General features: G+C 64.0%; 56 protein-coding genes and 2 tRNA genes. 44 read left to right on the plus strand and 14 right to left on the minus strand.

The features are described from left to right. The 3 genes from CU669_RS17805 to CU669_RS17815 all read left to right on the plus strand — a co-directional run. On the plus strand, positions 1-555 hold a 555-nt coding region (locus CU669_RS17805; RefSeq protein ID WP_407671609.1), incomplete at its 5' end, for a sodium:solute symporter family transporter. Between the two features lie 263 nt (positions 556-818). After that, a complete protein-coding gene (locus tag CU669_RS17810; RefSeq protein ID WP_112146948.1) occupies positions 819-1,493 on the plus strand; it encodes a heavy metal response regulator transcription factor in 675 nt (224 codons plus the stop codon). After that, a complete protein-coding gene (locus CU669_RS17815; protein ID WP_112146949.1) occupies positions 1,490-2,902 on the plus strand; it encodes a heavy metal sensor histidine kinase in 1,413 nt (470 codons plus the stop codon). The genes CU669_RS17810 and CU669_RS17815 overlap by 4 nt, the downstream gene beginning before the upstream one ends. A gap of 149 nt (positions 2,903-3,051) precedes the next feature. Here the strand turns inward: CU669_RS17815 and nhaD are convergent, their stop codons facing one another. The 3 genes from nhaD to CU669_RS17830 form a co-directional block, all read right to left on the minus strand. Then, positions 3,052-4,365, minus strand: a complete 1,314-nt coding sequence (gene nhaD, locus CU669_RS17820) for a sodium:proton antiporter NhaD (protein ID WP_239988771.1) — start codon at positions 4,363-4,365, stop codon at positions 3,052-3,054. Beyond that, on the minus strand, positions 4,346-4,546 hold the full coding sequence (locus tag CU669_RS22075) for a diguanylate cyclase domain-containing protein (RefSeq protein ID WP_112146996.1): 201 nt from the start codon (positions 4,544-4,546) through the stop codon (positions 4,346-4,348). The genes nhaD and CU669_RS22075 overlap by 20 nt, the downstream gene beginning before the upstream one ends. Positions 4,547-4,787: 241 nt before the next feature. After that, positions 4,788-4,863, minus strand: a tRNA-Thr gene (locus tag CU669_RS17830). A 124-nt stretch (positions 4,864-4,987) separates the two neighbouring features. Here CU669_RS17830 and CU669_RS21595 point away from each other — a divergent pair. The 6 genes from CU669_RS21595 (at position 4,988) to CU669_RS17855 (ending at position 11,989) form a co-directional block, all read left to right on the plus strand. Then, positions 4,988-5,161 carry a hypothetical protein gene (locus CU669_RS21595; RefSeq protein ID WP_192884634.1) on the plus strand — a complete coding sequence of 58 codons (174 nt, stop codon included), beginning with the start codon at positions 4,988-4,990 and terminating at the stop codon, positions 5,159-5,161. A gap of 67 nt (positions 5,162-5,228) precedes the next feature. Then, complete coding sequence (gene dcd / locus CU669_RS17835) at positions 5,229-5,783, plus strand: dCTP deaminase (RefSeq protein ID WP_112146951.1); 555 nt, start codon at positions 5,229-5,231, stop codon at positions 5,781-5,783. 16 nt (positions 5,784-5,799) lie between these two features. Continuing rightward, on the plus strand, positions 5,800-7,320 hold the full coding sequence (locus CU669_RS17840) for a bifunctional aminoglycoside phosphotransferase/ATP-binding protein (RefSeq protein ID WP_112146952.1): 1,521 nt from the start codon (positions 5,800-5,802) through the stop codon (positions 7,318-7,320). 61 nt (positions 7,321-7,381) lie between these two features. Further along, the gene (locus tag CU669_RS17845; RefSeq protein ID WP_239988772.1) at positions 7,382-10,327 is read left to right on the plus strand and encodes a hybrid sensor histidine kinase/response regulator; all 2,946 of its coding nucleotides are present in this window, start codon (positions 7,382-7,384) and stop codon (positions 10,325-10,327) included. Positions 10,328-10,403: 76 nt separating this feature from the next. Next, complete coding sequence (locus tag CU669_RS17850; RefSeq protein WP_112146953.1) at positions 10,404-11,282, plus strand: universal stress protein; 879 nt, start codon at positions 10,404-10,406, stop codon at positions 11,280-11,282. An 11-nt stretch (positions 11,283-11,293) separates the two neighbouring features. Continuing rightward, positions 11,294-11,989 (plus strand): NUDIX hydrolase, encoded by a 696-nt coding sequence (locus CU669_RS17855; protein ID WP_112146954.1) that lies wholly within the window; start codon positions 11,294-11,296, stop codon positions 11,987-11,989. 161 nt (positions 11,990-12,150) lie between these two features. Here CU669_RS17855 and CU669_RS17860 read toward each other — a convergent pair whose 3' ends face one another. Next, positions 12,151-12,687 (minus strand): demethoxyubiquinone hydroxylase family protein, encoded by a 537-nt coding sequence (locus tag CU669_RS17860; protein WP_112146955.1) that lies wholly within the window; start codon positions 12,685-12,687, stop codon positions 12,151-12,153. 2 nt (positions 12,688-12,689) lie between these two features. Continuing rightward, complete coding sequence (locus CU669_RS17865; RefSeq protein WP_112146956.1) at positions 12,690-13,172, minus strand: disulfide bond formation protein B; 483 nt, start codon at positions 13,170-13,172, stop codon at positions 12,690-12,692. Between the two features lie 53 nt (positions 13,173-13,225). Between CU669_RS17865 and CU669_RS17870 the strand changes: the two genes are divergently transcribed. Next, a complete protein-coding gene (locus CU669_RS17870; RefSeq protein WP_146747780.1) occupies positions 13,226-13,873 on the plus strand; it encodes a DUF6134 family protein in 648 nt (215 codons plus the stop codon). A 6-nt stretch (positions 13,874-13,879) separates the two neighbouring features. Here the strand turns inward: CU669_RS17870 and fsa are convergent, their stop codons facing one another. Further along, positions 13,880-14,536, minus strand: a complete 657-nt coding sequence (gene fsa, locus CU669_RS17875) for a fructose-6-phosphate aldolase (RefSeq protein WP_112146958.1) — start codon at positions 14,534-14,536, stop codon at positions 13,880-13,882. A 103-nt stretch (positions 14,537-14,639) separates the two neighbouring features. On the opposite strand from fsa, the gene CU669_RS17880 reads away from it, so the two are divergent. The 9 genes from CU669_RS17880 (at position 14,640) to CU669_RS17920 (ending at position 22,785) form a co-directional block, all read left to right on the plus strand. Continuing rightward, the gene (locus tag CU669_RS17880) at positions 14,640-14,981 is read left to right on the plus strand and encodes a hypothetical protein (RefSeq protein ID WP_112146959.1); all 342 of its coding nucleotides are present in this window, start codon (positions 14,640-14,642) and stop codon (positions 14,979-14,981) included. A gap of 25 nt (positions 14,982-15,006) precedes the next feature. After that, positions 15,007-15,300 (plus strand): nucleotidyltransferase family protein, encoded by a 294-nt coding sequence (locus CU669_RS17885; RefSeq protein WP_112146960.1) that lies wholly within the window; start codon positions 15,007-15,009, stop codon positions 15,298-15,300. Beyond that, the gene (locus CU669_RS17890) at positions 15,297-15,635 is read left to right on the plus strand and encodes a HepT-like ribonuclease domain-containing protein (RefSeq protein WP_112146998.1); all 339 of its coding nucleotides are present in this window, start codon (positions 15,297-15,299) and stop codon (positions 15,633-15,635) included. The genes CU669_RS17885 and CU669_RS17890 overlap by 4 nt, the downstream gene beginning before the upstream one ends. Beyond that, a complete protein-coding gene (miaA, locus tag CU669_RS17895; RefSeq protein WP_239988773.1) occupies positions 15,632-16,570 on the plus strand; it encodes a tRNA (adenosine(37)-N6)-dimethylallyltransferase MiaA in 939 nt (312 codons plus the stop codon). The genes CU669_RS17890 and miaA overlap by 4 nt, the downstream gene beginning before the upstream one ends. 105 nt (positions 16,571-16,675) lie before the next feature. Next, a complete protein-coding gene (locus CU669_RS17900) occupies positions 16,676-18,442 on the plus strand; it encodes an acetolactate synthase 3 large subunit (protein WP_112146962.1) in 1,767 nt (588 codons plus the stop codon). A 114-nt stretch (positions 18,443-18,556) separates the two neighbouring features. Next, positions 18,557-19,066, plus strand: coding sequence for an acetolactate synthase small subunit (ilvN, locus tag CU669_RS17905; RefSeq protein WP_192884635.1), 510 nt, complete (start codon positions 18,557-18,559; stop codon positions 19,064-19,066). A 164-nt stretch (positions 19,067-19,230) separates the two neighbouring features. Continuing rightward, positions 19,231-20,250: a ketol-acid reductoisomerase gene (ilvC, locus tag CU669_RS17910; protein WP_112146964.1), complete on the plus strand. Its 1,020-nt coding sequence runs from the start codon at positions 19,231-19,233 to the stop codon at positions 20,248-20,250. A gap of 420 nt (positions 20,251-20,670) precedes the next feature. After that, positions 20,671-21,936 carry an OmpA family protein gene (locus CU669_RS17915; protein ID WP_112146965.1) on the plus strand — a complete coding sequence of 422 codons (1,266 nt, stop codon included), beginning with the start codon at positions 20,671-20,673 and terminating at the stop codon, positions 21,934-21,936. Between the two features lie 27 nt (positions 21,937-21,963). Continuing rightward, positions 21,964-22,785: a hypothetical protein gene (locus CU669_RS17920; protein WP_112146966.1), complete on the plus strand. Its 822-nt coding sequence runs from the start codon at positions 21,964-21,966 to the stop codon at positions 22,783-22,785. A 76-nt stretch (positions 22,786-22,861) separates the two neighbouring features. Here CU669_RS17920 and CU669_RS17925 read toward each other — a convergent pair whose 3' ends face one another. Then, a complete protein-coding gene (locus CU669_RS17925; protein WP_112146967.1) occupies positions 22,862-23,110 on the minus strand; it encodes a hypothetical protein in 249 nt (82 codons plus the stop codon). Positions 23,111-23,328: 218 nt separating this feature from the next. Between CU669_RS17925 and CU669_RS17930 the strand changes: the two genes are divergently transcribed. The 3 genes from CU669_RS17930 (at position 23,329) to CU669_RS17940 (ending at position 25,536) form a co-directional block, all read left to right on the plus strand. After that, on the plus strand, positions 23,329-23,637 hold the full coding sequence (locus tag CU669_RS17930) for an ETC complex I subunit (RefSeq protein WP_112146968.1): 309 nt from the start codon (positions 23,329-23,331) through the stop codon (positions 23,635-23,637). 40 nt (positions 23,638-23,677) lie between these two features. Further along, positions 23,678-23,754, plus strand: a tRNA-Arg gene (locus CU669_RS17935). Positions 23,755-23,991: 237 nt separating this feature from the next. Next, the gene (locus CU669_RS17940) at positions 23,992-25,536 is read left to right on the plus strand and encodes a phytanoyl-CoA dioxygenase family protein (protein WP_112146969.1); all 1,545 of its coding nucleotides are present in this window, start codon (positions 23,992-23,994) and stop codon (positions 25,534-25,536) included. A gap of 12 nt (positions 25,537-25,548) precedes the next feature. Here CU669_RS17940 and CU669_RS17945 read toward each other — a convergent pair whose 3' ends face one another. Continuing rightward, positions 25,549-26,313, minus strand: a complete 765-nt coding sequence (locus tag CU669_RS17945; RefSeq protein WP_112146970.1) for a class I SAM-dependent methyltransferase — start codon at positions 26,311-26,313, stop codon at positions 25,549-25,551. Between the two features lie 553 nt (positions 26,314-26,866). Between CU669_RS17945 and CU669_RS17950 the strand changes: the two genes are divergently transcribed. The 4 genes from CU669_RS17950 (at position 26,867) to cysE (ending at position 28,844) form a co-directional block, all read left to right on the plus strand. Further along, on the plus strand, positions 26,867-27,085 hold the full coding sequence (locus CU669_RS17950; RefSeq protein ID WP_112146999.1) for an AbrB/MazE/SpoVT family DNA-binding domain-containing protein: 219 nt from the start codon (positions 26,867-26,869) through the stop codon (positions 27,083-27,085). An 8-nt stretch (positions 27,086-27,093) separates the two neighbouring features. Next, positions 27,094-27,480 (plus strand): type II toxin-antitoxin system VapC family toxin, encoded by a 387-nt coding sequence (locus CU669_RS17955; protein WP_112146971.1) that lies wholly within the window; start codon positions 27,094-27,096, stop codon positions 27,478-27,480. A 198-nt stretch (positions 27,481-27,678) separates the two neighbouring features. Then, entirely contained in the window at positions 27,679-27,906 is a 228-nt protein-coding gene (locus CU669_RS21465) for a TOTE conflict system archaeo-eukaryotic primase domain-containing protein (RefSeq protein ID WP_161539715.1), read from the plus strand. A gap of 68 nt (positions 27,907-27,974) precedes the next feature. Continuing rightward, positions 27,975-28,844 (plus strand): serine O-acetyltransferase, encoded by an 870-nt coding sequence (gene cysE / locus CU669_RS17965; protein WP_112146972.1) that lies wholly within the window; start codon positions 27,975-27,977, stop codon positions 28,842-28,844. On the opposite strand, the gene CU669_RS17970 is transcribed toward cysE, so the two are convergent. Next, entirely contained in the window at positions 28,832-29,059 is a 228-nt protein-coding gene (locus CU669_RS17970) for a hypothetical protein (protein WP_112146973.1), read from the minus strand. The two genes, cysE and CU669_RS17970, sit on opposite strands and share 13 nt — an antisense overlap. Before the next feature lie 111 nt (positions 29,060-29,170). Here CU669_RS17970 and CU669_RS17975 point away from each other — a divergent pair, with 111 nt between their 5' ends. From CU669_RS17975 to CU669_RS17985, 3 genes are read left to right on the plus strand one after another with little or no spacing between them, the layout of a single operon-like run. Continuing rightward, positions 29,171-29,506, plus strand: a complete 336-nt coding sequence (locus tag CU669_RS17975) for a DUF2325 domain-containing protein (RefSeq protein WP_112146974.1) — start codon at positions 29,171-29,173, stop codon at positions 29,504-29,506. A gap of 23 nt (positions 29,507-29,529) precedes the next feature. Next, complete coding sequence (locus CU669_RS17980) at positions 29,530-30,486, plus strand: family 2A encapsulin nanocompartment shell protein (RefSeq protein WP_112146975.1); 957 nt, start codon at positions 29,530-29,532, stop codon at positions 30,484-30,486. Further along, positions 30,483-32,384, plus strand: coding sequence for a family 2A encapsulin nanocompartment cargo protein cysteine desulfurase (locus CU669_RS17985; protein WP_112146976.1), 1,902 nt, complete (start codon positions 30,483-30,485; stop codon positions 32,382-32,384). Before CU669_RS17980 ends, CU669_RS17985 begins: the two co-directional genes overlap by 4 nt. 55 nt (positions 32,385-32,439) lie before the next feature. On the opposite strand, the gene CU669_RS17990 is transcribed toward CU669_RS17985, so the two are convergent. After that, entirely contained in the window at positions 32,440-32,655 is a 216-nt protein-coding gene (locus CU669_RS17990) for a hypothetical protein (protein WP_146747781.1), read from the minus strand. A 167-nt stretch (positions 32,656-32,822) separates the two neighbouring features. Here CU669_RS17990 and cysK point away from each other — a divergent pair, with 167 nt between their 5' ends. Further along, positions 32,823-33,785 carry a cysteine synthase A gene (gene cysK / locus CU669_RS17995; protein WP_112146978.1) on the plus strand — a complete coding sequence of 321 codons (963 nt, stop codon included), beginning with the start codon at positions 32,823-32,825 and terminating at the stop codon, positions 33,783-33,785. Positions 33,786-33,787: 2 nt separating this feature from the next. Continuing rightward, on the plus strand, positions 33,788-34,261 hold the full coding sequence (locus CU669_RS18000) for an RrF2 family transcriptional regulator (RefSeq protein WP_112146979.1): 474 nt from the start codon (positions 33,788-33,790) through the stop codon (positions 34,259-34,261). Between the two features lie 356 nt (positions 34,262-34,617). On the opposite strand, the gene CU669_RS18010 is transcribed toward CU669_RS18000, so the two are convergent. Next, the gene (locus tag CU669_RS18010; protein ID WP_112147000.1) at positions 34,618-35,067 is read right to left on the minus strand and encodes an RrF2 family transcriptional regulator; all 450 of its coding nucleotides are present in this window, start codon (positions 35,065-35,067) and stop codon (positions 34,618-34,620) included. A gap of 193 nt (positions 35,068-35,260) precedes the next feature. Here CU669_RS18010 and CU669_RS18015 point away from each other — a divergent pair, with 193 nt between their 5' ends. The 13 genes from CU669_RS18015 to CU669_RS18075 all read left to right on the plus strand — a co-directional run bounded on the left by CU669_RS18015 (position 35,261) and on the right by CU669_RS18075 (position 47,202). Beyond that, entirely contained in the window at positions 35,261-36,166 is a 906-nt protein-coding gene (locus tag CU669_RS18015; RefSeq protein ID WP_112146980.1) for a TauD/TfdA dioxygenase family protein, read from the plus strand. Between the two features lie 50 nt (positions 36,167-36,216). Continuing rightward, positions 36,217-36,972 (plus strand): ABC transporter ATP-binding protein, encoded by a 756-nt coding sequence (locus CU669_RS18020; protein WP_239988774.1) that lies wholly within the window; start codon positions 36,217-36,219, stop codon positions 36,970-36,972. 511 nt (positions 36,973-37,483) lie between these two features. Then, positions 37,484-38,332: an ABC transporter permease gene (locus tag CU669_RS18025; RefSeq protein ID WP_112146982.1), complete on the plus strand. Its 849-nt coding sequence runs from the start codon at positions 37,484-37,486 to the stop codon at positions 38,330-38,332. Continuing rightward, positions 38,329-39,339, plus strand: coding sequence for an ABC transporter substrate-binding protein (locus tag CU669_RS18030; protein WP_112146983.1), 1,011 nt, complete (start codon positions 38,329-38,331; stop codon positions 39,337-39,339). Before CU669_RS18025 ends, CU669_RS18030 begins: the two co-directional genes overlap by 4 nt. A gap of 23 nt (positions 39,340-39,362) precedes the next feature. After that, positions 39,363-40,628 (plus strand): ABC transporter substrate-binding protein, encoded by a 1,266-nt coding sequence (locus CU669_RS18035; protein ID WP_112146984.1) that lies wholly within the window; start codon positions 39,363-39,365, stop codon positions 40,626-40,628. A 14-nt stretch (positions 40,629-40,642) separates the two neighbouring features. After that, positions 40,643-41,473 (plus strand): ABC transporter permease, encoded by an 831-nt coding sequence (locus tag CU669_RS18040; protein ID WP_161539716.1) that lies wholly within the window; start codon positions 40,643-40,645, stop codon positions 41,471-41,473. 4 nt (positions 41,474-41,477) lie between these two features. Further along, positions 41,478-42,236, plus strand: a complete 759-nt coding sequence (locus CU669_RS18045) for an ABC transporter ATP-binding protein (protein ID WP_112146986.1) — start codon at positions 41,478-41,480, stop codon at positions 42,234-42,236. A gap of 114 nt (positions 42,237-42,350) precedes the next feature. Continuing rightward, positions 42,351-43,406, plus strand: a complete 1,056-nt coding sequence (locus CU669_RS18050; protein WP_112146987.1) for a methionine ABC transporter ATP-binding protein — start codon at positions 42,351-42,353, stop codon at positions 43,404-43,406. Beyond that, complete coding sequence (locus CU669_RS18055) at positions 43,375-44,055, plus strand: methionine ABC transporter permease (RefSeq protein WP_112146988.1); 681 nt, start codon at positions 43,375-43,377, stop codon at positions 44,053-44,055. The genes CU669_RS18050 and CU669_RS18055 overlap by 32 nt, the downstream gene beginning before the upstream one ends. A gap of 14 nt (positions 44,056-44,069) precedes the next feature. After that, entirely contained in the window at positions 44,070-44,852 is a 783-nt protein-coding gene (locus CU669_RS18060; RefSeq protein WP_112146989.1) for a MetQ/NlpA family ABC transporter substrate-binding protein, read from the plus strand. A 10-nt stretch (positions 44,853-44,862) separates the two neighbouring features. Further along, complete coding sequence (locus CU669_RS18065; protein WP_205119499.1) at positions 44,863-45,351, plus strand: hypothetical protein; 489 nt, start codon at positions 44,863-44,865, stop codon at positions 45,349-45,351. After that, positions 45,351-45,884: a cupin domain-containing protein gene (locus CU669_RS18070; protein ID WP_112146990.1), complete on the plus strand. Its 534-nt coding sequence runs from the start codon at positions 45,351-45,353 to the stop codon at positions 45,882-45,884. Before CU669_RS18065 ends, CU669_RS18070 begins: the two co-directional genes overlap by 1 nt. A 7-nt stretch (positions 45,885-45,891) precedes the next feature. Then, positions 45,892-47,202 (plus strand): 3-hydroxyacyl-CoA dehydrogenase, encoded by a 1,311-nt coding sequence (locus CU669_RS18075; protein WP_112146991.1) that lies wholly within the window; start codon positions 45,892-45,894, stop codon positions 47,200-47,202. Here CU669_RS18075 and CU669_RS18080 read toward each other — a convergent pair. The 3 genes from CU669_RS18080 to CU669_RS18090 are packed head-to-tail and all read right to left on the minus strand — an operon-like array spanning position 47,181 to position 50,897. Further along, positions 47,181-47,984, minus strand: coding sequence for an alpha/beta fold hydrolase (locus CU669_RS18080; RefSeq protein ID WP_112146992.1), 804 nt, complete (start codon positions 47,982-47,984; stop codon positions 47,181-47,183). The genes CU669_RS18075 and CU669_RS18080 overlap by 22 nt on opposite strands. Beyond that, positions 47,981-49,291 carry an O-acetylhomoserine aminocarboxypropyltransferase gene (locus tag CU669_RS18085; RefSeq protein ID WP_112146993.1) on the minus strand — a complete coding sequence of 437 codons (1,311 nt, stop codon included), beginning with the start codon at positions 49,289-49,291 and terminating at the stop codon, positions 47,981-47,983. Before CU669_RS18085 ends, CU669_RS18080 begins: the two co-directional genes overlap by 4 nt. A gap of 7 nt (positions 49,292-49,298) precedes the next feature. Continuing rightward, complete coding sequence (locus tag CU669_RS18090) at positions 49,299-50,897, minus strand: long-chain-fatty-acid--CoA ligase (protein WP_112146994.1); 1,599 nt, start codon at positions 50,895-50,897, stop codon at positions 49,299-49,301. Between the last annotated feature and the right edge of the window lie 400 nt (positions 50,898-51,297).

Consider the following 51,297-nt stretch of genomic DNA (forward strand, 5'->3'; position numbering starts at 1 on the left):
ACCATCCTGGCGGTGGTGTCGGGCCTGACCCTGGCGGGCGCGTCGGCGATTTCGCATGACCTGTACGCCAGCGTCATTATGCACGGCCATGCCACCGAAGGTAAGGAAGTCACCGTCTCCAAGATCTCGTCCATCGGCCTCGGCGTCATCGCCGTGCTGCTGGGCCTGCTCTTCGAGAAGCAGAACGTGGCGTTCATCGTCGCGCTCACCTTCTCGGTGGCGGCCTCGGCCAACTTCCCGGTCCTGGTGCTTTCCATGTTCTGGGGCGGCCTGACCACCCGTGGCGCGGTCATCGGCGGAACCATCGGTCTGCTGATGTCGGTAATCATGGTGGTGCTGTCCAAGGCGGTGTGGGTGCAGAGCTTCGGCTTCCAGTCCGCAATCTTCCCCTTCGCCTATCCGGCCCTGTTCTCGGTTCCGGCCGCCTTCTTCGGCTCCTGGCTGTTCTCGATCCTCGACAACAGCCCGCGCGCCGCCGAAGAGCGGGCTTCGTTCGAAGCTCAGGCGATCCGGTCCGAGACCGGTCTGGGTGCCGAAGGCGCCGCATCGCACTAAGCGATGGGGATCTCGACGGTTACTTTTTGGGCCACCGGGAAACCGGTGGCCCATTTTCTTCGGCGGGCCAAAAAAATGGCGCCTGCCCGAGAGCAAGCGCCATAAGATTTAGTGTGGGTCAAAATGCGATCACGATCCGCCTACCATGACCCGCGTAAATCGGCATGGTATTGGAATGTCGCAATAAGAAGTCTACAGGAACAAGATTGCGCTCAGATGACGGCAAAATTAAAGCATGCCAATGAGACGCTGAAAGAGCCGCAATGAAGATTCTACTGATCGAAGATGAAAGCAAGATCGCCGCATTTACCGCAAAAGGGCTGCGCGAGCATGGTTTTGTCGTTGACATCGCGTCCAATGGCGATGATGGGCTTGGGATGGCCTTGCTGGGCGAATACGACCTGCTCATTCTCGACGTCATGCTGCCCGGCCGCGACGGCTGGTCGATCCTGGCCGAGATGCGCCAGCGGGGGTTGCAGGTTCCCACGCTTTTCCTGACCGCGCGGGACGCGGTTGCCGACCGGGTCAAGGGGCTGGAACTGGGGGCCGACGACTATCTGCCGAAGCCATTCGCATTCGCCGAATTGCTGGCGCGGATTTGGAACATCCTGCGCCGCGGCCCCGTCCGGCAGCCGACCGTGATTCGCATCGGCGAATTGGAACTGGACCCGGCCCGCATGAACGCGTCACGCGGTGGCGTTCGCCTGGACCTGACGCCGAAGGAATTCGCCCTGCTGCATTTGCTTGCGCGTCGGCAGGGCGAGGTGCTGTCGCGCCACCATATCGCGCAACAGATCTGGGACATGAATTTCGATGGCGATTCCAATGTGGTCGATGTTCATATCCGCCGTTTGAGACTCAAGATCGACGACCCCTTCGAGCGCCGCCTGATCCGAACCGTCAGGGGAGTCGGCTACGCCCTGGATGACTGGTCATGAGGCGCTTGCACCGCCTTGCCTCGCGACTGAGATCCGCATCGGCCTCCATCGCGGGCCGATTGACGTTATGGTTCACGGTCACCTCGCTCATTCTGCTTCTGGCCAAATCACTCGTCACCTATTGGGCCATCGCACCGCTGATGGCAGCCCAAGAGGAGCAATATGTCGTCACCAAGGCAAAGCAGATCGGCGTCCGCGTCACGAATGCGCTGATTGCAGGAGGAGACCTCCGCGTCGACGCCTTGATACCACCCGACACCCTGGGCTTTGTCCGTATCCGTCACGTCAATGGAACCCTCATTGCCGAGGCTCAAGGAATGGAGGACGAGCTTCCGTCCCACAGCATTCCTTCGCTCGATCAGGCCATGGTCGTGCGCGGCCACTCGGGGCGGCAGTATTGGATGGCGGAGTACCGTGGCGATTCCAATGCGCCGATTACCGTCCAGGTGGCCTCCGAGGCCACCGAGTTCCGGCTCATGGCCCCCACTGGGGGACGACTTTGGGCCGCCACCACCGTCGCGTTGTTTCTCAGCGGCTTCGCGGGATATCAGATCGCCCGTCGTTGTATTCGCCCACTCCAGAATTTGGCGGAATCCGTCCAAGCCACCGGCGGCTCCACGCTCGCCCGGCGCATCGACCCGTCGGGGCTGCCCCAGGAATTGCAACCGCTCTGCGACAGCTTCAACAGCATGCTGGAGCGGTTGCAAACGTCATTCGACCGGGTGTCCCATGTCACCGATGATATCGCCCATGAGCTGAGGACTCCGCTGAGTATCATGACGGGGCAGATCGACGTCGCATTGACGACCGAACGGCCCGCCGTGGAATATCGCGAGGTTCTGGAATCCGTCCGCGAGGAGATTTCCACTCTGTCGGATATGGTACAGCGACTGCTATTCCTGTCACGGGTTGAGAATCAATCCATCGTCCTTCACGTCGACAGGCTTGATCTCGCCATGGAACTGGCCGCGGTGCAGGAGCTTTACGAGCCCCTTGCGCTGGAAGCGGGGGTTTCGCTGACGCTCGCCCCCCCTCGAATTCCCGTCTTCACCAATGGCGACCGACTGCTCCTGCGCCGGGCCATCATCAATCTGGTTTCCAACGCCATTCGACATACTCCGGCAGGCGGGCAAGTCGTTCTTGCCACGGCGCACATGCGGAATTCCGCCAGTATCGTGGTCAGCGATACCGGCTGCGGCATTGCCGGGGAGGATCTTCCATTCCTATTCGACCGATTCTTCCGGTTGGATCGCGCCAGGGAAACGGCGGGCGGCCATATTGGCCTTGGGCTTGCCATCGTCAAAGCCATCATCGCCCAGCATGGCGGGACGGTGGATCTGCAAAGCCGCCCAGGCCAGGGAACGACCGTTACGCTGATTTTGCCCTATTTCGCCACCTCCCCGGATTGACAATCCGGTGAACGAGACGTCAATGCTCGCCTCCTTGCCCCATCGCTGGCGCCAGGAGCAGGCCTTGGTCAAGATGACATGGCGCCAATAGGCATATTGCTGTTTTGCAATAGCATTCGATCAATACAATTCACCGGCTTGTGCCGAACCTAGAACGTCCCCGCATTGATCAACTGGTGGACGGCGATGCTACCCCCATAACCCGCCGCCACCGCCCAGCTCCATTTCAGATGCGAGCCGAAGGTATAGACACCGCGTGCTTGGCCCATCAGCGCCACCCCAGCCGCCGAACCGATGGACAGCAGCGAGCCGCCGACACCGGCTGTCAGGGTGATCAGCAGCCACTGGCCGAGCGACATGTCGGGCTGCATGGTCAGCACCGCGAACATCAGCGGGATATTGTCGAGAATGGCGGACAGAACGCCGATGATGACATTGGCGGTGGTGGCGCCCAACTGGCCATAGAGCAGGTTCGACATCACTGAAAGATAGCCCAGCACCCCCAGGGCGCCGACGCACATCATCACGCCGTAGAAGAACAACAGCGTATCCCACTCCACACGGGCGATTTTGCGAAACACGTCAAAGGGATTTTCCGTGGCGGCGCCTCGGCGTCCATGGGTTCTTTGCAGGACATAGCCCAGCAGCAGCAGGTAGCCCAACCCGGTCATCATCCCGATCACCGGGGGCAGATGCAGATAATTATGAAAACAGATGGCGGTCACGATGGTCAGGGCGAACAGGATCAGGACGCCCCAGGCGCCGGGCTTCAGCTTGACCACCTCGTCGCTGGCCTCCGGCTTGCCGGTGGGCAGGGCCGGGTGCATCAGGAGAGCGGGAACCACGAAGTTGACCACCGATGGCAGGAACAGGCGAAAGAAGTCGTTGAACTGGACCATGCCCTTTTGCCAGACCATCAGGGTGGTGATGTCGCCGAACGGGCTGAAGGCGCCGCCCGCATTGGCGGCCACCACGATATTGACGCAAGCCATGGCGACGAAGCGGGGCGAATCCTTGCCGACCGCCAGCACCACCGCGCACATGACCAGGGCGGTGGTCAGATTGTCGGCCACCGGGGAGATGAAGAAGGCCAAGATTCCGGTCAGCCAGAACAGGGCGCGATAGCCGAAGCCCGAGCGGACCAGCCAGGCCCGGAGCACGTCGAACACCCGGCGCTCCTCCAGCGAATTCACATAGGTCATGGCCGCCAACAGGAACAGCATCAGCTCGGCATATTCCAAGAAGACGTGGCGGATGGGTGTTTCGAGGGCATTTGGCAAACCGTGGGCGTTGACAAGCAAGGCGATCATCACCCAAAGGATTCCCGCCGCGACCACCACGGGAATGGATTTGCGCAGATGGGTGGTTTCCTCGGTGATCACCAGCACATAGGCGAAGACAAAGACCGCCAAGGAGGCAAGGCCGACCCAATGGCCGGTCAGATCAGGCAGGTGCTCGGTCAAATGCGTCCTCCACGGTGTGCGTGCCGACGACGGCACCGACGCTGACGGTAACGGACAAACCGTGCCCATCCAAGCCCAGCTTGGCCTGCGCCACCGCGACGAACAGAGGCAAAACGTCATCGCCTGCGTCATGGCCGTGGCGGTCGTTGACCTCCTTGAAGTGGTCGATGTCGATCTTCATGACGGTCACGGGTGGCAAGGCGCACGGAATCCTGCCTGCCCATATCGGAATCTTCAATATTCGATTTTCCGATTTAGTTGCCGCTCATATAGGGGAAATGCGTCATCTGTGTCAGCCGAGGCGAGGAAAACCGCGATAATCCCTCTGTGGCCAATGCCAGCTCCCGAGCGTCCCCGGCGCTACAAAAGCAAAAGGCCGGGCTTCTGGCTCGGCATAATGCACTGATATTTCAGGAGAAGAATGGTGCTGCCGAATGGAATCGAACCATCGACCTTACCCTTACCAAGGGTATGCTCTACCGACTGAGCTACGGCAGCAACACCAGGGCCGAAAGCGTCGGCCCGCGAAGAGGGGCGCTTTATGCCACAGGCGAAATCGTGACGCAAGCGTCTTTCCTGCCGGTCTTGACGTCGGGCCGGGCGGCTGCGAATACTCTGGCCCATGAGTGATCGCGAGCCCCCCACCGTGACCGACCCAACCCTTACCGACAAGGCCAAGGCCGACGCCGAGGAGCGCCAGCGTCGTCAAGCCGAGGCGCTGCGCGCCAATCTGGCCCGCCGCAAGGCCCAGAGCCGCGCCCGCGAGACGCCGACTCGCCCCAAGGATGGGGAGTGACCGGGTTCGCTTGTCCTGGGACCAGCCTTGCGCTACAACCACCGCAACAGTCAGGGGAGCCTTTGCCATGTCCGTGATGCCCGATACCTGGATCCGCCGGATGGCCAAGGAAAAGGGCATGATCGAGCCCTTCACCGAAAAGCTTCAGCGTGAAGGCGTCATCTCCTACGGGCTATCCTCCTATGGCTATGACGCCCGTGTCAGCCGCGAATTCAAGATCTTCACCAATGTGGATTCCGCCGTGGTCGATCCCAAGGCGTTTTCCGCCGACAGCTTCGTCGACCGTGAAACCGATGTCTGCGTCATTCCGCCCAACAGCTTTGCCCTGGCGCGCACGGTGGAACTGTTCCGCATTCCGCGCGACGTGCTGGTGATCTGCCTGGGCAAGTCCACCTATGCCCGCTGCGGCATCATCGTCAACGTGACGCCGCTGGAGCCGGAATGGGAAGGCCACGTCACCTTGGAATTCTCCAACACCACTCCCCTGCCCGCCAAGATCTACGCCAATGAGGGCGCCTGCCAGTTCATCTTCCTGAAAGGTGATTCGGTGTGCGAGACCTCCTATGGCGACCGCGCGGGTAAGTATCAGGGCCAAAAGGGCGTCACCCTTCCGCGCCTCTGATCATGAGTCTCTCGCCATGACCGGCCAAGACGAGGTCATCGCCTATCTCGTCGATCCCGCCAGTCATGGCGGCGTGCCGGTGGAGCGCATCGACACTCATATCTCGGTGGTGGTGCTGGCAGGCCAGCGCGCCTTCAAGCTGAAGAAGGCGGTGCGGCTGCCCTTCCTCGATTTCACCAGCCTGGACTCCCGCAAATCGGCCTGCCATGCCGAATTCACCCTGAACAGCCGCGCCACCCCCGCCTTGTATAGGGGGGTGACGGCGGTGACTCGGCGGGCCGATGGCGGCCTGGCCTTGGGCGGCGATGGCCCGGTGCTCGACTGGGTGGTGGAGATGCGCCGCTTCGACCAAGCCACCCTGTTCGACCGGCTGGTTCGGACCGATGCCCTGGACCGGGCGCGCATGAACGAGCTGACCGAAACCATTCACGCCTTCCATCGTGCCCAGCCGCCGCGCCGGGATCGGGGTGGCGTCACGGGGCTGACCTGGACCATCGACACCAACCGCGCCTCCATGCTCGCCCAGGTTCCCGCCATCCTGGACGCGGCCAAGGTGGAGGCTTTGGCCGAGGCCTCCCACGCCGCCCTGGCGCGCTGCGGCGCATTGCTGGAAGAACGGCGCGAGGCGGGCAAGGTCCGCTGGTGCCACGGCGATCTGCATTTGGGCAATATCTGTCTGCTGGACGGTAAGCCAGCCCTGTTCGATGCCATCGAGTTCTCGGAGGACATCGCCTGCGTCGATGTGATGTACGACCTCTCCTTCCTGCTGATGGATCTGGATCATCGCGGCCAGCGCCGCATGGCCAACTGGGTGATGAACCACTATCTCGACCTGTCGGCCGATTTCGGCGGCATTGCCCCCATGCCTTTGTTCCTGTCGGCCCGTGCCGGGGTGCGCGCCCATGTGGCCGCCACCATGGCCACCCAGGCCCAAGGCGCCGATCGCGACCGGCTGGCGGGCGAGGCCCGCTCTTATCTGGATGCCGCCCTGGCCTATCTCGATCCGATGCCGCCCCGCCTGCTGGCGGTGGGGGGGCTTTCGGGCAGCGGCAAGTCGCGCATGGGTCGGGAACTTGCGCCATTCCTGGCGGTTCCCGGCGCGGCGGTGGTGCGCACCGACGTCCTTCGCAAGCATCTGATGGGAGTGGCCATCCACGACAAGTTGGGGGCGGAGGGCTATGGCGCCGAAGTCACCGAGCGCACCTATCAAGCGCTCTACGACACCTGCGCCCAATTACTGGCGGTGGGGCATTCGGCCGTGGCCGACGCGGTCTTCGCCATGCCCCAGCAGCGCGCCGCCATCGAGGAGGTTGCCGCCAAGGCGGGCGTCCGCTTCGACGGGCTGTGGCTGGAAGCGCCGCCGGACCTGGCCGCCGCCCGCATCCGTGAACGCAAGGCCAATGTCTCGGACGCCACGCCGGAGATTTTGGATTGGCAGCGGTCCTGGGACGTGGGAACCATCACCTGGGCACGCATCGATTCGTCTCCGCCCAAGGATGTGTCCCTGATTGCGGGCAAGGCGGCGCTCGGCCTCTAGAATGGCAGGCCATACATACTATATAGTCCGATTCGGCCCTTTGACCCGACGGTGAATTCTTGTGACCACGACACCCAATGACGCCTTAGCGCGCTCGACCCTAAGGCCCAGCCGCTTGGTCCTGGTCGCGGGCATCGTGTTCATCGCCCTTTTGCTGGGCGTCGCCACCACCAACATCTACATCCAGCGACAGCAGAGCATGGACGAATGGCGGGGCAATCTCGCCAATCTGTCGCGATTGCTGGGCGAGCACGCCCGCCAGACCATCAACGCCGCCGATCTGGTGCAAAAGTCCATCGCCGACCGCGTCCTGGAGCTTGGCATCGAGGACGAGAAGGCCTTGCGGGCCAAATTGGGTAACCGCGAGACCTACGACATGCTGAAGGACAAGGTCAGCGGCGTCCCCCAGATCGATGTCGCGACGGTGGTGGCGCTGAACGGCGACGTGGTGAACTTCACCCGTTCCTATCCGCCGCCGCCCATCAATCTGTCCGACCGCGACTATTTCAAGGCCCATATCTCCGATCCCGATCTCAAGTTCTTCATCAGCCTACCCGCCAAGAACCGCGGCACCGGGCGCTGGACCTTTTACCTGACCCGTAAGATCAAGAACTCCAAGGGCGCCACCATCGGCATGGTGCTGACCGGTATCGAGAGTTCGTTCCTCAGCGAATATTACCGGGCGGTCAATTTCAGCGAGTTCAGCGCCATTTCCCTGTATCGCGATGACGGCGGACTGCTGGCCCGAATGCCCGAGCGCGAGGATTCCATGGGCAAGGTGTTGCCGCAACCCGGCATCAAGGCGCTGAGGGACGGCGTCGAGACCTTCATCACCAGCGAGCCTCGCCTCGTCGATCAGTCCGACGCCCGCTTTCGCATCGTCGCTCCGCGCGCCATCGCCGGATACCCGCTGGCCGTCATCGTGACCGCCACCGAGGAACTGGTTCTGGCCGACTGGCGGCGCAAGGCGACGCTGATCGTCGGCGGCACTGGCGCCCTGGCCATCCTCTTCTGTGGGCTGATGCTGTGGATTTCACGCCTGCTGGACAAGCGCGAAGCCGCCATGACCATGGCCCGCCAAGCGCAGAAGGTCGCCGAATCCGCCAACCATGCCAAGGCCGCCTTTCTCGCGACCATGAGCCACGAAATCCGCACGCCCATGAATGGCGTCATCGGAATGACCGGCCTGTTGCTCGACACCCCGCTGAGTGAGGAACAGACCTATTTCGCCAAGACCATCCGCGATTCCGCCGAATCCCTGCTGACCGTCATCAACGACATCTTGGACTTCTCCAAGATGGAAGCGGGTAAGTTCGATCTCGACATGACCGAATTCGAATTGGTTCCGCTGGTCGAAAGCATCGTCGATATCCTGGCGCCGCGCGCCCATGCCAAGGGCATCGAGATTGCAAGCCTGATCGACGCGGACCTTCCCGCCGTGCTGCGCGGCGATCCCAGCCGCTTGCGTCAGATCTTGATGAATCTGGCGGGCAATGCCGTGAAGTTCACCGCCCATGGCGGCGTCTCCATCGAATTGCACACCGTGCACCGTCACGGCGACACGCTGACCATTCGCTTCGAGGTGCATGACAGCGGGATCGGCATCCCCGACGAGGCGGCGGGCGGCCTTTTCACCATGTTCTCGCAGGTGGATACATCGACCTCGCGCCGCTATGGCGGCACCGGGCTCGGATTGGCCATCAGCAAGCGTCTGGCCGAGATGATGAACGGCGCCATCGGCTTCGACTCCAAGATCGGTATCGGCAGCCGCTTCTGGGTCGATATTCCGCTGACGGTCTTGGACTACGCCGGCAACGCCCATCCGGACCTCGCCGGACTTCGGGTGCTGGTGGTCGATGACAATCCCGTCAACCGCGATGTTCTGGAACGCCAGTTGCGCAGCTTCGGCATCCATGCCGCCTCGCTTCCAGACGCCTCCACCGCCCTGGCGGAACTGACGCGGGCCATCACGGAAACGCCCTGGGACGCCGCCCTGATCGACGCCCAGATGCCCGATGTGAGCGGCCTGGATCTGGTCCGCATGATTAGGGCCGTCCCCGCCCTGGCCGCGACCCGGCTGATCATCACCTCGTCCCAAGGCATCGGCGACAGCGAGGCGGAGTCGGGCGTCGATGCCTTCATGCACAAGCCATTGCGTCAGCAAGCCATCCTGGATGCCCTCGGACGCCTGCTGCGATCCCTGCCGGGGGCCACGGCGGCCACCGCCGACCCGGACGGCGAGAACGCGACCGTCCACGGACGACGGCTGCGCATCCTGGTTGCCGAGGACAATCCGGTCAACCAGCAGGTGGCACTGGGCTTGCTGCGCAAGATGGGGCACTCGGTCGAGGTTGTCGGCAATGGCGCCGAGGCGGTGGAATCCGTGCGCTCGCTTCCCTACGATCTGGTGCTGATGGACCTGCAGATGCCGGAGATGGATGGACTGGCGGCCACCGCCGCCATCAGGGCATTGGGGCCTCCACCGGCCAAGGTTCCCATCATCGCCATGACCGCCAATGCCATGCGCGGCGACGACCAGATTTGCTTGCAGGCCGGTATGGACGGCTATATCAGCAAGCCCATCGACCGCCGCAAGCTGGCCGAGGTGGTGGGCCACTATGCCGCCATCGCTCCGAAGGTCACCGAGATGGAAGCGCCGCCAGCGCCATTGGACGACATCGACCTCGTCGTGCTCGACACCCTGGCCGAGGATATCGAGGCGGAAACCGTCATCGCCATCCTGGGCAGCTTCCACAAGGATGGTGGGGAGCGCGTTGCCGCCGCCCGATCCGCCCTGGCCGGGAACGACCTGGAGAGGGTGCGGCGCGAAGGCCATGCCTTGAAGGGGGCGTCCTCCAGCCTGGGCCTGAACGCCATTCGCGACGCGTCGCTGGCCCTGGAGAATGCCGTCAAGGCCGAGGACGGCGTGGCGGCCGCCCTTGATCTGGTCGCCACCCTCGTGAAAGGCCTGCCAAAGCGACTGGGCGGCACTCGATACGAGATATGACGCCCTGCCAATTGGCGATTTGCGCAACCGCGTGAGCGGCGCATAATGGAAGTCGAATTCCTGTGGGAGAGTTTGGATGTCTGCCTTCAAGTCTATTTTGGTGCCCATTCCCGACGCCACCACCGGGACGGCGCCGCTTGAGGCCGCCATGCGCCTGGCCGGCCGCTTCACCAGTCATGTGAGCGCCCTTCATGTCCGCATCGACCCCACCACGGCGGTGCCGCTGGTCGGAGAAGGAATGTCGGGCGCCATGGTCGAGGAAATGATCGGCGTCGCCGAATCCCAGGCGACCTTGCGGGCCAAGGAAGCCCGGGCCGCGTTCGATGCCGCCTGCGCCCGCCATGGCGTCAAGTTGCAGTCCGCTCCCCCCGCTGGCGGCCCTTCGGCGGAATGGATCGATCAGGTGGGGCGCGAGGAGGATCTGGTCTCGTGGCGCGGCCGTCTGTCCGACCTGCTGGTGTTCGGCCATCCCGGCGGCAATGCCGAGGCGGCGTCCATGATGGTGCTGAACGCGGCCCTGATGTCGTGCGGCCGCCCTCTGCTGCTTTGCCCGGCCGAACAGCCGCAAGCACAGACGGTGGGAAGCCGTATCGCCATCGCCTGGAACGGCAGCGCCGAAGCCTCCCGCGCCGTCGCCTGCGCCATGCCGCTGCTGCGCGAAGCCGACACCGTGACCATCCTGTCGGCCACCGAGCATGTGGACCAACAGGTCGAGGCCCCTGCCGGGGAACTGGCCACCTATCTGTCGTGGCACGGCATCGAGGCCTCGACCCGCGTGGTGCAGGCAAGCGCTGCCCATGCCGGAGACGAGCTGTTGCGCCAAGCCCGGCAATGCGACGCCGATCTGCTGGTGATGGGGGCCTATACCCATTCGCGCCTGCGCCAGCTGATCCTGGGCGGCGTCACCCGCCACGTCATCGGCCATGCTCCGCTGCACGTCCTGATGTGCCATTGACCCGCTGATCCATGCCGTTTTCGACCCGCCGGGCCGATTTCCGCCGCTATCGCGAACTGACGGCGGAGTGGCCGGACCTGTTCGCCTCGGAAAGCAATGGCATTCAGATTCTGCTGGAGGATGCGGAGATCCGGGCGGCCCGGCGCCGTATCGCTAGGCGCAATCGCGCCAAGGGCCTGCCGTCGGCCTCGGCCAGCGTCGGAGTCCTGGCGGAGGACGCCTATATCCTGGTGCTGCGCGATGCCGTCCGCTTTCCCGACGGATCGCTGGGAACCCATAACCGGGTAATCTATCGCCAGGCGGGCGGCATCGGGGTGCTGGCCGTTTTTCAGGGACGGATCGTCCTGATCCGGGTCTACCGTCACCCCATCCGGCAATGGATCTGGGAACTGCCGCGCGGCTCGGTGGAAATCGGCCACGGCCACGAGGACACCGTTCGCCGGGAAATCGCCGAGGAAGTGGGCGGCACCGTGACCCGGATGGAGCGGCTGGGGCAAACCCGCAGCGACACCTCGCTGTGCGACGGCCAATTGGATCTGTATTTCGCCGAATTATCGCAACTGGGCGAACCGCAACTGTCCGAGGGAATCGGCGAGGTGGCGACGCTGACGCCCGCGGAATTCGAGGACCGGATACGCATGGGCGAAATCCGCGACGCCCATGCCATGGCCGCCTTCACCATGGCCCGGTCGCGGGGCCTGATCTAGAACAGGCTGCGGAAAAACGCGCTCCCGCCCCCCTTATTATCGTCACCCCCGCGCAGGCGGGGGTCCATGTTGCCGCAAGACAAAACTTTAACCGCAAGATATTGAGTGGCTGATGCATGGATTCCCGCTTTCGCGGGAATGACGGGGTTTTTCCGTACCCTTTAGACCCGCTCGCTCAGCCAGATGGCTAGCCGACAGCCGGTGCGGATGGCGGCCGACAGGGCGGGATAGCCGGGGGCCTGCTCGGCGCCGCGCTCCAGCCCGATATCGCGGTGCTCGATCTCCTCGTCGCGGAATTTCAGGATGGTCTCCTTCAGCTCCGCCTCGTCCTCGCCCAAGGCCTCGGCCTGGGCGGCATAGTGCTCGTCGATGGTTTCTTCCACCGCCACCGTGCAGGCCATGGCGGCCTTCTCGCCCAGCAGCGCCGTCGCCGCCCCCAGGGCGAAACCGGCCACATGCCACAGCGGCGACAGCGCGGTCGGGCGTACCTGGCGCTGCCCGATCAGACGGTTGAAGGTGTCCAGATGCTCCTTCTCCTGCTCGGCCATGCGACCGATGATCGGGGCGGCGGCGCCCTTGCCGAGCACCGCCAACTGGCCCTGATAGATGCGCACCGCGCCAAGCTCGCCTGCCTGATCGACCCGCAGAATGCGTTCGATCATTTGCTTGCGATCGGGATCACCGGGAATGGGGATCATGCTCAATTCTCCCTGAACCGCGCCAAGAACAGCGTCACCAATCCCAATCCGGCCGAGAACGGCACGTTGAGCGCCGCCATGGTGATTCCGTGGAACGACCATGCGGGGGTATCGCACTGGGCCTCGGCCGGGCGGGTCATCTCGGCCATCAGGTCGCTCACCGAGAGCCGCGCCATCTCGCCCCCCTTGCAAACCGCCGAAACCCACCAGTGCTGCTCGACCCCCACGTGATAGAAGGCGATGCCGCCATTGATCAGCAGGGCAGCGCCTGCCACGAGGATCAGCCATTGCCGCCCGGTCGCCGATGGCCAGGACGTCAGGGAGACGGCGGCCAGACCGGCGGCCAGCGTGAAGGGAACCCGCTGGATCAGGCAGAGATTGCAGGGCCTGAGGCCGAAGCCGTACTGCGCCACCAGGGCCAGAACCAAAGCCTGGACGCAAATGACCAGCAGCAGGATTGCAATAAGACGTGTCGTAATTTTCATTGCATCGCACTATATCTGGAGTTCACCGGCTTGACCACCAGATGCAGGGTTCCGTGTTCCCATCGTTCCGCCGCCACCTCGTCGCCGCCTTGCTGACCCTGCTGGCCGTTCCGGCCATGGCGGAGCCGGGCTTTCCTCCGCCGCAGACCCTGTCCTTCGACATCATCCGTCACGACGACATCATCGGCAGCCACACCATTGCGGTAACCCAAAACCAGGGCCGCCACGAGATCACCATCGACGTCAAGGTGGCGGTGACGGTCTTCGGCATCGTCGCCTATCGGTTCAAGCAGCACGGCGTCGAATATTGGGACGGCGGCAAGCTCAAGTCCCTGTCGTTTGAAACCAACGATAACGGCGACAAGTTCAATGTGACGGGCGAGGCTTCGCCCGGCTACATCAAAATCGCCGCCAATGCCGAGACCTTTCATTACGGCATGTTGCCCCTGACCACCATGTGGCGGCCGGCGCCGCTGGCCGCCACTCAGATCCTCGACCCCAGCGACGGAAAATCCTACAAGATCGCCGTGACCGATCTCGGCATGGAAACCATCAGCGTGCGGGGCCAGCTGGTTCAAGCCCGTCACTGGCGCTGGGACGGCGAATTCAAGCGGGACTTGTGGTACGACGCGACCGGCGCCCTGATCCAGGGGCATATCGTCGGCGATGACGGCTCGGACGTTTACCTGCGGCTGAAATAACGCCTGTTACAAAATGGACTGGCCGGTCTTGGCCCAATCGGCGGTGAAGGCCGCCAGTCCCTTTTCCGTCAGGGGATGAGCATACATCTGCCGCAGAACCGACGGCGGCATGGTGACCACGTCGGCGCCGAGCCGGGCCGCGTCGGTCACATGCATGGGATGGCGGATGGAGGCCACCAGCACCTCGGTGCGGAAGGACGGATATTCCCGGTAAATGGCGACGATGTCGTTGATCAGCTCCATGCCGTCCTGGCCGATATCGTCCAGCCTTCCGACGAAGGGCGAAATGAAGGAAGCGCCCGCCTTGGCGGCCAGGATGGCCTGATTGGCGGAGAAGCACAGGGTGACGTTGACCTTGACGCCGTCGTCGGACAGGGTCTTGCAGGTCCGCAGCCCCGCCGGGGTCAGGGGAACCTTCACCGCCACGTTGGGGCGCAGCGCCGCCAGCTTGCGGCCCTCGGCCAGCATGGTGTCGAAATCGGTGGCCGCCACCTCGGCGGAAATGGGGCCCGGCACGATGTCGCAAATCTCGGCGACGACGTCGAGGATCTTGCGGCCGCTCTTGGCGATCAGGCTGGGATTGGTGGTGACGCCGTCCACCAGTCCGGTGGCGGCCAGCTCGCGGATATCGGCGACTTCGGCGGTATCGATGAAGAACTTCATGGCGGGGCCTCGTAAACAATGCGGGCCATAGACTAGCCGGGAACGAGGCGCGGTCAATGGGGAAGGACTGTTACCCACCATATGGCTGCGCTATGATCCGACCATGACCGAAGTCGCCGTCACCATCGCGTTGATCGCTCCGCTTCCTGGCTTGGCGCCCCGCCAAATGCGCATGCTGGCGAGTGCCCTTGCCCAGAAACTGCGGCGCAACCGAAAGAGCCGAGCCGCAATCGGTCTGCGCCTTGATCAATGCCCAAAGACGGCCGTACAGGCCCTGACCTGGGCCAGGGAATGGTGCCGGACACACGATAGCTTCTACGAGGCCATTCTCGTGGACGGTCGGCTGGTGGCCACCCGTACCATCAAATCCGATGGATCGAGTTTTCTGCTGGCCCTCGATCGTCCCTTCACCGACACCATTTCGAGAAAGATGCCGTTGGGCTAAGATTGGCCCGAAGGGAGGCACCACCATGGCATCGGCCCGTACTCTGTTGCATGAAAAGCGCGACGACATCCTACGGCTGGCCGCCCTGCACGGCGCGGCCAATGTCCGCGTGTTCGGCTCGGTGGCCCGCGGTGATGACCGCGACGACAGCGACATCGACCTGCTGGTTCACATGGATGACGGCCGTTCGCTGCTGGACATGATCCGGTTTACCCGGGATGTTCAGGACATCGTCGGTCGCAAGGTGGACGTCATCAGCGATGGCGGGATCAGCCCCTATATGCGGGATCGCATCCTGGCGGAGGCCCGCCCTCTATGAGCCGACACTATCGTGATGAAGCCTACCTGCTTCACATAAGGGACTGCTGCGCCAAAATTCGGGACTACAGCGCCATTGGAGCACAGGCCTTTCTGCAATCCCAATTGCATCAGGACGCCGTCGTCCGCAATTTCCAGATCATTGGCGAAGCTGCAAAGAACCTTTCGGAGGAAACCAAGGCCATCGGCGGGTTCCAATGGCGCGATGCAATCGCATTCCGGAATTTTATCGTCCATCAATATATGGGCGTGGACTATCGGTTGCTATGGGACGTAATCCAACAGGATCTTCCCGCCTTGGAATCCCACATCCTGTCCCTGCTCGCCGCTCCGTGACCCCTCCCCCCGCCATCGTCGTCGCCGGTCCCACCGCCTCCGGCAAATCCGGTCTGGCCCTGGCCATCGCCCGCGAATGGGACGGAGTGGTGATCAACGCCGATTCCATGCAGGTCTATGGCGGGCTGCCCATCCTGACCGCCCAGCCTTCGGCGGCGGATCAGGCCTTGGCGCCCCATCGGCTGTACGGCATCCTGCCCGCATCGGAGGCCTGTTCGGCGGCGCGCTGGCGCGATCTGGCGGCGGCGGAGATGACGGCGGCCTGGGCGACGGGCAAGCTGCCCGTGGTGGTGGGCGGCACCGGCCTTTATATCCGCAGCCTGATGCAGGGCCTGTCGCCCGTCCCCGAAATTCCAGGCGCGGTGCGCGATGCCGCCAGGGCGCGGATGGAGGCGCTTGGCGCCGCCGCCTTCCATGCCGCGCTGGCCGAGCGCGACCCGGTCATGGCGGCGCGGTTGCGGCCCAGCGACACCCAGCGCCTGACCCGCGCCATGGAAGTGCTCGACGCCACCGGCCGCTCGCTGGCGGAGTGGCAGGCCGAGCCCATGGAGGGCGGCATCGCCGCCCGCTGGTTCACCATCACCCTGGCCCCCGAGCGGGCTCGCCTCTACGCCGCCTGCGATTCCCGCTTCAAAAGCATGGTGAAGGCGGGAGCGCTGGACGAGGCCGCCGCCATCGCCCAATGGACCCTCGATCCCGCCCTGCCCGCCATGAAGGCCCTGGGCCTGCGCGAACTGAGCGCCCATCTGGCCGGCGAGATCGGCCTGGACGAAGCCATCGCCCAGGCCCAGCAGGTCACCCGAAACTACGCCAAACGCCAGAGCACGTGGTTCAAACATCAATTGACTGCGTCCGAGACCCTATCTGAGCAACTTTCGGAAAGTTTAATAGCCACAATCTTTCTGAAAATTCGCCAGTTCCACTTGACCACCTGATGACATGCGGATAGTTTGTGCCGCTCGCGCCGCAGTGCAGCAGCGCGAAACCCTCATGCGCCCGCGTCCGCGCGGGACTGTTGAAACGAATTTTAAGGTGCAGACATGGCGCATCACGATACGCTGAACGGAGCGGAAATTCTCCTCAAGGCCCTGGTCGATCAGGGTGTGGAGGTCATTTTCGGGTATCCCGGCGGCGCCGTACTGCCCATCTATGACGAGCTGTTCAAGCAGAACCGGCTGCGCCACGTTCTGGTGCGCCACGAACAGGCCGCCGTCCACGCCGCCGAGGGCTATGCCCGCTCCACCGGCAAGGTGGGCTGCGTCCTGGTGACCTCGGGCCCCGGCGCCACCAATGCGGTGACCGGTTTGGCCGACGCCCAGTGCGATTCGGTGCCGCTGGTCTGCCTGACCGGTCAGGTGCCCACCCATCTGATCGGCAACGACGCCTTCCAGGAAGCCGACATCACCGGCATCACCCGGCCCTGCACCAAGCACAATTATCTGGTCAAGGACGTCAACGATCTGGCCCGCATCGTTCACGAGGCCTTCCATGTCGCCCGCTCGGGCCGTCCCGGCCCGGTGCTGATCGACCTGCCCAAGGACGTGGTCCAGAGCAAGGGCGAGTATCAGCCGCCGTCCAAGGTGAAGTCCAAGTACAAGCCCCAGGTCAAGGGCGACATCAAGGCCATCGAGAAGGCCATCGACATGATCGCGCATGCCAAGCGCCCCATCTTCTATGTGGGCGGCGGCGTCATCAATTCCGGCCCGGCCGCCTGCCAGTTGATGACCCAGTTCGTGCGCATGACCGGCTATCCCTGCACGCTCACCCTGATGGGCCTGGGCGCCATTCCCGGTTCCGACCCGCTGTTCTTAGGGATGCTGGGCATGCACGGCACCGTCGAAGCCAATATGGCCATGCATGATTGCGATCTGATGATCAATATCGGCGCCCGCTTCGACGACCGCGTCACCGGCAAGTTGGAGGGCTTCTCGCCCAAGTCCAAGAAGATCCACGTGGACATCGATCCCAGCTCCATCAACAAGAACGTGGCGGTCGACCTCGCCATCGTCGGCGACTGCGCCCATGTGCTGGAAGACATGATCAAGGTCTGGAAGGCCAAGCAGTGCCGCGTCGACGACAAGGCGCTGAAGACCTGGTGGAAGCAGATCGACCAGTGGCGCGGCATGGACTGCCTCGCCTTCGAGGGCTCCAACAAGCTGATCAAGCCGCAATACGCCATCAAGCGCCTCTACGAGCTGACGCGCCACCGCAATCCCTATATCTGCACCGAGGTGGGGCAGCATCAGATGTGGGCGGCCCAGTACCTGAAGTTCGACCTGCCCCATCATTGGCTGACCTCGGGCGGTCTCGGCACCATGGGCTATGGCCTGCCCAGCGCCATGGGCGTCCAGATGGCCCATCCCGACGCCCTGGTGATCGACATCGCGGGTGAAGCCTCGATCCAGATGAACATCCAGGAGATGGCAACCCTGGTGCAGCACCGTCTGCCGGTGAAGATCGTCATCCTGAACAACCAGTATCTCGGCATGGTCCGCCAGTGGCAGGAACTGATCCACGGCGGCCGCTATTCCGAAAGCCACATGACCCATCATCCCGACTTCGTGAAGCTGGCCGAGGCCTTCGGCGCCGTGGGCCTGCGCGCCACCAAGCCCGACGAGGTGGATGGCGTCTTCAAGGAGATGATGGCGGTGGACCGTCCCGTCATCGTCGAAATGCTGACCGACGCCTCGGAAAACGTCTTCCCCATGATCATGCCCGGCATGGCCCATAACGAGATGGTGCTGGGGCCGGAAGACAAGTCGCGGGACAAGCCCGGTTCCGAGGAAGACGGCATGGTTCTGGTGTAGTTCCCGCAGGGCAAGCGCGAGGCGCGCCGCGGCTCGTGCCGCGAAAGCCAAAGGGCCACGGAGGTGGCCCGCCCGGCGCCTGAGGGACCGAAGCAAAAGGGGAATACTGAAGTGATCAAGCACGAAGAAATCCAGCGCCACACCATCGCCGTCCTGGTTGACAACGAATCCGGCGTGCTGGCCCGCGTCATCGGCCTGTTCTCCGGTCGCGGCTACAATATCGAAAGCCTGACCGTGGCCGAGGTGGACGCCAAGGAAAAGCTGTCGCGCATCACCATCGTGACCAGCGGCACCGCCATGATCGTCGAGCAGATCAAGAACCAGCTGCGCCGCCTGATCCCGGTGCACAAGGTGCATGATCTGACCATCGAAGGCCCCCACGTGGCCCGCGAACTGGCCCTGGTCAAGGTCTGCTCCACCGGCGAAAAGCGGGTGGAAAGCTTGCGCATCGCCGATATCTTCCGGGCCCGCGCCATCGATTCCACCAACGAGTCCTTCGTGTTCGAAGTGGTGGGCGCCACCGAGAAGGTGGACGCCTTCATCAAGCTGATGGAACCCCTGGGTTTGGCCGATGTATCGCGCACCGGCGTCGTCGCCATTGCACGCGGACCGAATCCGATTTAAGAAGGCGGCCATTTCCAGGGTCGGTGCCTGATGGACCGAAAAGCCGGAGCGTAGCGACTAGGCCATTGAGGCCGCCGCAGCGTTGTCCGAAGGACACAAGCGAGGATAGCCAAGGGCGCGGATGCGCCCGCCCGGCGCCTGAGGGACAAACGAAAGGAACGAAAATGCGCGTCTATTATGATCGGGATGCCGACGTCAATCTGATCAAGAGCAAGAAGGTCGTCGTGGTCGGCTACGGCAGCCAGGGTCACGCCCATGCGCTGAACCTGCGCGATTCCGGCGTCAAGGACGTGGCCGTCGCGCTCCGCGCCGGTTCCGCCACCGCCAAGAAGGCCGAGGCCGAGGGCCTGAAGGTCATGACTCCCGCCGACGCCGCCAAGTGGGGCGACGTGGTGATGATCCTGACCCCCGACGAGCTGCAGGCCGACCTGTACTACAATGATCTGGCCGCCAATATGAAGCAGGGCGCCTCGCTGGTGTTCGCCCACGGCCTGAACATCCACTTCAAGCTGATCGAGGCCCGCGCCGATCTGGACGTGTTCATGGTCGCCCCCAAGGGCCCCGGCCACACCGTTCGCGGCGAATACCTGAAGGGCGGCGGCGTCCCCTGTCTGGTGGCGGTGGCGCAGAACGCCTCGGGCAATGCCCTGGAAATCGCCCTGTCCTACGCCTCGGCCATCGGCGGCGGCCGGTCCGGCATCATCGAGACCTCCTTCCGCGAGGAATGCGAGACCGATCTGTTCGGCGAGCAGGTGGTGCTGTGCGGCGGCTTGACCAAGCTGATCCAGTACGGCTTCGAGACCCTGGTCGAGGCGGGCTATGCCCCCGAGATGGCCTATTTCGAGTGCCTGCACGAAGTGAAGCTGATCGTCGACCTCATCTATGAGGGCGGCATCGCCAATATGCGCTACTCCATCTCCAACACCGCGGAATACGGCGACTACGTCACCGGCCCGCGCATCATCACCGAAGAGACCAAGGCGGAGATGAAGCGGGTGCTGGAAGACATCCAGGCCGGCCGCTTCGTGCGCGACTGGATGCTGGAATGCAAGGCCGGTCAGCCCAGCTTCAAGGCCACGCGGCGCCGTCAGGCCGAGCACGGCATCGAGCAGGTGGGCGAAAAGCTGCGCGCCATGATGCCCTGGATCGCCAAGAACAAGCTGGTGGACAAGGCCAAGAACTAAGGCCTCGTCGCCACGAAGACGAAAAAGCCCGGCGAAACATCGCCAGTGGTTCGGAATTGATGTGGAGGCCTCTCGTTTCGGCGAGGGGCCTTCCTCATTTCTGGGGGGAAATTATGCCGCTAAATCAATCTATTGCGTCACAGTTCTCTTGGCGCCGAGGCCAGAAAAGGCAACCTCGCAAAAAAAGAACCGCATTTAATGAGAATGTTCTCAACCTCAGGTGACTTCACGGCTAGCCCAACACGAGAAACTGAATTATTCTACCTCACCCTGATGGCTTGGGGGCTCGCCAAAGGTGGCTGGGTGAATCGCCATTACGTATCTCTGTTTTGTCGCGACATTTCCGCGTCATCAGCCAATGTTCACATTGCTGATGAATCAGAAGTCGAGCAAATCCCTACACGAGACGAGGAGTTACAAATGAATAAAATCATACGGTGGGTTGGTGTGGGCGCGACAGCGGCCTTAGCTGCTTGCTCGCTGCCCCTGGACCTGGGATTGCCGGATGCCGCCTTGCCCTCCGATGTGTCGGATGTCAAGGCGATCATCGGCTCCAAGGCGACTGGCGGCACGCCATTCACCAAGGCCCTGTTCCAGGAATATCAGGACTACACCAAGTCGCAGATCACGACCGAAGTGGAATGGGTCGATGCCTCCGATACCGCTCGCAAGGGATTGCGGGCCGGAGCCGGAGAGGTGGTTGTGCCCGACGAGTTGGGATCGCGCGCGATTCCGCCCGCCCGCATTCCCGAATTGACGGCGGCACGCGGCCGTCTGATGGGCTATTTCAATGGCGGCGCCACCGAGCGCGTTCCGTCCGCCTCCGCCAAGGCCCAGGTGGCCTTCGACTGCTGGCTGGAACAAGAAGCGGAAGGCATTGCCAACGGCCCCTGCCGGACGGCCTTCCTGGCGCATGAGCCCATGCTGAAGAAGACGGCTCCGGTGACCGCTGTCGCCCAAGAGTCGCGCCGTCAGTTCACCATCACTTTCGCTCTGGGTTCGGCCCAACTCACCGCTCCGTCCATGCAGATCCTGAAGGATGTTGCGGCGGCTCGGGCTCAGCTGGGCGCTCCCGTCGTGTGGGTCGCGGGCTTTACCGATACCCTCGGCTCCGCCGATGCCAATGCGCGCCTGTCGCGTCAGCGCGCTGACGCGGTGACCGCCGAACTGGTCAAGCTGGGTATCAATCCGGGTATGATTTCCGAGGATGCCCTGGGCGAGAGCAAGCTCGCGGTCGCCACCAAGGACGGCGTCGCCGAGGCGAAGAATCGCCGTGTCGAGATCTCCCTGTCCGGTGCTGCTTGGTCGCATGGCGGCTATGGCGGCTATGCCTATGGTGATCGCGGCCGTGGCGGCTATGGATATGGTGGCTGGGGTCACGGCTTCGCCATATTCTTCAACTCGGGCTCCAGCCGGTTGAGCGCGCAGGATGTGGAGCGCCTGAAGCAGGTGGTTGCCGCACAGAAGAACATGAGTGCGAAGGCTGTTCGGGTTATCGGCTTCACCGATCTGACCGGTTCGGCCACGACCAATGCTCGCCTCGCGCGCGAACGCGCTCAGGCGGTGGCCGCCGAGATCAACAAGCTGGGCGGAACCGCGACCGCGGTCGATGCTCGCCCCGGCGAGAGCTGGGGAGCTCGGAACGATGGGCGCGCCCGCCGCGTCGAAATCCTGTTCGACTACTGACACCAATGAGAATTGGGAGCAAACACAATGAATAAGTCCCGTATCGCTGCGATGATTGCCTGCATACTGCCCGCCTTGGGTGGTTGCACGGGGATTCACTATGCCACCGTGGCAAAGCCGACCAACTTGGTCCCCCCTGCGGAAATGCGTTATGTGGTGCCCGCCGGGCCCTACGCCAACGACCTGAGCGCCCTGGTCGGCACCATCGCCGTCTATAACAAGGCCGACCAGTCCCTGCAGGTGCTGGAGCCGGTCGGCAATCCCTATGACCCCCGCACTCGCCCTGTCGTCGAGAGCGTCAAGCAGACCCTCTACAAATCCCTGGTCGACCAGACCATGCAGACCGACATTCCGCTGATCGCGGCGGCCCTGAAGGATGCTGGCGGACAGACCTTGGATGTCACCATCGTCGATGAAGCCCACGCCATGGTTCCGGGCTATTCGGTCGATATCGTGAACTACCTGGGCAGCCGGTATCATCCGACCAATCCCCAGGAAGAAATCGTCTATGTGGCCGAGGCTTGGCAGCGTCAATTCAACGCCGCCCTGCTGACCGCCGTCGAGCACAGCCCCTGGAGCAAGAATGTCGGCGTGGAGGTTTACAACTCCATGACCTACACCCGCACCGAGAACTTCAAGGACGGCCGCTATCTGACCGTCGTTGCCGTTCCCTTCGCGAATATCGCGTCGGGCAAGCCCGGTCTTGCTCCCGCCGCGCTGCCCGTTTCGGCAGTGACGTCGGTTAAGCCGCAAATCCTCAATCCCTATGCCTATACCTGGCATATGGAAGACTGGCGCCATCATGGGCAATGGGGCTGGAACGGCTACGGCGATTACAAAAAGAAGTAACGCCTGATTTTACGATAAAGTGATGCGGGGCGGTCATGGACCGCCCCGTTTTCTTTGCGACCTCCACGCTCCACCGTCATCGTGTCCGACACGGCACCAAGGGCTGGCAGCCGGGCGGCACCTGGATGGTGCGTATGATGACTCCGCGAAGATCCAAATGCGTCCAAGTCCCAGGGGAAACCTCCCGCAAGGTGCCGGTGGTATGGCCTCGGCTGTCGATGGTGTAGATGGTGCTGCCGACCACCCGAATGCCAGGCGGCTTGTCGTCCGCCACGGCGTCGGCTGCCATCAGGATCAAAGCGGCGGTGATACAGGCGCGGATCATGCTCTCATGATGTCGCCGGATCGGGTTGCCAGCAAGCATATCATCGCCCGGGATTGGGCGGGCTCCACGCCCAAGAGTTAGGGTATCGGTGGAAACGGACATTGCCCGCCTGCCGTGACTGTGCTAACCGTTTGATCCGCAACGGGGCGAGCCGAAAGGCAGCCCCAGCCCTTCACGACGTGTTGCGCACACGATTGCAGACAAGCAGGAGAACCGCGATGCAGGTCCGCATCTATCGCCCCGCCAAGACCGCCATGCAGTCCGGACGTTCCGGCAATGCCAAGGCCTGGGTGCTGGAATACGAGCCTGCCGCCCCCAAGCAGCCCGATAACCTGATGGGCTGGCTGGGCTCGGCCGATATGACCTCGCAGGTGCGCCTGAAATTCGCCACCGCCGAGGACGCCATCGCCTTCGCCAAGAAGAAGGGCATGGACTTTCAGGTGTTCGCCGAGAATACCCGCCTGCAAAAGCCCAAGAATTATTCCGACAATTTCCGCTTCGACAAGCTGGAATTCGGCCGCTTCTAATCCCGCGTCCGCGTTTCCGGCGATGGGCGGACCCGGGCAAGCGCCCTTAGCTCAGTTGGATAGAGCAGCCGCCTTCTAAGCGGCAGGTCGCTGGTTCGAATCCAGCAGGGCGCGCCATCTCCTTTTGTAAACGGCAGAAACCCTATCGTTGGCTCAGATCAGGATCGGCAGGCTTATCGGTCATCTCAATGAGCCTTGCAGACGGTGTCCACTTTAGACCCTATGTTCGCCCGGCGAACTTTGCGCAAACTTAGTTTGGACTTTCCCGGAAAGAGTGGTGAGCGGCATTAACGCTTCCGCAATCGTCCTGCCTCAGAATGGCGGCTTGGGATCCGTTCCAGGGGTTGGCTCGTCATGACGACCGAAATCGCTTCCGCTTCTTGCCTGACATCCATCCTTGCGGACTGGCCTGATGATCGCAGCCTGTCGGTCCTGGAAATCGGTATCATCGATGCCTCCTTATCGGCGATGCTGGATGAACTGGCCGGACCAAGAGTCCATCGCTATCTCGCCATCGACGCCGCCAGCCCCCCCCCTGCTCTGGCCGAGGATCTGGATTGCCGCGGCCATGACCTGATGCGCATGAACGCCACCGATTTCGCCGCAATCTCGTCCGAAGCATTCGACCTGATCCTGGCCCATGCGGGGCACGGCATTTATCCGTGGATGCTGCGTCTGGCCGAAGGCGGCGTGCTGGTGCTTGAGGGCGGGGCTGTCGATGACGAAAGCCAGTCCGTCCTGCGCATCGCCGGACCGATGATCCAATCTTGCACGAATCTGGCCCTAGCCTGGAACACGGACGGCCTGCCAAGCGACAGCCTGGCCATCCGGATGCTCCCGACGTTTGAGCCCGGCGCGATGGCGCTTTTGGGCACGCGCCTGGGCATCCCGCTTCCCGCCGGCGATTCGGCTGGCCTGGCGCGGGTTCTGGGGATCAACAGTCATTCGGTGTTCGACGCTCCGGCCGAGTTGGAGCGGGTCGCCTTCAGGCCGCCCGAGGCCCCGGCCGAATGGAAGCTGGCGGTCCGCTCGACCCTGTGGCACGAGGATATCGACACCCGCAACCGTCTGATCCAGACCCTGATCAGCCGGGATTTCGGCGGTGACGACGATTATCAGCATCTGGTCGAGAATGGTTGGGTCCGGCTGAACGCGCCGCTGGGCGACATCGCGGACATCGTCCGGAAAGCCGACCATCTTTTCGCCACCCAGGCGCAGAAGGATGACCGCTATCGCGGCAACAACGACGAACGTTACCGTTATGTCCAGAACCCGATCCTGAACCTGCCCGAACTGTCCAGGCTGTTGGAAAACCAGCGCATCAACGACCTGGTCAGGCGCTATATGGGTGATGACGCGATCTACAGTTTTGGGCTCTTGGAAAGCATGCCGGCCGGAGTGGATGTCTACGACGCCTCGGGCCTATGGCATCACGACAAGGTCGGCAACCGCTTGAAGGCTTTCTTCCTGCTATGCGACGTTACCTTGGACGGACGCCCGACCCTCTATGCCAGCGGCTCGCATCTTTTGGACTGGCCGGATTACCACTATCAGGGCAGCCGTTTTTCCGACGCCTGGACTCAACGCCATCTGAAAACGGCCCCCCTGACCGGCAAGATGGGCGACGTGGTGCTGGTCGATACCAACGGACTGCATCGCGGGAACTATGAATACAAGGCCCTGGGCCGCCAGGCCTTCGTGGCTGAATACGCCAATCTGCGCAAAAGCTGGAAACTCGACTGCATCGGCTATTTCCCCGACGGCATCAAGCCCCACCGCCTGCCACTCGGCCTTAACCTCGACCGGACCCTGGTCGATCGATCCGAACTGCACCTGGACGGCGACGCCTATGCCTATGGCCGCCAGCGCCTGCCGGGTTTCTTCCCCAATTTCAACTGACCCGGACAACGACTATTTCTGAGAGTTGAGCAGGTCGAAATAGCCATCCTTGGTCTTGTGGGTGCGGGCCTGGTACTCGTCCCATTCCAGCATGGCCGTGGCGATGAAGTTGTTGTTCGCCAGCACCTTGGGGCCCAAGGCCTTGCGCAAGATGATGATGGCATGGCCGAAAATGATCGCCTCGATCTCGTTTTCCATCGCCGCCTTGTCCAGATACTCGTCCTGGATGCCGCGCGAGTTGACGTAGTGGACGCTGTTGCGGAAATGCTCGACCACCGAGGTTTGCGATTGCAAGGTGGGGTCGCCGCCGAACGCCCGGTGATAGGCGCTGTCAACATCCTCGATGACGTAGAAGCCCCCCGGCTTGACGTGCCGGAACAGATGGCGATAACTGCCCAGTTGGTGCTCGTTGAAATGGCTGCCGTCGTCGATGACGATGTCCAGCGGCCCGGTGATCGCCACCACTTCGTCCAGGGCCTCGGTATCGACCTGGGAGCAGCAGAAGGTGGTGATACGCTCCTCGTCCATGAATTCCTTGTCCTGGATATCCAGGCCGTAGATCTGGCCGTTGGGGAAGTAGTCGCGCCAGAGCCGCAATGATTCGCCGCCGGTATTGGGAACATTGTGGCCGCCGATGCCGATTTCGAGGACGGCGACCTCTTGGTCCTTCAGCGGCCGGAACAGCAGATCGTAATACCAGATGTAACCTTGCGTGATCTTGTCCGACCCGTGAATGGCCGAAAGCTGTTCAAGAGTCAGGGAATGCACATCGGTCATCGGGCGAAACTCCGTAGCTGCCGGCACACAATGAACCAAATGAGCGGCCTGCTTGGCCCAGCAATTCGCAATAGAATATCTGGGGCGGGAGACTAGCATGACCGCGTGACGATGACAAATGCCCCTGGGGCTGGCGCATTATAGCCCGCCCAACAGGCCGGGAATTTTTCATGCGGCGCGGTTGAGAGTGACAAATAATATCACATCGCCTTCACTTCAATGTCACCACTTATACATGCGGTAGTCCGGGGTGGTTTTGGCATGACCGGATTGCCTCCCTGTAGCTATTGCGACGCCTGAAGATTACCACGGAGGTCAGTGCCCGCCGCAGGCTGTGACGCGTCAAATAACGGCAGGAAGCGCCAGATCGGTGTATCCGCTCATGCTGACCGGGGCCCGCAAGAGCAAGGTGCGGGGCGGCGGCATGCAAGGCAGCCGACATGGCGGGGAAGAAGAGGCATCCCGGAAAATCTGGGTAATCGGCGGTGAGTGGTTTCAATCCGCGCCACGGCGCGCTATCGTCTTACCAATCACTGATCGATGGGAGCCCGCCATGCCGACAAAGGATATCGCCACCCTCTCGACCAAATTCCAGATATCCATCCCCAAGGCGGTGCGGATGGCGCGACACTGGGAAGCTGGACAGGTCTTCGCCTTCATTCCCAAGGGCGAGGGAGTTATGCTGGTGCCGGTGCCGAAACCCGAAGAGCTGTTCGGACTGGCGCGGGGAGCCAATCCGCAAGACTACCGTGATCGCACCGACCGGTTCTGATACGCCCCATGCTGCGCATCGTCGATACCTCTGCCTGGATCGAATGCCTGATCGGCTCGCCCGTGGGCGCCACTCTGACCAGCCAGTTGCCGGATCGCGGCGACTGGCTGGTCCCGACCATGGTGCAGTTGGAACTGGCCAAATGGCTGACACGGGAAGTGGGGGAGGACAAGGCCGATCAGGTGATCGCGTTCACCGAGACCTGCGTCGTCGTCGATCTCGACACCACCATCGCCTTGTCGGCGGCGGATTTGTGTGCCCGGCACCGGCTGGCGACGGCAGATGCCGTCATCTATGCCTCCGCCCTCGCCCACGGGGCCGACCTGCTCACCTGCGACCAGCATTTCCATGGCTTGCCGGGCGTCCACTACGTATCCAAGACCGCGCCCCGATGATCAGGAAGACGACCGCCTGTCGGCCTCGGCGGAGTCCCACATCTTCCTCGGCTATATTGACGAGGACGAGTACCGCCGCCAGCGCGGCATCTCGCTCCGCACCGCCCAGCGCGACCGCCAGCTTCGCCAGCGCATGATGTCCCGGTCCGCACCTGGCTGCTGGAGCGTGAACGCCAGGTCGAGTGTAAGGCGTCGGCGGTGGAGCGATCCCGACCCGGCAACGGCGGTCATGTCGGGATCTTCTTCGCCCAGCCGATTCTGGTCGGGCTGGCCCGCCGTCTGGGCGCCCCTATCCTGACCAAGACCATGAAACACGCCCAGGTTCTGGCGGTATCCTTGGTCCAGCATTTCGCCGCCAATGCCCGGAAATGGAGCCTGATCAAAACCAAGCTGGATGCGGAAAAGCCGTTCTCTGGCTCAAGATAAGCGTTGACGGTCCTCGCAGATATAGTCATTAATCTAGTGGACTGATAGATTATATATGAGCGCACATCATGGCTCGACCGATTCCGGGACATCTCTCGCTGATTTCCAATCACGATCGCGATCTTGGACATTTCGCCGACACCGTCTGGCTGGAATTGCGCAAGGAAGCGGAAGACGCTCTGATCCGCTCGCCGCAACTGGCCCCGCTGTTCATCCAGTCGGTGCTGGACCAGCCGTCCTTCGAGGCGGCGGTGTTCCATCGCATTTCGGCGCGCCTCAAGAACGACGTGGTCTCACTGCCGCTGCTGACCGAGACCTTCGCCCGCGCCGCCGCCGCCGATCCCAAGATCGCCCTGGCGCTTAGGGCCGACATCGCCGCCGTGCTGGAGCGCGACCCCGCCACCCAGCGCTTCATCGAGCCGTTCCTCTACTTCAAGGGCTTTCACGCGGTGCAGACCCACCGGCTGGCCCATTGGCTGTGGAGCAAGGATGAACGGGACTTCGCGCTGTATCTGCAAAGCCGCTCCTCCGACGTGTTCCAAACCGACATCCACCCCGCCGCCCGCTTCGGCCATGGCGTCTTCCTCGACCACGCCACCGGCCTGGTGGTGGGCGAGACGGCGGTGGTGGAGGACGATGTGTCGCTGCTGCAAAACGTCACCCTGGGCGGCACCGGCAAGGAAAGTGGCGATCGCCATCCCAAGGTTCGCCAGGGCGCCATCATCGGCGCCGGGGCCAAGATACTCGGCAATATCGAGATCGGAGCCCATTCGCGCATCGCCGCCGGATCGGTGGTTCTGAAGGCGGTGGCCCCCCATTCCACCGTGGCGGGCATCCCGGCCCGCATCATCCGCGCCACCAACGACCCGGAAGCCCTGCGCAGCAAGGAAGAGATCCTTAAGCTGCTGTCCTACGAGTCGTTCGATTATTCCATCTGACGCGGCATAAAGCGAAGTTCGACCCGGTCCACCACGTCGCGCAGCACTTGTCGGACCAGATCCGGATCGCATCCCATCAGGACCGCGTCCTCCAGCAGGTCGAGGGCCAGGGCGCGGAACTCAGCCAGATTCTGCTCCAGCACTTTGAGCTTCTCCACGCAGGAAACCGGAGAACCATCCAAAGCCCGCCAGACCGCCGCCGCCTCTTTCTCCATATCTCCATCACCCCTTCCGTCATCAGCCGTCCGTCATACCCCCATGCATTTACCATTGCAATCTACTAGATTAATAGCATTATAGGCCGAAGCATTTCGACGGAGCACATCATGCCCATCACGCCTCCCTCCGCTATCGACCTCTCCGGCCGCCTGATTCTTTACGTGGGTGGCCGTCATCAACATGTGGCCCATCTGCGCCGCATGGTGGAGGAGCGCAACGGCGCCTTCGTCCATCACGATGGCGGAGTCGAACAGAGCATGGCCAAGCTGGCCAATCAGCTGGAACGCGCCGATGCGGTGCTGTTCCCGGTGGGCTGCGTCAGTCATCAGGCCCAAAGCAAGGTCAAAAGCCTGTGCCGCCGCTTCGACACGCCGTTCAAGCCGCTGCGCAGCACCGGCATCGACGCCATCACCCGCGCCCTCGAATCCCTAACCACCAATTGATTCCCCCCTCTGGAGACCGATCCATGTCCGAAGACAGTGAAGTTCGCCGCACCCTGAACGAGCAGGCGGCACGCCAGCTGGCCAACGCCACCAAGACCCGCGCTCAATGGTCGGGCATCACCCCGCGCTGGCTGGTGTCCTTCCTGCCCTGGATCCCGGTCGAGGCCGGCATCTACCGCCTGAACCGGGTCAAGGAAGGGGCTATCGGCGCCAGTTCCGACGTTAAGTGCAGTCCCACCAATGACGCCGATCTGCCGGAAAGCTTCGTGCCCTACGAGGAGAATCCGCGCGAATACTCGCTGAACGCGGTGACCACGGTGCTGGATGTCCAGACCCGCGTCTCCGACCTCTATTCCCACCCCATCGACCAGATTCAGGAACAGCTGCGCCTGCTGATCGAGAAGGTGAAGGAAAAGCAGGAATTCGAGCTGATCAACAATGCCGAATACGGCTTGCTGACCAACGCCGCCAAGACCCAGCGCATCAAGGCCCGCAAGGGCGCCCCCACCCCCGACGATCTCGACGAGCTGATCTCCAAGGTGTGGAAAGAACCATCCTTCTTCCTGGCCCATCCCAAGGCCATCGCCGCCTTCGGCCGCGAATGCACCAAGCGCGGCGTACCGCCGCCCACCGTCAATCTGTTCGGCACCCCGTTCCTGACCTGGCGTGGCCTGCCCCTGGTGCCCAGCGACAAGCTGACCATCAGCGGCGACGGTAAGAAAAGCCCCGGAAAGACCAACATCCTGCTGGTCCGCACCGGCGAGAAGCGCCAGGGCGTGGTCGGGCTGTTCCAGCCGGGTGTTCCCGGCGAAGTGTCACCGTCGCTGTCGGTGCGCTTCATGGGCATCAACCGCAAGGCCATCGCGTCCTATCTGATCTCGCTCTATTGCTCGGCGGCGGTGCTGACCGAGGACGCTTTGGCGGTGTTGGAAGATGTCGAGGTCGATCACTACTTCGATTACGACAAGAAGTTCGCATGACCCAGCCGCCCTCCCTCGCGCTGCCCTCGTCCCTGCCTCCGGCGGCGCCACCCGCCGGGGATTGGAACGAGCCGACAGCGGGCTTCGCCGACGCGCCTGATGCCCGGTTGATCGCCCAGATGGCCAACGCCCTGTTCGCCGCCTTTCCCGGTCAGTCGGCGCCGTCCATCGGCGTGGCGCCGCCTTCGGTGCCGGTGATCGAAGCGGCTCCCACCGGCGGCCTGGTCCCACCCGGTATTCCGGCGCCACCCTCGGTCGGCACTGTCACTCTCGTGCCCCAGATGCCCCAGTTGGGGCCGCTGGCCGCCGCTCCGGCGGCGCCGCCCGGCAATCCCGCCGCCTTTCCGCCCACGGTTGCACCGGGCGAAAGCGATCTGCGCGGCCTGCCCAATATCTTGGGGAGTCTGGTGTCGCTGGTGCCGCCCGGCCACGAAGCAGGCCCAACGGCGCCGCAAGGCTCGCCCGACATTCCCGAGGCGGCGGTGCCCAGCCTGCCCGCAATGCCCCAGGGACTCCCGCAGGCCCGCCCGGACGAGGGTTATTCCTTCCTCGACGATTTACACCCGTCGGCCGAGGCCGCCCCCAGGCCCATCCGCGCCGAACCCTCGGTCATGGAAATCGAACTACGCCCAGATCTGGTTCCCGATCTGCGTGACACCAGCGCCCATGGCGGCGCCTTTGACCCCCATTCGGTCAAGCGCGACTTCCCCATTCTTCAGGAGCAAGTCCACGGCAAGAAGCTGATCTGGCTGGACAACGCCGCCACCACCCAAAAGCCGCGTCAGGTGATCGAGCGCCTGTCCCGCTTCTACGAACACGAGAACTCCAACATCCACCGCGCCGCCCACACCCTGGCGGCCCGCTCCACCGACGCCTATGAGGCGGCCCGCGAGAAGACCAGGCGCTTCCTCAACGCCTCCTCCACCGAGGAGATCGTCTTCGTGCGCGGCGCCACCGAGGGCATCAATCTGATCGCCAAGGCCTGGGGGGCGCGCAACGTCAAGGAAGGCGACGAGATCGTCGTCACCTGGCTGGAGCACCACGCCAATATCGTGCCGTGGCAGCAGCTTTGCGCCCAGTTGGGGGCCCGGCTGCGGGTCGCCCCGGTGGACGACAGCGGCCAGATCATCCTGGAAGAATACGAGAAGCTTCTCAATCCCCGAACCCGGCTGGTGTCGCTGACCCAGGTGTCCAACGCACTCGGCACCGTCACGCCCGCCGCCGAGATGACCGCCATGGCCCATCGTCACGGTGCCATCGTCCTGGTTGACGGAGCCCAGGCGGTGTCGCACATGCCGGTCGATGTCCAGGCGCTGGATTGCGACTTCTACGTCTTTTCCGGCCACAAGGTGTTCGGCCCCACCGGCATCGGCGCGGTCTATGGCAAGAAGGCCATTCTCGACCAGATGCCGCCCTGGCAGGGCGGCGGCAATATGATCGCCGACGTCACCTTCGAGAAGACGGTGTATCAGCCCGCTCCCGCCCGTTTCGAGGCCGGAACCGGCAATATCGCCGACGCGGTGGGCCTCGGGGCCGCCATCGACTATGTGGAACGCATCGGCATGGCCACCATCGCCGCCTGGGAGCACGAGTTGCTGGACTACGGCACCAAGGGCCTGCTGAGTGTGCCCGGCCTGCGCCTGATCGGCACCGCCAAGGAGAAGGCCGGGGTGCTGTCCTTCGTCATCGACGAATGCCGCACCGAGGATATCGGCAAGGCCCTCGACCGCGAAGGTATCGCCGTGCGGTCCGGCCATCACTGCGCCCAGCCCATCCTGCGCCGCTTTGGCCTGGAGGCGACGGTGCGGCCCAGTCTGGCTTTCTACAACACCTTCGAGGATCTGGACGCCTTGGTGAACGCCCTGCTGCGCTTCCAAAGCGGCCACGGCGGACGCTGAAGCCGACAAGGCCCGCCGAGGCGGGCCTTGTCCTTTCGTCAGGGATCATCCGGCCCTACGCCGCCCGGCAAAGATGCCTCGCAAGGCGGGACTGAGCCTCCAGCACCACCTCCCAGACCTGGGCGGGGGCCAGACCGTCCCGCTTCATCACCAAGGCAATGATGGGATCGCCCATCGCCTCGGACAGGCTCGGCTCACCCTGACGCCAGGGGTCGGCAGCGCGTTGGCCGATCAGTTGCGGCCTCGATGATTCCTGGCGGGACATGGTCATGGTCTTCATCTCCGAGAGGCGGAATCGCGGCTGGACCGCTGAAATCAGCACCTCCGAACCTACCCTAGCAAAGTCGGGCGGTGAGTCAATCTACTTTTCTACAATTTTGATAGACTACTGACCAGAGGGTGCGCTATACGCCTTGCAGGAGACCTATCGGAGGCATCATGACCGTGCTCAATCGCCCCGGCCGGGGCCGTCTTTACGACAACATCACCCAAACCGTCGGCGACACGCCCCTGGTCAGGATCAACCGGCTGGCCACGGATGCCGACGCCCAGGCCGCCATCTATGCCAAGCTCGAATTCTTCAACCCGCTGTCATCGGTGAAGGACCGCATCGGCCTGGCCATGATCGAAGCCGCCGAGACGCAAGGGCTGATCGCCCCCGGGCGCACCGTCCTGGTGGAACCAACCTCTGGCAATACCGGCATTGCCCTGGCCTTCGTGGCGGCGGTGAAAGGCTATCGGCTCATCCTGGTGATGCCGGAGAGCATGTCGCTGGAACGCCGCAAGATGCTGCTGCTGCTGGGGGCCGAGTTGGACCTGACCCCGGCGACCAAGGGGATGACCGGCGCCGTGACCCGCGCCCGGGAATTGCAGGCCGAATTGCCAGACGCTCTGATCCTTCAGCAATTCGAGAACGGTGCCAATCCCCGAATCCACCAAACCACGACCGCCGAGGAGATCTGGAACGACACCGAGGGCAATGTCGATGTCATCATCGGCGGAGTCGGCACCGGCGGCACCTTGACCGGAATCGGCCGCGCCCTGAAGCCTCGCCGCCCCGGCTTGCGCATCATCGCCGTCGAGCCTGAATCCAGCCCCGTCCTGTCGGGCGGCCCGCCCGGCCCCCATAAGATCCAGGGCATCGGCCCAGGCTTCGTGCCTCCCATCCTTGACCGCGACGTCATCGACGAAATCCTGACCATCTCCAATGACAGGGCCTTCGAGACGGCGCGGCAATCCGCAAGGCTCGAGGGCATCCCCGTCGGCATCTCGTCGGGCGCGGCCCTGGCGGCGGCTCTCGAGGTGGCGGCCCGGCCCCAGCTGAAGGGCAAGACCATGGTGGTCATCATCCCGTCCTTCGCAGAACGCTATCTGTCCACCGCCCTCTTCGATGGAGTTTAGCCATGATCACCAACCACACCAAATATGGGCTGAAAGCTGTCCTCCACCTGGCCAAGCACGACACATCCAGCCTCGACGACATTGCCGACCGCGAGACGATTGCCGCCGACGCCCTTGCCGACATTTTCCAGAAACTGGAACGGGCCGGCTTCATCAAACAGGCGTCACCGGATAATGTCATGCTGGCCCGTCCGGCAAACCAGATCATGGTCGGCGAGGTGGTCCGCGCCATCGACGGCCCCCTCGCCCCCATCCCCTGTGTCAGCCACACCGCCTATGAGCGATGCAATGACTGCTTCAGCGAGGAAGCCTGCGAGATTCGCCGGTTGATGCGTCTGGTCCGGGACACGACGGCCTTCATCCTGGACAAGACCAGCATCCTCGACATGGGCGCCGGGCGAAATCCACGGGTGATTTTTGATGATGCAGGGCTGGAACTGTCGCCACACCATGCCGGGCGCGGGACTGGCACTTGATACGCGAAGCAACCAATTGCTTCCGCCCGGGGCCAGGGGTCCGCTTAATTACCCTATAGTCTTGTAGAGAGCATGCCGATGTAAGCCACCCCGGAACTCGCTCCGTTCACTGCCGCCGCCTGTCTGGGCGCCCGACGCGATGACAGCCTGATCCATGCGATTCCACCCGGCGCCCTGCCCAGCATCTTCATCGGCCTGCGCACCGCCATCGGAATCAGCTTCTACTCCCTGGTGGCGGCGGAGCTGGCCGGGGCCTGTGCCGGAGTAGCCTACCGCATCGAACTGTCCCGCCAGAACATGCAGACCGCCGAGATGATGGCCGGGCTGGTGGCGCTGGGTATGAGGCCAGTGCCACATCAAATATCGTACATCAACACCGACTCGACGCGGGCACGGCTGGCCTGCATATCGGCCAGCGAGGTGTTATCCAGAATGGCCGCGATGGCGTCGCGCACGTCCTGCATGACGGCCCGCACCGTGCAGGCCGCCTCATCGACACAATCGTCGCACGGGCGGTAAGCGGAGCGCGAGACACACGGGATCGGAGCCAGGGGGCCGTCAAGAATGCGGACAATATCGCCGACCATGATCCGCTCGGCGGGCCGGGCCAGGACATAGCCGCCGCCCTTGCCTTTCTTCGATGACAGCAATCCCTGGTTCTTCATCTCCAGCAGAATGGTGTCGAGAAATTTCTTGGGAATGTGTTGAGACTCGGCAATCTCCGCGATCAGAACGGGCCCCAGCCCCTCGCGCAGCGCCAGATGGACCATGGCCTTGAGGCCGTATTTCGCCTTGCTCGACAGCATCACCACACCCATTCAATAGGCTATCAGGAAACTCCATTGACGGAGCGCGGTCAAGCCGCGATCCACCTTCCCAGGGCAATCGGGGTCACCCATTCAATCTATTATCTACTAGATTATATTGCTCGTGTGCGCGAGTTTGGTTACTCTGCCGGTTCAGCACGTCAGCCCCCCCGCTTACAGAGGATCGAGCAAGATGAGCTTTTACCGCGACTTCAACGACAAGACCGCCATCGCCGCCTGGAATACCGCCGAGCGCAAGCCGTTCGAGACCATCACGGTCAACAGGCTGTCTCCCACCATCGGAGCAGAGATTTCCGGGGTCGATCTGTCCAAGGAGATCCCTGCCGCCCAGTTCGACGAGATCCGCCGGGCGCTGGACGAAAATCTGGCGGTGATCTTCCGCGACCAGACCATCAGCCGCGACGACCAGAAGCGCCTGGGCCTGCGATTCGGCACCTTGCACCGCCACGAACTGGCCGCCAGCAAGGTGGTGGCCGGGGCTCATTACGACCCGGAATTCCTGTCCTGGCGCACCGGCAAGGACTCCCGCTTCACCGCCGGGGATGGTTGGCATCCCGATGTGTCCTGCGACCCCAGTCCCATCTTCGTGTCGCTGCTGCACGTCACCAAGACGCCACCGCTGGGCGGCGACACCGCTTTCGCCAATATGTATCTGGCCTATGACTCCCTGTCCGAACCGTTCAAGCTGCTTCTGGACGGCCTGACCGCCATCCATGACGGCGCCGAAGGCTGGAACGGCTATGGAGCGCAGCCCGAGCCCGGCAAGACCTTTCCCGCCTCCGAGCATCCCGTCGTCGCCACCCATCCCCGCACCGGCCGCAAATTCCTCTACGTCAATCAATCCTTCACCACCCACATCGTTCAGTTGACCCGCCCGGAAAGCGATGCCGTGCTGAACCTGCTGTTCAGCCATGTGGAAAAGCAGCTGGCCTTCCAGACCCGCATCCACTGGACGCCCAACGCGCTGCTGTTGTGGGACAATTGGGCGACCCAGCATCACGCGGTCTGGGACTATTACCCCGAGGAACGCTGGGGGGATCGGGTTTCCGTGGTCACCGGCAATTCTCCCCGCGCATGAGTCCGTCTCCGTCGGATACGGCGTCACCCCCTCTGCTTTTGGTCGAGGGGGTGACTCTACAATACAAGACCGTCTCAAGCCTGATCACCGCCACCTGGCGGGTGGATTTTGCCGTGAAACGCTCGGAACGGCTGATCCTGCTGGGACCGTCGGGCTGCGGCAAATCCAGTCTGCTGAAATGCGTCGGCGGCTTCATCGCCCCGGTCGAGGGCCGCGTCACCCTGGCTGGGCGCGAAATCACCGCCCCCGGCCCTGACCGGATGATGGTGTTTCAGGAATTCGATCAATTGCTGCCTTGGAAGACGGTGCGCCAGAACATCGAATTCCCCCTGCGCGAAGCCCGCAAGGGGGCCTCGAGATCGGACATCGCCGACAAGGCCGGGCTTTATATGGACAAGGTCGGCCTGTCCAAATTCGCAGAGTCCTATCCTCACCAGCTATCGGGCGGCATGAAGCAGCGGGTCGCCATCGCCCGGGCCATGGCCATGGAGCCGGAAATCCTGTTGATGGACGAACCCTTCGCCTCGCTGGATGCGCTGACGCGGCGCAACATGCAGGAGGAATTGCGGACCTTGTGGCAAGATACCCGCTTCACCTTGCTGTTCGTCACCCATTCCATCGAGGAGGCCATCATCGTCGGCAGCCGCATCGTGGTTCTTTCGCCCCATCCCGGACAGGTGAAGGCGGTGCTGGACGCCGACAGCGCCGCCGACGATGCCTTGGGATCGGATCGCGCCCGCGCCCTGCACGAGGAGATCAGCGCCATGCTGTTCGCCGAGCGATTCGAGAAGGGCGGCGGGATTTGACCGACCATGTGGCGGTGGGTTGGCCCGCCGGTTGGTGGCGGGATTGTCGGCGGCGCAACTGGTCTCCTGGGGCCTCCTGACCATCGTCACCGCCTCGGCGCTGATTTTGGCGGTAGGCGGCGATAGATGTCGTCCGGCTCGCGAAAGCCCGGTTTCCAGAGGAAGGCCTGCCGCCCGCCATGCCTCGGTTCCACCATCCAGCACCAGAATCGTGCCGGGAATGCCCAGCACATCGGGCGCGAAACGTGAGCGAATGGCGAACCAGGCGCCGGGAATATGCCCCCGGCCATGAACCTGACTGGGAGCAAGAGCGATCACCTCGGCCTGCCCGGCATGGGCAAAGCCCCCTGGGCATGGCGGGCACGAGCGACGAGATCGGCGATGGCATCCATGGTCCTGCTCCGAATGTGGGAAACGGGCGCTAACACCATTAATCTAGTATTGTGTAGTTTTATCTTGGCCCGGCCGCGCTCCTGTGGCATAGGAGAGTCAACGCGACCCGGAGTCCGCCATGACACAGAGTGCAGCCGTCACCCTTCCCTTCGACTCCCTGACCGTGGTTGAGCGCCCGCTGTCGCCGCTGACCCGGCTGTGGAATATCCCCATGCTGCGGCGGGGCGTGATCCTGGCCATGCTGGCGGTGATCTGGCAGATCTATGCCGGGCTGGCCGACAATCCCCTGATGTTTCCCTCCTTCTCGGGGACCGCCACGGCGTTCTGGGATGCCGTGACGCGCGGCACCCTGCTGGCCAAATCCTGGACCTCGGTCCAGGTGCTGCTGCTGGGCTATGCCATCGGCGTTTCCATTGCCTTTGTCCTGGCGGGAATCGCCGCCTCGACCCGCATGGGCGAGGATTTGCTGGCGACGCTGACCGCCATGTTCAATCCGCTGCCCGCCATCGCCCTGTTGCCGCTGGCCCTGCTGTGGTTCGGGCTGGGTACGCCGTCGCTGCTGTTCGTGCTGGTTCATGCCGTGCTGTGGCCCCTGGCGCTCAACGCCTCGGCCGGGTTTTCCTCGGTCAGCGAGACGCTGCGCATGGCCGGGCGCAATTACGGCCTGACCGGCTGGCGCTACATCGCCCGCATCCTGATTCCCGCCGCCTTTCCCGCCATCCTGACCGGCCTGAAGATCGGCTGGGCCTTCGCCTGGCGCACCCTGATCGCCGCCGAGCTGGTGTTCGGCGTCGCCTCGGGTTCCGGTGGGCTGGGCTGGTTCATCTTCGAGAACAAGAACCGGCTGGAGACCGACTACGTCTTCGCCGGCCTGGGCACGGTCATCATCATCGGCCTGCTGGTGGAAGGTCTGATCTTCCGCACCATCGAACGCCACACCATCCGCAAATGGGGAATGCAAAGATGACTTATTGGACATCCCGATTTCTCGGCGCCACGGCGCTGCTCTCGACCCTGCTGGCGGGTGCCGCCCATGCCGAGGTGGCGGAGCTGCGCATCAGCCAGCAATTCGGCATCGGCTATCTGCCGCTCCAGGTCGCCCGCAACAAAGGCCTGATCGAAAAGCACGCCAAGGCGGCGGGGATCGACGGGCTGAAGGTCAGCTTCGTCACCCTGGGTGGCGGCTCGTCCACCAACGACGCCTTGCTCTCCGATAGTATCGACATCGCCACCGGCGGCGTCGGCCCCTTCGTGGCGGCCTGGGCCAAGACGCGGGGGAATTTCGACGTTCGCGGAATCGCCGCCGTCACGGCCCTGCCCATCGCCCTGGTGACCACAAATCCGGCGGTCAGAACCTTGAGGGACTTCACCGCCAAGGACCGCATCGCCCTGCCCTCGGCCAAGGTCTCCATCCAGGCGGTCACCTTGCAGATCGCCGCCGAGAAGGAATTCGGCCCCGGCCAGCACGAGAGGCTGGACCCGCTGACCGTCTCGGTGAAGCACCCCGACGCCCTGGCCGCCCTGGCCTCGGGCAAGTCGGAGATCACCGCCCATTTCGGCGCCCCACCCTTCCAGCAGCAGGAACTGGCGCTGCCCCAAGCCCGCAGGATCACCGATTCCTACGAGGCGCTGGGCGGCCCCGTCACTTTGAACGTGGCCTGGGCCAAGGCGTCATTCCGCGACAAGAACCCCAAAGTCCTGGCCGCCTTCGTCGATGCGCTGCGTGAGGCCGACGCGTTCATCAACGCCAACCCCGCCGAGACCGCCCGCATTCATCTGATCGAGGATCAAGGCTCGGCCGACGAGGCCCTGGTGCTCTCCATCATCAGGGAGCCCACCGCCAAGTTCACGGTGGCGCCGCTCAACACCATCAAATACGCCGATTTCCTGTTCCGCACCGGCCAGATCAAGACCAAGGCGGAAAGCTGGAAGGATCTCTATTTCCCCGACCTCCACACCGAAGCGGGATCGTAAGGATTCCCAGAAGGAGACACCACATGCTGATACTTCATCGCCGCGCCTTGGGCGGCTTCCTCGCCGGCCTGGCCATAATCGGCATCGCCGGTACCGCCCGGGCCGAGACCGCCACGCCCTGGGGCTGGCCCCAGCCCTATGAACAGGTCTCGCCCAAATCCATCGCCTGGCTGAAGGACAAGGGCTGGTGGCCGCTGACCGTCGGCTTCCAGCCGCCCTGGACCGGCCATAACGCCATCAATATCGTGGCCGACCGGCTGCAATTGCTGCAAAAGCGCGGGATCGAGGCCAAGTTCCAGCCCTTCGGCTCCGGGCCCGACCTCAACGAGGCCTTCACCGCCGCGCGTATCCAGGTGGGGGCCACCGGCAACTTCCCCTACACCTCCCTGATCGACCGTAAGGTTCCGGCCCGCGGCATCGTCAATTACCCGGTGCTGACCCATGCGGTGATCGTGCCCAACGATTCGCCGCTGAAAAGCATCAAGGACTTCAAGGGCGCCGCCGAGCCCTATACGGTGGGCATCGTCACCGGATCGTCCTCCGAGTTCTATTTCCAGGCCGCCGCCCAGGCCAATGGCGTGGTGATCGGCAAGGACGTGATCTTGAAGAACATCCCCATCGCGGAACAGCTTCAGCTGCCAAAGGGGATCGCGGCGGTGGTGCCATGGGACCATTCGGTCTCGCTGATCACCGACGAGCGCAAGACCGGCCGGATCATCGATTCCAGCCATCCCTACAGCATCTATGAAGGCATCGGCTTTGTCCGCCAGGAGGTGATCGACAACGCCCCCGATGTGGTCCAGGCCATCACCGATGCCCTGTTCGAGGCCAATCTGTTCATCCGCCTCGACCCGGCCAAGGCGGTGGAGCTGGAGCGCGAAGACCCCAGCCTGAAGCTGCTGGAGCCCTCCTTCCTGGCCCATCAGATCGCCATCAACAATTCCCTGTTCAAGCCCAGCTTCCTGGTTCCCCACCCAAAATTCTGGGCGGAGGAGGATGGCCGCATTAGGGCGTGGCTGAAGGAGCGCAATCGTCTGACCCGCGACCTGACCGGCGAGGAATACGCCGCCACCTATGCCCCGGAATTCGCCCAGGCCACTGTCAGGAAGCTGGGCTGGAAAGTGCCGGAACGGCCGGTCTTCCTGCCGAAAAGCTGGACCGGCACCATCGGCCGGATCCCCTATCCCGATTACTTCAACCAGACCACCGCCAAGGGCCCTCAGCCCTTCCCCGAATCGGGCGAGCTGGAACGGCCCTGGACCTTCGGCGGCAAGACCTATTTGCCTTAAAAAGGAGCATGACCATGACGGCAGCGACCGTGACCATCAAACAAGGCAGATCGGTGCGACGCGCCGCAATCGTGGTTCCCTGGCTCCGCAATTTCAGCCTGCTGGCCGCCCTCCTGGGCGGCTGGCAGATCGCCTCGGCGGTGATCCTGCCGCGCTTCGATCCCCAGATCGGAGTCTTGCTGCCCAGCCCGGCCGGAGTGGCGATCACCCTGGCCGGGCTGCTGGCCAGTGGCGAGCTGCTCATCCATCTGGCCGCCAGCGTCAAGCGCGAGGCCATCGCCTTTCTGATCGCCGCCCTGGCCATTCCCGTCGGCGTGGCCATGGGCTGGCGGCATTCCATCCATGCCCAGCTTTATCCCGTGCTGGAAGTGCTGCGCCCGATTCCGCCGCTGGCCTGGATTCCCCTGTCCATCCTGTGGTTCGGCCTGGGCGAGCTTCAGAACCAGTTCATCATCTTCCTGGGGCTGGTCTTCCCCATCCTGCTCAACACGGTGGAAGGGGTGCATCGGGTCGATCGCAATCTGATTCGTGCCGCCCGCAGCCTGGGGGCCAGCGAGTGGAAGGTTCTGCGCCGGGTGGTGATCCCCGCCGCCTTGCCCCAGATCGTGGTGGGGGTTCGGGTCGGCCTGGGCACCGGCTGGATGGCCCTGGTGGCCGCCGAACTGGTGGGCGCCAATTCCGGGCTGGGCTTCATGATCAATGACGCCCGCTCTCTCTTGCGCACCGACATCGTGGTGGCGGGCATGGTGGCCATCGGCGTGGCTGGCCTTGCCATCGATCTGGGAATTCGCGCCCTGGCCCGCCGATTGCTGCCCTGGTCCCCAAGCCTGACGAAAAGGGACTGAGAAGATGGGACATCTGTCGCTTTCCGCCGTCTCCAAGATCTATGACGACCACGGCGCCCCGGTCACCGCGCTGTCGGGCATTACCCTGGACATCGCCGATGGCGAGTTCTGCGCCATCCTGGGCCATTCCGGCTGCGGCAAGACCTCGCTACTCAACATGGTGGCCGGGTTCGAGAGCCCCACCAGCGGTTCCATCACCGTGGACCGGCAGGCGGTCACCGGACCGGGCTGGGAGCGCACCATCATCTTCCAGGACTACGCCCTGTTCCCCTGGGCCAATATCCGCGACAACGTGGCGTTCGGCCTGGAGATGAAGGGCGTCCCGCCCGCCGAACGCCGCCGCATCGTCGACCATCACCTGTCCCTGGTCGGCCTTGCCGCCTTCGCCGAGCGCTATCCTCATCAGTTGTCGGGCGGCATGAAGCAGCGGGTGGCCATCGCCCGCGCCCTGGCGGTGCAACCCCGCGTCCTGCTGATGGACGAGCCCTTCGCCGCCCTGGACGACCAGACCCGGCGCGCCATGCAAGGCGAGCTGACCCGCATCTGGCAGCAGGAGAAAAAGACGGTGGTGCTGGTGACCCACTCCATCGACGAGGCCATCTTGCTGGCCGATACGGTAGTCGTGCTGTCCCGCCATCCCGGTCGCATCAAGCGCATCGTCCCGATCGGGCTGGACCGCCCCCGCGACGAGGACGACCCGGCCTATGCCGTGCTGCGCAAGGAACTGCGCGCCCTGATCCACGACGAAGCCGATCCGATCTGAAGGCCTGTCCGCCGCCCGCCCGGCGGTGCGGCGACGGTCGAACAACCAGATCAGCTTGACAGACGGCCCCAATTAGTCTGTTATCTAGTAGATAATAAATATTAAGAGCCCGCCGTGATTTCCATCCAGAACCTCCGCAAGCTCTTCCCCGGTCCCGATGGCCCCGTGACGGTGCTGAACGGCATCAGTCTGGAGATCGCCCAGGGAGAGACCTTCGGCATCATCGGCCGTTCGGGCGCCGGTAAAAGCACCCTGGTCCGCTGCGTCAACATGCTGGAGCGCCCGACCACCGGCAACATCCGGGTGGCGGCACGCGAGATGACGACGCTGAACGGCGCGGCATTGGGTGAGGCGCGGCGCGGCATCGGGATGATTTTCCAGCATTTCAACCTGCTGTCGTCGCGCACCGCCGCCCAGAATATCGCCCTACCCCTGGAACTGATCGGCCATCCGCGGGGCGAGATCGCGCGCCGGGTCGACGAGATGCTGGCCCTGGTGGGGCTGTCCGAGCGCCGCGACGCCTATCCCGCCCAACTGTCTGGCGGTCAGAAGCAGCGGGTCGGCATTGCCCGCGCCCTGGCGACCAAGCCGTCGGTGCTGCTCTGCGACGAGGCCACCTCGGCGCTGGACCCCGAGACCACCAAGCAGATCCTGGCCCTGCTGAAGGAGATCAACCGCTCGCTGGGCCTGACCATCATGCTGATCACCCACGAGATGGAGGTGGTGCGCGAGGTCGCCGACCGCGTCGCCGTGCTCGATCATGGCGAGGTGGTGGAGTCGGGACGGGTGTTCGACGTCTTCACTGATCCCCGGCATCCGGTCAGCCGCAGCTTCGTCGGCGAAGTGCTGAACCGCGAGTTGCCGGAGGCCCTGGCCAGCCGAATGCATCAAAGCCCGTCCTCGGCCGAGCATCTGGTGTTTCGCATCATCTTCACCGGGCCATCGGCCAACCAGCCCATCGTCTCGGAGATGGTCCGCCGCTTCGGGCTGTCCTTCAACATCCTTCAAGGCCATGTGGATTACATCCAGGGCTCGCCCTACGGAACCCTGACGGTGGAAGCCTCGGGGACGGAACAGGCCAAGCAATCGGCCTTGGACTTCCTGCGCCTCAACAACCTTAAAGTGGAGATTCTCGGCCGTGTCCCAGCGACTGATCGGGCTGTTGCTTGACGCCTTGTGGGAGACGCTGGCCATGGTCGGCGTATCCTGCTTTCTCGCGGCGCTGGTGGGCATTCCGCTGGGCGTCGTCCTGCTGGTCACCCAGCGCGGCCATATCGCCGAAAGCCCGCTGTTCAACCGGGTGGTGGGCGCATTGGTCAACGCCACCCGCTCCACCCCCTTCATCATCTTGATGGTGGCGATCATTCCGCTGACCCGGCTGATCGTCGGCACCTCCATCGGCACTTGGGCGGCGGCGGTTCCCCTGACGCTGGCCGCCATTCCTTTCGTCGCCCGGCTGGCCGAGGCGTCCTTGCGCGAGGTCGATCCCGGCCTGATCGAGGCCGCCCAGGCCATGGGCGCGACGCCGCGCCAGATCGTGGCCAAGGTGCTGATCCCCGAGGCCCTGCCCGGCATCGTCGCGGGGATGACCATCACCGTGGTCAGCCTGATCGGCTATTCCGCCATGGCGGGCGCGGTGGGCGGCGGCGGCCTCGGCGATCTGGGTATCCGCTACGGCTATCAGCGCTTCGAGGGCGAGGTGATGGCCGCCGTGGTGGTGGTGCTGATCGTCCTGGTGTCCCTGGTCCAATGGGCTGGCGACCGTCTGGCCCGCCAGCTCAACAAACGTCTGACGGCCAAGCAGGCCGCCGCTATTTAAGGAGAAGCAAGACCATGAAGACTGTTCGCATTGCCCTGGCCGCCGCCGCACTTCTGCTTGGCGCCCACGGGGCGCAGGCCGAGACCCTGAAGGTCGGCGTCTCGGCCGGTCCCTATGCCGAGGTTATCGAGTTCGCCGGCAAGATCTATAAGGAAAAGGAAGGCATCGATGTCAAGGTGATCGAGTTTTCCGACTACACCTTGCCCAATGCCGCCCTGGCCCAGGGCGATATCGATCTCAACAACTTCCAGCACAAGCCCTATCTCGACAATCAGGTCAAGAATCGCGGATTCGATCTGGTGGCGGTGGAAAAGAGCATCATCGTGCCGCTGGGGCTCTATTCCAAGAAGATCGCGACGCTGTCCCAGGTCAAGGACGGCTCGCTGGTGGCCATCCCCAACGACCCTTCCAATGGCTCGCGCGCCCTGTTGCTTTTGCAGCAGGCCGGGCTGATCAAGGTTGATCCGGCCAAGGGCATCGCCGCCTCCGTCGCCGACATCGTCGACAACCCCAGGAAGCTGAAGTTCCGCGAGATCGACGCCGCCCAGTTGCCACGCTCGCTGGAAGACACCGACTTCTCGGCGGTCACCCTGAATTATGCCGTCTCCGGCGGGCTGGACCCCAAGAAGGCGCTGCTGCTCGAAGACATCAACACGCCGTGGAATCTGTGGTTCGTCACCCAGGGAGCCCGCAAGGCCGATTCCAAGATCCTGAAATTCATCGCCATCTACCGCAGCCCCGAGGTCAAGGCCTTCATCGCCAAGCGCTTCGACGGCACCATCATCCCAACTTGGTGAGGACACGACCATGACGCGATTGATTCTAGCCCTCCTGACAATACTGACCGCCAGTGCCGTCCAGGCCGCCACGGACGATTGCGCCGCTCCGGCCAAGACGCCCTTACTGGCGGAAGGCTGCGCCGTACTCGACCGGTTCATCGAGACATTCAACGCCCGCGACCCCAAGGCCTGGGCCGAGACCCTGAACTTCCCCCATGTGCGCCTCGCGGGTGGCGAGGTCCAGGTCTGGGCGACCCCGGAGGATTACGCCAAATCCAACGATGTCGCCCAATTCGCCAAGACCGGCTGGCGCTACACCAAGTGGGATTGGCGGCATTTGGCCCAGTCGGGCGACGACAAGCTGCATTTCGTGCTTCAATTCACCCGCTACGGCGACAATGACAGGAAGATCGCGTCATTCGAATCGCTCTACATCCTGACCAAGCAGGGGGGCCATTGGGGCGTGCAGGCCCGCTCCAGCTATGCCGGAATCACTGCTCCCGGTAACGCCTACTGATGCCGACCATCATCCACCTGGACGGACGCCGGGTCCAAGACCCGGCCGAGGCCGCCGCCATCATTCAGTCCCTGGGCCTGACGGTGGCGGGGCTCGACCTCGCCGCCGCCGCGCCGACCGAGCTGGAACCCGTGCTGCGCCGCCAGCGTCTGGACAACTGGCGGGCCGAGGCGATCCTGGCCGACCTCGCCAACGCCCTTCCGCCCGGCTACGCCGGACGGGACGTGGTGGCGCTGTTCCCCGATACGGACGGCCTCGACTCCATCCTGGCCGCCTTCCACCGCACCCACGTCCATGATGACGACGAAATCCGCCTGATCCTGGCGGGCGAGGGCGTATTCGGTTTCGTCCTGCCCGATGGCGATCAGGTGGAAATCACGGTGGTCCCAGGCGATCTGGTGGGGGTTCCCGCCGGAGCCGAGCATTGGTTCCGGCTGACCGAGAGCCGCACCGTGGTGGCGGTGCGGCTGTTCGGCACCAACCCAGACTGGCGCGCCCGCTACACCGACACTCCCATCCGATTCCCGCATTGAGGTTTGCATGACCATCGACATCCGTTCCATCGCCATCATCGGCGGCGGCACCATGGGCAGCGGCATCGCCGCCGCCGCCGCCGCCCAGGGCCGCCGGGTCACCATCCTGGAAGCCGACGAGGCCGCTGCCGCCAAGGCGCGGGAACGGACCCTGGCCGCCGCCAAGGACGAGGCCGAGCGCGAGATCATCGCCGCCCGTCTGGACGCGCGTCCCCTGGACCAGGGCGACGTGGCGGTGGCCGAGGCCGACTGGGTCTGCGAGGCCATCATCGAAGACCTGGAGGCCAAGCGCGCCCTGTTCCGCCGCCTGGAGCCCCTGCGCAAGCCGGGATCGGTGGTCAGCACCAACACCTCGGGCATTCCCCTTGCCGCCATTTCGGCGGACTTTCCCGAGAGCTTCCGCCGGAATCTGGTGGTCACCCATTTCTTCAACCCGGTCCGGGTGATGCGGCTACTGGAAATTGTGCCCGGCATCGATACCGACCCCGCCGTGGTGGGGCGGCTGGTCGGGTTCTGCCGCGACACTCTCGGTAAGGGCGTGGTCCACGCCAAGGACACCGTCAACTTCATCGCCAACCGCATCGGCTGCTTCTGGATGCTGTCAGGCCTGCACAAGGCCAAACCCTATCTGGCGCGCGGCCTGACGCCCGAGGAGATCGACGCCCTGATGGGGACTCCGGTCGGGCTGCCCTCCACCGGCCTGTATGGACTGATCGACCTGATCGGCCTGGACGTGATGGATTTCGTCGGCCGGAATCTGGCCGACAACCTGCCGCCCGGCGATGTGGGACTGTCCTATACCGCCTTTCCCGACGAGGAATTGAACATGCTGCGGCGCGGTCAGTTGGGCCGCAAGAGCGGCGGCGGCTTCTACCGGGTGGTCAAGCTGGCCGATGGCTCCAAGCGTAAGGAAACCTTCGACCTGACCACGGAGGCGTGGCGGGCCTGGATGTCGCCCGCGCCGCAGCCCAGCGCCACCGATGCTGCCGTTTTGCTGTTCGCCAAGGATGAGGCCGGGCGCTTCGCCTGGGATCTGCTGGGCGAGACCCTGCTATACGCCGCCGATTTGGTGCCCGAGATCGCCGACGACCCGATCAACGTGGACCGGGCCATGCGCTGGGGCTTCAACTGGCGGCGCGGTCCGTTCGAACTGCTGGATCATATCGGCCCGGCCCGCGTGATCGACCGGCTTGAGGCCTCGGGCCGCCCGCTGCCGCGCATGCTCGCGGTGCTCAAGGCCAGTGGCGGCCCCCGATTCTATCGGGATGGCCGCACTCTGGGAGCGGATGGGGCCTATCACCCGATACCGGCGGAGTAGTCCTTCAGGGCTCTCAACACCGCCTCGGGACGTTCGGCCATCAGCATGTGACCGGCGCCGTCGAGCACCTGGACCCGGCCGCCGGGGATCAGACCGGCCAGGGCGCGGCCCGCCTTGGCCGGGCTCATGCGGTCGGCGCCCCCCGCCACCACCACGGCGGGGCAGCGGACCAGCGCCGCCGCCGCCTCGCCGCCGCCATAGGCATTGCAGGCCGCCAGATCGGCGTGCAGCACTCCGGGACGCGAGCGTTCCAGCAATCGACTACCGCCGCCGGTCAGCCAAAGGCCCGGCGCCGGATTGCCGCCCAGGGCGGCGTCGGCGGAAAAGCCCCAGGCGGTGATCATGGCCACGGCGGCGGGAAGCTCCTCGGCCGCCGCCGCGATCAGGTCGGCATGCACCGGCATGGAAGCCGCCGCGCCCACCAGCACCAGCGACCGCACCCGCCCGGGATGCCTGGCCGCCAGCTCCAGCGCCGCCAGGGCACCCATGGAATGGCCCGCCACCACCGCCGAGGTGAACCCAGCCGTCGCGATGAAGCGGTCCAGCCATTCGGCCAGGGCCGCGATGGAGGTCAGGGCCTGCCCCTCGGAGCGGCCATGGCCGGGCAGGTCCACCGCCAGCACCGAGTACCCACCATGGGCCAGGGCGCGCGATTGCAGTGCCCAGACGCTGTGATCCATACCCGCGCCATGCACCAGCACCACGGCGGGCCTGGCGGGATCGGGCGCGACGCCGCCATGGGCGACGAAGACGCGGTGGCCGTCGATCACGTATTCGCTCATGACGGCACCGCCGCTTTCAGGGCCTGTCCCAGATCGGCCAGGATATCGGCAGCGTCCTCGATTCCCACCGAGAGCCGGACCATGTCCTCGCCGATGCCCGCCGCCGTCAGTTGCTCGGCGCTCATCTGCTGGTGGGTGGTGCTGGCCGGGTGGATGACCAGGGTCTTGGCGTCGCCCACATTGGCGAGGTGCGAGGCCAGCCGCAGCGCCTCGATGAATTTCCGCCCCGCCTCGCGCCCGCCCCGGACACCAAAGCTGACGATGGACCCCGCCCCCTTGGGCAGCAGCCGCTTCGCCAGATCATGGTCGGGATGGTCGGGTCGGGTAGGATGGGTGACCCAGGCCACCGCCGGATGGGCCGCCAGGAAGTCGATCACGGCGGCGGCGTTCTCCACATGGCGGGCCATGCGCAGGGACAGGGTCTCGACCCCTTGCAGCAGGTTGAAGGCATTGGTGGGCGACAAGCAGGCTCCGAAATCGCGCAAGCCTTCCGCCCTGGCCCGCATGACGAAGGCGGCGGGGCCGAATTGCTCGTCGAACACCAGGCCGTGATAGCCGGCATAGGGCTCGGTAAGCGTCGGGAATTTGCCGCTGCCCCGCCAGTCGAACCGGCCGCCATCGACAATCACGCCGCCAATGGAGGTGCCGTGGCCGCCGATCCATTTGGTCAGGGAGTGCATCACCAGATCGGCCCCCAGGTCCAGCGGCCGACACAGCCAGGGGGTGGCGAAGGTGTTGTCGATCATCAGCGGCAGACCGCTCGCATGGGCAATCTCCGCCAGCGCGGGAATGTTCAGAACTTCCAGGCCGGGATTGCCGATGGTCTCGCCCAGCACCAGCCGTGTCTCGGGCCGGATGGCGGCCTTGAAACCCTCCAGGTCGCGGGGCTTGACCAGACTGGTGGTGATGCCGAAGCGCGGCAATGTGTGGAGCAGCATGTTGATGGTGCCGCCATAGAGCGAGGCCGAGGCGACGATGTGGCCGCCCTGGCCCATCAAGGTGGCGATGGCCAGATGCAGCGCCGCCTGCCCCGAGGCGGTGGCGACCGCCCCGACGCCGTTCTCCAGCGCCGCGATGCGCTCCTCCAGCACCGAGGTGGTGGGATTGGAGATGCGGCTATAGAGATGGCCGGGCTGTTCCAGATCAAACAGCGCCGCCGCGTGGTCGGCATCGGCGAAGACATAGGAGGTGGTCTGGTAGATGGGCACCGCGCGGGCCCGGTGGACCGGGTCGGGGTGTTGGCCCGCATGCAGCCCCAGCGTGTCGAAGCCTGGGAGGCGGGGAAGTCTGAAACGGCTGTCGCTCATGGCGGTGTCATGTCCCTGGATGCAGCAGGTGCTTTTGGATCTTGCCGCTGGTGGTGCGGGGCAGGTCGGGCACCAGATGATAGCGGCGCGGCCGCTTATAATGGGCCAGACGGTCGCCCTCCACCAGATAGCGATCCAGCGCCTCGGGCGACAGCACGGACGAGGGCCGGGGAATCACATGGGCCGTCACCAACTGGCCCCAGACCGGATCGGTCTCACCCACCACCGCCACCTCGACCACGTCGGGATGGGTGATCAGGGCGTCCTCCACCTCGCGGGGATAGACGTTCTCGGCCCCGGAATTGATCATGTGGTCGATGCGGTCCCTGATCCACAGCACGCCGTTGGCGTCCAATTCGCCCAGGTCGCCGGTGTGGTACCAGCCGAAGGCCAGGGCCTTCTCGTTGGCCTCGGGCCGATTGAGATAGCCGCCCATCATGCAGGGGCCGCGCACCACGATCTCGCCCACCTCGCCCGGCGCGGCGGGAACGGCGGGATTTGTGGGGCTGCCGTCCTCGGTCAGACGCGCCACCACCAGATCGTGGTTGAGCGCCGGACGTCCGGCCGAACCCGCCAGACTTAGCTGCTCGCTTGGTCCCAGCACCGACATGCACGGCCCCATCTCGGTGGTGCCGTAGACCTGGACCAGTGCGGCCCCGACCTTGGAGTCCCATTCGCGGATCAGATGGGGCGCCATGGACGCCCCGCCATATTCCACCAGCCGGATCGACGACAGGTCGCGGGCCTCCAGATCGGGATGATGCAGCAGCATGTTGATCATGGTGGGCGCGGCGAAGAAATGGGTGACCTTCTCCGCCTCGATCAGCCGCAAGGCCTCGGCGGCGTCGAACCGGCGCAGCAGCACCTGGGTGGCTCCCAGTTGCAGGCGCGGCAGGAAGCTGGTGTGCAGCTCGGCGGTATGGTTGAGCGGCGCCACCGCCAGGCCCACATCCTGATGCACCAGTCCCATGGCCTGATGCATCAGGGCGTTGTGGGCCAGCTTGGCCCGATGGGTGTGCAGCACGCCCTTGGGCCGCCCGGTGGTGCCGCTGGTATACATCAGGATGCAGGGATCGTTTTCGTCCACCGCCACGCCGGGAGGGGCGTCGGACTTGTCCACCGCCAGCGCCGCCAGGGACCGGGCACCGTCGGGCGGCGTGCCGGGATCGGCGAAGACCCAGTGGCGGCTCCCGGTGTCCAGCGCCCTGGCCCGCGCCACCACGTCGGAGCCTTCCTCCTCGAATAGCACAACCCTGGCACCGCCGTCGCCCAGGATGAAGGCCAGCTCCCGCGCCGCCAGCCGGTAATTGATGGGATTGAAGATCGCCCCCACCCGGGCCGCCGCCAGCAACACGAATACGAAAATCGGCGTGTTGTAGAGGAAGGCCGCCACCACGTCGCCCCTGCCGACCCCCAGCTCCAGCAGGACACCGGCATGGCGGTTCACTTCGCGGTCGAGCTCGCCATGGGTCCAGACCCGCCGTTCCCCGCCCTCCCAGGCCACCAGGGCCGCCTTGCCGGGATAATAGCGGGCCGACCAGGCCAAAGTGTCACCGAGCGTAAGCCCGGTGGAGGGCCGATATTCGGAACCGATCTGAGGATCCATGTCACCCTGCCTTGCCTGCATCAAAAGCCGTCGAACGAAGCCTAACGATGACGGAAACGGAGTCAACCTCTTTTCTACCATACTACTAGACTACCGTGTTTATGAGTGGCCATACCATCTCCCAGGCCGGAGGAGAGAAGTGGCCCCGTCCGTTTGGAGTACTTCTTCCCCATCCGGGTAGCTTTGGACAGCGCCGCCATCGGCGTCGAGAACGGCAAGCAGATCCCGCTGACGCCGGGAATTACCGTCTCGGCCGAGGTGCGCACCGGCACCCGCAGGCCAATGACCTGCCGTGGAACTTTCATCCAGCCATGGGTAGAGTCCCGACTAAAGTTACGCCGTCTGGCGCGGGTTGAGCAATGGGGCCGGGCTCGGAGCCCCGGAGGGGCTTCGATTTCGG

The sequence above is a fragment of the Paramagnetospirillum kuznetsovii genome, assembly GCF_003284725.1.
Taxonomy (GTDB): domain Bacteria; phylum Pseudomonadota; class Alphaproteobacteria; order Rhodospirillales; family Magnetospirillaceae; genus Phaeospirillum; species Phaeospirillum kuznetsovii.

Coding starts and splice junctions, on each gene's coding strand:
- CU669_RS17810 (WP_112146948.1), top strand. CDS start 819: ATGAAGATTCTACTGATCGAAGATGAAAGCAAGATCGCCGCATTTACC.
- CU669_RS17815 (WP_112146949.1), top strand. CDS start 1,490: ATGAGGCGCTTGCACCGCCTTGCCTCGCGACTGAGATCCGCATCGGCC.
- CU669_RS22075 (WP_112146996.1), bottom strand. CDS start 4,546: ATGAAGATCGACATCGACCACTTCAAGGAGGTCAACGACCGCCACGGC.
- CU669_RS21595 (WP_192884634.1), top strand. CDS start 4,988: ATGAGTGATCGCGAGCCCCCCACCGTGACCGACCCAACCCTTACCGAC.
- dcd (WP_112146951.1), top strand. CDS start 5,229: ATGTCCGTGATGCCCGATACCTGGATCCGCCGGATGGCCAAGGAAAAG.
- CU669_RS17840 (WP_112146952.1), top strand. CDS start 5,800: ATGACCGGCCAAGACGAGGTCATCGCCTATCTCGTCGATCCCGCCAGT.
- CU669_RS17850 (WP_112146953.1), top strand. CDS start 10,404: ATGTCTGCCTTCAAGTCTATTTTGGTGCCCATTCCCGACGCCACCACC.
- CU669_RS17855 (WP_112146954.1), top strand. CDS start 11,294: ATGCCGTTTTCGACCCGCCGGGCCGATTTCCGCCGCTATCGCGAACTG.
- CU669_RS17860 (WP_112146955.1), bottom strand. CDS start 12,687: ATGATCCCCATTCCCGGTGATCCCGATCGCAAGCAAATGATCGAACGC.
- CU669_RS17865 (WP_112146956.1), bottom strand. CDS start 13,172: ATGAAAATTACGACACGTCTTATTGCAATCCTGCTGCTGGTCATTTGC.
- fsa (WP_112146958.1), bottom strand. CDS start 14,536: ATGAAGTTCTTCATCGATACCGCCGAAGTCGCCGATATCCGCGAGCTG.
- CU669_RS17880 (WP_112146959.1), top strand. CDS start 14,640: ATGACCGAAGTCGCCGTCACCATCGCGTTGATCGCTCCGCTTCCTGGC.
- CU669_RS17885 (WP_112146960.1), top strand. CDS start 15,007: ATGGCATCGGCCCGTACTCTGTTGCATGAAAAGCGCGACGACATCCTA.
- CU669_RS17890 (WP_112146998.1), top strand. CDS start 15,297: ATGAGCCGACACTATCGTGATGAAGCCTACCTGCTTCACATAAGGGAC.
- CU669_RS17900 (WP_112146962.1), top strand. CDS start 16,676: ATGGCGCATCACGATACGCTGAACGGAGCGGAAATTCTCCTCAAGGCC.
- ilvC (WP_112146964.1), top strand. CDS start 19,231: ATGCGCGTCTATTATGATCGGGATGCCGACGTCAATCTGATCAAGAGC.
- CU669_RS17915 (WP_112146965.1), top strand. CDS start 20,671: ATGAATAAAATCATACGGTGGGTTGGTGTGGGCGCGACAGCGGCCTTA.
- CU669_RS17920 (WP_112146966.1), top strand. CDS start 21,964: ATGAATAAGTCCCGTATCGCTGCGATGATTGCCTGCATACTGCCCGCC.
- CU669_RS17925 (WP_112146967.1), bottom strand. CDS start 23,110: ATGATCCGCGCCTGTATCACCGCCGCTTTGATCCTGATGGCAGCCGAC.
- CU669_RS17930 (WP_112146968.1), top strand. CDS start 23,329: ATGCAGGTCCGCATCTATCGCCCCGCCAAGACCGCCATGCAGTCCGGA.
- CU669_RS17940 (WP_112146969.1), top strand. CDS start 23,992: ATGACGACCGAAATCGCTTCCGCTTCTTGCCTGACATCCATCCTTGCG.
- CU669_RS17945 (WP_112146970.1), bottom strand. CDS start 26,313: ATGACCGATGTGCATTCCCTGACTCTTGAACAGCTTTCGGCCATTCAC.
- CU669_RS17950 (WP_112146999.1), top strand. CDS start 26,867: ATGCCGACAAAGGATATCGCCACCCTCTCGACCAAATTCCAGATATCC.
- CU669_RS17955 (WP_112146971.1), top strand. CDS start 27,094: ATGCTGCGCATCGTCGATACCTCTGCCTGGATCGAATGCCTGATCGGC.
- cysE (WP_112146972.1), top strand. CDS start 27,975: ATGGCTCGACCGATTCCGGGACATCTCTCGCTGATTTCCAATCACGAT.
- CU669_RS17970 (WP_112146973.1), bottom strand. CDS start 29,059: ATGGAGAAAGAGGCGGCGGCGGTCTGGCGGGCTTTGGATGGTTCTCCG.
- CU669_RS17975 (WP_112146974.1), top strand. CDS start 29,171: ATGCCCATCACGCCTCCCTCCGCTATCGACCTCTCCGGCCGCCTGATT.
- CU669_RS17980 (WP_112146975.1), top strand. CDS start 29,530: ATGTCCGAAGACAGTGAAGTTCGCCGCACCCTGAACGAGCAGGCGGCA.
- CU669_RS17985 (WP_112146976.1), top strand. CDS start 30,483: ATGACCCAGCCGCCCTCCCTCGCGCTGCCCTCGTCCCTGCCTCCGGCG.
- CU669_RS17990 (WP_146747781.1), bottom strand. CDS start 32,655: ATGACCATGTCCCGCCAGGAATCATCGAGGCCGCAACTGATCGGCCAA.
- cysK (WP_112146978.1), top strand. CDS start 32,823: ATGACCGTGCTCAATCGCCCCGGCCGGGGCCGTCTTTACGACAACATC.
- CU669_RS18000 (WP_112146979.1), top strand. CDS start 33,788: ATGATCACCAACCACACCAAATATGGGCTGAAAGCTGTCCTCCACCTG.
- CU669_RS18010 (WP_112147000.1), bottom strand. CDS start 35,067: ATGCTGTCGAGCAAGGCGAAATACGGCCTCAAGGCCATGGTCCATCTG.
- CU669_RS18015 (WP_112146980.1), top strand. CDS start 35,261: ATGAGCTTTTACCGCGACTTCAACGACAAGACCGCCATCGCCGCCTGG.
- CU669_RS18025 (WP_112146982.1), top strand. CDS start 37,484: ATGACACAGAGTGCAGCCGTCACCCTTCCCTTCGACTCCCTGACCGTG.
- CU669_RS18030 (WP_112146983.1), top strand. CDS start 38,329: ATGACTTATTGGACATCCCGATTTCTCGGCGCCACGGCGCTGCTCTCG.
- CU669_RS18035 (WP_112146984.1), top strand. CDS start 39,363: ATGCTGATACTTCATCGCCGCGCCTTGGGCGGCTTCCTCGCCGGCCTG.
- CU669_RS18040 (WP_161539716.1), top strand. CDS start 40,643: ATGACGGCAGCGACCGTGACCATCAAACAAGGCAGATCGGTGCGACGC.
- CU669_RS18045 (WP_112146986.1), top strand. CDS start 41,478: ATGGGACATCTGTCGCTTTCCGCCGTCTCCAAGATCTATGACGACCAC.
- CU669_RS18060 (WP_112146989.1), top strand. CDS start 44,070: ATGAAGACTGTTCGCATTGCCCTGGCCGCCGCCGCACTTCTGCTTGGC.
- CU669_RS18065 (WP_205119499.1), top strand. CDS start 44,863: ATGACGCGATTGATTCTAGCCCTCCTGACAATACTGACCGCCAGTGCC.
- CU669_RS18070 (WP_112146990.1), top strand. CDS start 45,351: ATGCCGACCATCATCCACCTGGACGGACGCCGGGTCCAAGACCCGGCC.
- CU669_RS18075 (WP_112146991.1), top strand. CDS start 45,892: ATGACCATCGACATCCGTTCCATCGCCATCATCGGCGGCGGCACCATG.
- CU669_RS18080 (WP_112146992.1), bottom strand. CDS start 47,984: ATGAGCGAATACGTGATCGACGGCCACCGCGTCTTCGTCGCCCATGGC.
- CU669_RS18085 (WP_112146993.1), bottom strand. CDS start 49,291: ATGAGCGACAGCCGTTTCAGACTTCCCCGCCTCCCAGGCTTCGACACG.
- CU669_RS18090 (WP_112146994.1), bottom strand. CDS start 50,897: ATGGATCCTCAGATCGGTTCCGAATATCGGCCCTCCACCGGGCTTACG.